General features: G+C 64.4%; 48 protein-coding genes (1 of these 48 running past the window's edge). 27 read left to right on the top strand and 21 right to left on the bottom strand.

Translation table 11 applies throughout. The features are described 5' to 3' along the window. Positions 1-76 precede the first annotated feature (76 nt). The 3 genes from JQ580_RS10830 (at position 77) to JQ580_RS10840 (ending at position 3,402) form a co-directional block, all read left to right on the top strand. Entirely contained in the window at positions 77-895 is an 819-nt protein-coding gene (locus tag JQ580_RS10830; protein ID WP_212280032.1) for an ABC transporter permease, read from the top strand. Between the two features lie 122 nt (positions 896-1,017). Continuing rightward, on the top strand, positions 1,018-2,346 hold the full coding sequence (locus tag JQ580_RS10835) for a polyhydroxyalkanoate depolymerase (RefSeq protein WP_212280033.1): 1,329 nt from the start codon (positions 1,018-1,020) through the stop codon (positions 2,344-2,346). Positions 2,347-2,562: 216 nt separating this feature from the next. Beyond that, complete coding sequence (locus tag JQ580_RS10840) at positions 2,563-3,402, top strand: M48 family metallopeptidase (RefSeq protein ID WP_212280034.1); 840 nt, start codon at positions 2,563-2,565, stop codon at positions 3,400-3,402. Between the two features lie 264 nt (positions 3,403-3,666). On the opposite strand, the gene JQ580_RS10845 is transcribed toward JQ580_RS10840, so the two are convergent. Beyond that, on the bottom strand, positions 3,667-5,880 hold the full coding sequence (locus tag JQ580_RS10845; RefSeq protein WP_212280035.1) for a transglycosylase domain-containing protein: 2,214 nt from the start codon (positions 5,878-5,880) through the stop codon (positions 3,667-3,669). 177 nt (positions 5,881-6,057) lie between these two features. Here JQ580_RS10845 and JQ580_RS10850 point away from each other — a divergent pair, with 177 nt between their 5' ends. Continuing rightward, positions 6,058-6,483, top strand: coding sequence for a DUF1330 domain-containing protein (locus tag JQ580_RS10850; RefSeq protein WP_212280036.1), 426 nt, complete (start codon positions 6,058-6,060; stop codon positions 6,481-6,483). A 177-nt stretch (positions 6,484-6,660) separates the two neighbouring features. Here JQ580_RS10850 and JQ580_RS10855 read toward each other — a convergent pair whose 3' ends face one another. From JQ580_RS10855 to JQ580_RS10865, 3 genes are all read right to left on the bottom strand, one after another. Then, on the bottom strand, positions 6,661-7,881 hold the full coding sequence (locus tag JQ580_RS10855) for an ABC transporter substrate-binding protein (RefSeq protein WP_212280037.1): 1,221 nt from the start codon (positions 7,879-7,881) through the stop codon (positions 6,661-6,663). A gap of 191 nt (positions 7,882-8,072) precedes the next feature. Further along, a complete protein-coding gene (locus JQ580_RS10860; protein WP_212280038.1) occupies positions 8,073-9,299 on the bottom strand; it encodes an ABC transporter substrate-binding protein in 1,227 nt (408 codons plus the stop codon). Between the two features lie 132 nt (positions 9,300-9,431). Then, positions 9,432-9,788, bottom strand: a complete 357-nt coding sequence (locus JQ580_RS10865; RefSeq protein ID WP_212280236.1) for a DUF1304 domain-containing protein — start codon at positions 9,786-9,788, stop codon at positions 9,432-9,434. Between the two features lie 99 nt (positions 9,789-9,887). Here JQ580_RS10865 and JQ580_RS10870 point away from each other — a divergent pair, with 99 nt between their 5' ends. Beyond that, positions 9,888-10,418: a methylated-DNA--[protein]-cysteine S-methyltransferase gene (locus JQ580_RS10870; RefSeq protein WP_212280039.1), complete on the top strand. Its 531-nt coding sequence runs from the start codon at positions 9,888-9,890 to the stop codon at positions 10,416-10,418. Positions 10,419-10,556: 138 nt separating this feature from the next. Here JQ580_RS10870 and JQ580_RS10875 read toward each other — a convergent pair whose 3' ends face one another. Continuing rightward, entirely contained in the window at positions 10,557-13,349 is a 2,793-nt protein-coding gene (locus JQ580_RS10875) for a [protein-PII] uridylyltransferase (protein ID WP_212280040.1), read from the bottom strand. Between the two features lie 188 nt (positions 13,350-13,537). Between JQ580_RS10875 and JQ580_RS10880 the strand changes: the two genes are divergently transcribed. The 6 genes from JQ580_RS10880 (at position 13,538) to JQ580_RS10905 (ending at position 19,792) form a co-directional block, all read left to right on the top strand. Beyond that, complete coding sequence (locus tag JQ580_RS10880) at positions 13,538-14,509, top strand: aliphatic sulfonate ABC transporter substrate-binding protein (RefSeq protein WP_212280041.1); 972 nt, start codon at positions 13,538-13,540, stop codon at positions 14,507-14,509. Positions 14,510-14,746: 237 nt separating this feature from the next. Continuing rightward, positions 14,747-15,592: an ABC transporter permease gene (locus JQ580_RS10885; RefSeq protein WP_212280237.1), complete on the top strand. Its 846-nt coding sequence runs from the start codon at positions 14,747-14,749 to the stop codon at positions 15,590-15,592. Positions 15,593-15,596: 4 nt separating this feature from the next. Beyond that, positions 15,597-16,382: an ABC transporter ATP-binding protein gene (locus JQ580_RS10890; RefSeq protein WP_212280042.1), complete on the top strand. Its 786-nt coding sequence runs from the start codon at positions 15,597-15,599 to the stop codon at positions 16,380-16,382. Between the two features lie 53 nt (positions 16,383-16,435). Further along, positions 16,436-16,945, top strand: coding sequence for an OsmC family protein (locus JQ580_RS10895; protein WP_166476544.1), 510 nt, complete (start codon positions 16,436-16,438; stop codon positions 16,943-16,945). A gap of 174 nt (positions 16,946-17,119) precedes the next feature. After that, positions 17,120-17,938, top strand: a complete 819-nt coding sequence (locus JQ580_RS10900; RefSeq protein ID WP_212280043.1) for a hypothetical protein — start codon at positions 17,120-17,122, stop codon at positions 17,936-17,938. A gap of 177 nt (positions 17,939-18,115) precedes the next feature. Next, positions 18,116-19,792, top strand: a complete 1,677-nt coding sequence (locus JQ580_RS10905; protein ID WP_212280238.1) for a methyl-accepting chemotaxis protein — start codon at positions 18,116-18,118, stop codon at positions 19,790-19,792. 118 nt (positions 19,793-19,910) lie between these two features. On the opposite strand, the gene mutS is transcribed toward JQ580_RS10905, so the two are convergent. After that, the gene (gene mutS / locus JQ580_RS10910) at positions 19,911-22,649 is read right to left on the bottom strand and encodes a DNA mismatch repair protein MutS (protein WP_212280044.1); all 2,739 of its coding nucleotides are present in this window, start codon (positions 22,647-22,649) and stop codon (positions 19,911-19,913) included. A 267-nt stretch (positions 22,650-22,916) separates the two neighbouring features. Between mutS and pcaF the strand changes: the two genes are divergently transcribed. The 5 genes from pcaF to JQ580_RS10935 all read left to right on the top strand — a co-directional run bounded on the left by pcaF (position 22,917) and on the right by JQ580_RS10935 (position 28,776). Continuing rightward, on the top strand, positions 22,917-24,125 hold the full coding sequence (gene pcaF / locus JQ580_RS10915; RefSeq protein WP_212280045.1) for a 3-oxoadipyl-CoA thiolase: 1,209 nt from the start codon (positions 22,917-22,919) through the stop codon (positions 24,123-24,125). 260 nt (positions 24,126-24,385) lie between these two features. Next, a complete protein-coding gene (pcaH, locus tag JQ580_RS10920; protein WP_212280046.1) occupies positions 24,386-25,087 on the top strand; it encodes a protocatechuate 3,4-dioxygenase subunit beta in 702 nt (233 codons plus the stop codon). Then, positions 25,088-25,690 (top strand): protocatechuate 3,4-dioxygenase subunit alpha, encoded by a 603-nt coding sequence (pcaG, locus tag JQ580_RS10925; protein ID WP_212280047.1) that lies wholly within the window; start codon positions 25,088-25,090, stop codon positions 25,688-25,690. A gap of 254 nt (positions 25,691-25,944) precedes the next feature. Continuing rightward, positions 25,945-27,633: a methyl-accepting chemotaxis protein gene (locus JQ580_RS10930; RefSeq protein WP_212280048.1), complete on the top strand. Its 1,689-nt coding sequence runs from the start codon at positions 25,945-25,947 to the stop codon at positions 27,631-27,633. Between the two features lie 78 nt (positions 27,634-27,711). Continuing rightward, positions 27,712-28,776 carry a phosphotransferase gene (locus tag JQ580_RS10935; protein WP_212280049.1) on the top strand — a complete coding sequence of 355 codons (1,065 nt, stop codon included), beginning with the start codon at positions 27,712-27,714 and terminating at the stop codon, positions 28,774-28,776. A gap of 77 nt (positions 28,777-28,853) precedes the next feature. On the opposite strand, the gene JQ580_RS10940 is transcribed toward JQ580_RS10935, so the two are convergent. Genes JQ580_RS10940 through JQ580_RS10950 form a run of 3 tightly spaced genes read right to left on the bottom strand, consistent with a single transcriptional unit; the run spans position 28,854 to position 32,065 of the window. Beyond that, entirely contained in the window at positions 28,854-30,410 is a 1,557-nt protein-coding gene (locus tag JQ580_RS10940) for an MDR family MFS transporter (protein ID WP_106947511.1), read from the bottom strand. A 4-nt stretch (positions 30,411-30,414) separates the two neighbouring features. After that, on the bottom strand, positions 30,415-31,590 hold the full coding sequence (locus JQ580_RS10945; protein ID WP_212280050.1) for an HlyD family secretion protein: 1,176 nt from the start codon (positions 31,588-31,590) through the stop codon (positions 30,415-30,417). Continuing rightward, the gene (locus JQ580_RS10950; RefSeq protein ID WP_212280051.1) at positions 31,583-32,065 is read right to left on the bottom strand and encodes a MarR family winged helix-turn-helix transcriptional regulator; all 483 of its coding nucleotides are present in this window, start codon (positions 32,063-32,065) and stop codon (positions 31,583-31,585) included. Before JQ580_RS10950 ends, JQ580_RS10945 begins: the two co-directional genes overlap by 8 nt. Before the next feature lie 154 nt (positions 32,066-32,219). Between JQ580_RS10950 and JQ580_RS10955 the strand changes: the two genes are divergently transcribed. The 5 genes from JQ580_RS10955 (at position 32,220) to JQ580_RS10975 (ending at position 36,839) form a co-directional block, all read left to right on the top strand. Beyond that, a complete protein-coding gene (locus tag JQ580_RS10955; RefSeq protein WP_212280052.1) occupies positions 32,220-32,714 on the top strand; it encodes a Fur family transcriptional regulator in 495 nt (164 codons plus the stop codon). A gap of 36 nt (positions 32,715-32,750) precedes the next feature. Beyond that, positions 32,751-33,704: a DMT family transporter gene (locus JQ580_RS10960; RefSeq protein ID WP_212280053.1), complete on the top strand. Its 954-nt coding sequence runs from the start codon at positions 32,751-32,753 to the stop codon at positions 33,702-33,704. A gap of 12 nt (positions 33,705-33,716) precedes the next feature. Next, positions 33,717-35,000: a flavodoxin-dependent (E)-4-hydroxy-3-methylbut-2-enyl-diphosphate synthase gene (ispG, locus tag JQ580_RS10965; protein WP_212280054.1), complete on the top strand. Its 1,284-nt coding sequence runs from the start codon at positions 33,717-33,719 to the stop codon at positions 34,998-35,000. A 148-nt stretch (positions 35,001-35,148) separates the two neighbouring features. Further along, complete coding sequence (locus JQ580_RS10970; protein WP_212280055.1) at positions 35,149-36,045, top strand: TauD/TfdA dioxygenase family protein; 897 nt, start codon at positions 35,149-35,151, stop codon at positions 36,043-36,045. Between the two features lie 53 nt (positions 36,046-36,098). Further along, positions 36,099-36,839 (top strand): N-acetylmuramoyl-L-alanine amidase, encoded by a 741-nt coding sequence (locus tag JQ580_RS10975; RefSeq protein ID WP_409363200.1) that lies wholly within the window; start codon positions 36,099-36,101, stop codon positions 36,837-36,839. Between the two features lie 33 nt (positions 36,840-36,872). Here the strand turns inward: JQ580_RS10975 and JQ580_RS10980 are convergent, their stop codons facing one another. The 3 genes from JQ580_RS10980 to JQ580_RS10990 all read right to left on the bottom strand — a co-directional run bounded on the left by JQ580_RS10980 (position 36,873) and on the right by JQ580_RS10990 (position 39,966). Then, positions 36,873-38,480 (bottom strand): Na+/H+ antiporter, encoded by a 1,608-nt coding sequence (locus JQ580_RS10980; RefSeq protein WP_212280056.1) that lies wholly within the window; start codon positions 38,478-38,480, stop codon positions 36,873-36,875. Between the two features lie 48 nt (positions 38,481-38,528). Next, on the bottom strand, positions 38,529-39,386 hold the full coding sequence (bla, locus tag JQ580_RS10985; protein WP_212280057.1) for a class A beta-lactamase: 858 nt from the start codon (positions 39,384-39,386) through the stop codon (positions 38,529-38,531). A gap of 205 nt (positions 39,387-39,591) precedes the next feature. Further along, complete coding sequence (locus JQ580_RS10990) at positions 39,592-39,966, bottom strand: nuclear transport factor 2 family protein (RefSeq protein WP_212280058.1); 375 nt, start codon at positions 39,964-39,966, stop codon at positions 39,592-39,594. Between the two features lie 95 nt (positions 39,967-40,061). On the opposite strand from JQ580_RS10990, the gene JQ580_RS10995 reads away from it, so the two are divergent. Together JQ580_RS10995 and JQ580_RS11000 are read left to right on the top strand one after the other, a co-directional pair. Further along, positions 40,062-40,490 (top strand): GFA family protein, encoded by a 429-nt coding sequence (locus JQ580_RS10995; protein WP_212280059.1) that lies wholly within the window; start codon positions 40,062-40,064, stop codon positions 40,488-40,490. A 170-nt stretch (positions 40,491-40,660) separates the two neighbouring features. Continuing rightward, positions 40,661-42,469 (top strand): caspase family protein, encoded by a 1,809-nt coding sequence (locus JQ580_RS11000; protein WP_212280060.1) that lies wholly within the window; start codon positions 40,661-40,663, stop codon positions 42,467-42,469. 34 nt (positions 42,470-42,503) lie between these two features. On the opposite strand, the gene JQ580_RS11005 is transcribed toward JQ580_RS11000, so the two are convergent. Further along, complete coding sequence (locus tag JQ580_RS11005; protein ID WP_212280061.1) at positions 42,504-43,190, bottom strand: DUF1345 domain-containing protein; 687 nt, start codon at positions 43,188-43,190, stop codon at positions 42,504-42,506. Between the two features lie 201 nt (positions 43,191-43,391). Further along, positions 43,392-44,315, bottom strand: coding sequence for a polyprenyl synthetase family protein (locus JQ580_RS11010; RefSeq protein WP_212280062.1), 924 nt, complete (start codon positions 44,313-44,315; stop codon positions 43,392-43,394). Between the two features lie 161 nt (positions 44,316-44,476). On the opposite strand from JQ580_RS11010, the gene mtgA reads away from it, so the two are divergent. From mtgA to JQ580_RS11025, 3 genes are all read left to right on the top strand, one after another. Further along, positions 44,477-45,151 carry a monofunctional biosynthetic peptidoglycan transglycosylase gene (gene mtgA, locus JQ580_RS11015; RefSeq protein ID WP_212280063.1) on the top strand — a complete coding sequence of 225 codons (675 nt, stop codon included), beginning with the start codon at positions 44,477-44,479 and terminating at the stop codon, positions 45,149-45,151. Positions 45,152-45,319: 168 nt separating this feature from the next. Next, on the top strand, positions 45,320-45,502 hold the full coding sequence (gene rpmF / locus JQ580_RS11020) for a 50S ribosomal protein L32 (RefSeq protein WP_007598106.1): 183 nt from the start codon (positions 45,320-45,322) through the stop codon (positions 45,500-45,502). Between the two features lie 144 nt (positions 45,503-45,646). Further along, complete coding sequence (locus JQ580_RS11025) at positions 45,647-46,300, top strand: hypothetical protein (protein WP_212280064.1); 654 nt, start codon at positions 45,647-45,649, stop codon at positions 46,298-46,300. A 6-nt stretch (positions 46,301-46,306) separates the two neighbouring features. On the opposite strand, the gene JQ580_RS11030 is transcribed toward JQ580_RS11025, so the two are convergent. After that, positions 46,307-46,567 (bottom strand): hypothetical protein, encoded by a 261-nt coding sequence (locus tag JQ580_RS11030; protein ID WP_212280240.1) that lies wholly within the window; start codon positions 46,565-46,567, stop codon positions 46,307-46,309. Between the two features lie 221 nt (positions 46,568-46,788). Here JQ580_RS11030 and JQ580_RS11035 point away from each other — a divergent pair, with 221 nt between their 5' ends. Then, on the top strand, positions 46,789-48,483 hold the full coding sequence (locus JQ580_RS11035) for a bifunctional diguanylate cyclase/phosphodiesterase (protein ID WP_212280065.1): 1,695 nt from the start codon (positions 46,789-46,791) through the stop codon (positions 48,481-48,483). Positions 48,484-48,586: 103 nt separating this feature from the next. Here the strand turns inward: JQ580_RS11035 and JQ580_RS11040 are convergent, their stop codons facing one another. The 6 genes from JQ580_RS11040 to JQ580_RS11065 form a co-directional block, all read right to left on the bottom strand. Then, positions 48,587-50,095: a tripartite tricarboxylate transporter permease gene (locus JQ580_RS11040; protein WP_212280066.1), complete on the bottom strand. Its 1,509-nt coding sequence runs from the start codon at positions 50,093-50,095 to the stop codon at positions 48,587-48,589. Between the two features lie 4 nt (positions 50,096-50,099). Then, the gene (locus JQ580_RS11045; protein WP_212280067.1) at positions 50,100-50,585 is read right to left on the bottom strand and encodes a tripartite tricarboxylate transporter TctB family protein; all 486 of its coding nucleotides are present in this window, start codon (positions 50,583-50,585) and stop codon (positions 50,100-50,102) included. Positions 50,586-50,667: 82 nt separating this feature from the next. Continuing rightward, positions 50,668-51,645, bottom strand: a complete 978-nt coding sequence (locus JQ580_RS11050; RefSeq protein ID WP_212280068.1) for a tripartite tricarboxylate transporter substrate binding protein — start codon at positions 51,643-51,645, stop codon at positions 50,668-50,670. Between the two features lie 209 nt (positions 51,646-51,854). Beyond that, positions 51,855-54,722: a PAS-domain containing protein gene (locus JQ580_RS11055; RefSeq protein WP_212280069.1), complete on the bottom strand. Its 2,868-nt coding sequence runs from the start codon at positions 54,720-54,722 to the stop codon at positions 51,855-51,857. 255 nt (positions 54,723-54,977) lie between these two features. Further along, the gene (locus JQ580_RS11060; protein WP_212280070.1) at positions 54,978-55,853 is read right to left on the bottom strand and encodes an acyl-CoA acyltransferase; all 876 of its coding nucleotides are present in this window, start codon (positions 55,851-55,853) and stop codon (positions 54,978-54,980) included. A gap of 116 nt (positions 55,854-55,969) precedes the next feature. Next, positions 55,970-56,764: the 3' portion of an amino acid--[acyl-carrier-protein] ligase gene (locus tag JQ580_RS11065; protein ID WP_212280071.1), read on the bottom strand. It continues 183 nt past the right edge of the window; 795 of the gene's 978 nt are visible here — the last part of the coding sequence; its start codon lies off the right edge, out of view; its stop codon occupies positions 55,970-55,972.

Consider the following 56,764-nt stretch of genomic DNA (forward strand, 5'->3'; position numbering starts at 1 on the left):
CGCAATTGCGCATCATAGCTCGCGACGGTGTCGCGCCCCGGGATGACAGATCCCGTCCGGGCCAGGTTATCGCGCCATGACCGACCTTTCCCTCCCCCGCGGGATCTCCGTCCAGCGCATCGGCGCGATGATCCTGCGCTATTGGTATCTGTTGATGTCGTCCTGGCCGCGGCTGCTCGAATTGCTGTACTGGCCGGCGCTGCAGGTCATCACCTGGGGCTTCATTCAATATTACATCGCCGAGAATTCCAATTTCTTCGCGCGCGCGGGCGGCACGCTGATCGGCGCCGTCATCCTCTGGGACATCCTGTTTCGCGGGCAGCTCGGCTTCTCCATCTCGTTCCTGGAGGAGATGTGGTCGCGCAACATCGGCAATCTCATGATGAGCCCCTTGAGGCCGATCGAGTTTCTGCTGTCACTGATGGTCATGAGCCTGATCCGGCTCGCGATCGGGATCATTCCGATGACCGTGCTTGCGCTGGTCATGTTTCACTTCAATGTCTATGCCCTCGGCCTGCCGCTGATCGCATTCTTCTGCAATCTGATCTTCACGAGCTGGTCGGTCGGCATCTTCGTGTCGGGGCTGGTGCTGAGAAACGGTCTCGGCGCCGAGAGCATCGTCTGGACCTTGATGTTCGCGATCCTGCCGCTCGCCTGCGTCTACTATCCCGTCAGCGTGTTGCCGGCCTGGCTGCAAGCCATCGCCTGGGTGCTGCCGCCGACCTACGTGTTCGAAGGGATGCGCGCGCTGCTGATCGAGCGAACCTTTCGGATCGATTTGATGCTGGACGCGTTGGCCATCAATGCGGTGCTGCTGGGAGCTTCTTTTTGGGCATTCCTTGCCCTTTTGCGCAGCGCTAAGAAAAATGGCTCGCTGTTGTCGGGCGGCGAATAACGCCCGATTTATCGGGGATTCAGGCCGGTTTAACCGTTTTCGCTACGTAGATGTACGGAACCATGGATTGACGCAATATTACGCATTCGGCAGTATGCTGCGATGCGAAGAAGGATATAGCGATGCCTATTGGTGAGTTTGGCGGCGCGCCGCCCCTGGCGGCTGAAGGCAGTCCGGTCCTGACGACACCGATGTACTGGATGTACGAGATGGCGCACGCCTCTCTCAATCCGGCACGCGCGGTCACCGACGCGACCAAGCTGCTGTTTCAAAATCCTCTCAATCCCTGGGCACGCACCGAGGTCGGCAAGTCGGTTGCCGCGGCCTGCGAGTTGTTCGAGCGTACCACGCGTCGTTACGGCAAGCCGGAATGGGGCCTCGACGACACCGAGGTCAACGGCATCCGCGTCCCCGTCGAGGTTCGCTCGGTCTGGGAAAAGCCGTTCTGCCGGCTGCTCTATTTCGATCGCAAGTTCACCCGTCCGCTGCGCAGCCCGCAGCCGCGCGTGCTGATCGTGGCGCCGATGTCCGGCCATTATGCGACGCTGCTCCGCGGCACGGTCGAGGCATTCCTGCCCGCGCATGAGGTCTACATCACCGACTGGGCAGACGCCCGCATGGTGCCGCTCAGCGATGGCCGCTTCGATCTCGACGATTACATCGACTACGTCATCGAGATGCTGCACGTCCTCGGCGGCAACACGCATGTGCTGGCGGTGTGCCAGCCCTCCGTGCCGGTTGTCGCAGCCGTCTCGATCATGGAAGCACGGCGCGATCCCTTCGTGCCGACTTCGATGACGCTGATGGGCGGCCCGATCGACACCCGCCGCAATCCGACTGCGGTGAACAATCTCGCCCAAGAGCGCGGCATCGACTGGTTCCGCAACCATGTCATCACCAAGGTGCCGTTCCCTCATCCGGGCATGATGCGCGACGTCTATCCGGGATTCCTGCAGCTCAACGGCTTCATCAGCATGAATCTCGACCGCCACATGGACGCCCACAAGCAGCTTTTTGCCAATCTGGTGAAGGGCGACGGCGACCTCGTCGACAAGCATCGCGAGTTCTATGATGAGTATCTCGCGGTGATGGACCTCTCCGCCGAATATTACCTGCAGACGGTCGACACCGTGTTCGTGAAGCACGCGCTGCCGAAGGGCGAGATGGCCCATCGCGGAACACTTGTCGATCCCTCCAAGGTCACGCGCGTGGCGTTGATGACGGTCGAAGGCGAGAACGACGACATCTCCGGTATCGGCCAGACCGAAGCGACGCACACATTGTGCAGCTCGATCCCCGATCATCGTCGCGTTCATTACGTGCAGAAGGGCGTCGGACATTACGGCGTGTTCAACGGCTCGCGCTTCAGATCGGAAATCGTGCCGCGCATTCACGACTTCATGGTTTCAGCGGCAAATCCGAGCTCGTTGCAGGCTCGCGCGGCTGAATAGCTTCTTTTTCGGCTTTCCCGTCGAAAATATCGGCCCTGCCGGGGCATCCGGCGGGGCTTGGTTCCCTGCAGATTCGCGGTATTTAGGTAGCTTCATAGGAGTGAGTCAGTCCTCACCCCTTGGGGGTGCCACATGCGTCCAGAGAGGGCGAAAAAAGCCGGTTCCAACCCCAGTCTGTAGGGTCTCCCGGACGCCAGACCCCTGTATATTGGGCAAATGATTTGTTTTTGCGCCGAGCGCTTTCCCTGGCGGCGGTTATGGCAGAATCCGGGCGAACTCTTGCTCCCCGGACTGACAGACATGGCTACTCGCGCTCTTCTCTATCGGCGTCCCCACGAACCGAAGACCGTCTTGATCACCCACGGATCGCAATATTTTGCCATCCGATTGCGGCGGCACCGCCGCGCGCGCCGTTACACGCTCAGAATTCATCCGAGCGACCGCGAAGCCATCCTCACCATGCCGCCGCGCGGCACGCTGGCCGAAGCCAAGGACTTCGCGCAGCGTCACGGTGCGTGGATTGCGGCGCGCCTCGGTCGCTTGCCGAAGGCCGCGCCGTTCCAGCCGGGCACGGTGATACCGCTTCGTGGCACGCCGCATCGCATCGTTCACCGCGCCGGCGCGCGCGGCACGGTGTGGACCGAGGTGCGCGACAGCGGTGAGCGTATTCTTTGCGTTGCCGGCGGGCTCGAACATGTCGATCGCCGCGTCAGTGACTTCCTCAAGCGTGAGGCACGCCACGACCTGCAGCGTTCGTCGGAGGCTTATGCCGCCGAGCTCGGCGTCAGGGTCAAGCGGCTCTCGATCCGCGATCAGTCCAGCCGCTGGGGTTCCTGCACCTCGGCCGGCTCGCTGTCGTTCTCCTGGCGGCTGATCCTCGCGCCGCCGTTCGTGCTCGATTACCTCGCCGCGCACGAGGTCGCCCATCTCGTCGAGATGAACCATTCGGCGAAGTTTTGGCGTGTGTGCGGCAAGGTCTGCCCGTCGATGGAGCGCGCCAAGAAGTGGCTCGACACCTACGGCAATGATTTGCACCGCTACGGGGTCGAGGATTAGGGCCTTGCTGCCAAGGTCTTGAACGGTGTCATCGCCCGGCTTGACCGGGCGATCCCGTACGCCGAGACGGCACTGATTGAATGGAGAAGAAGCCACGCCGTACTGGATTCCCCGCCGTCGCGGGGAATCCAGCTGTCTTCCGGCGGGTGCTTTCAGGCTTCTGGACTGCCAGCGCAAGTCGTTGATTTTGCTATCGCCGGCTACTGTGCATGGGGTTGTTTTCGCATTTTTTGGTTTGAGGGGCTGAATGCCCCCAACCCGCGCCTAGCGGTTTCCGCCAAACAACCGGTCCATCAGCCAGCCATCGAGCCCTGCCGCAGCCTCCGGCCGCGCATTGGCGCGCGTCGGCGGCGGGCGATAGCCGCCAGTGTTGGTCGCTGCCGGGACGGGCGCGGCCGCTGTCGGCGATGACACCTGCGAGGCCGCCTGCGCGAGGTTGGACAGGCCCCAGCCACCTTGTGCGCTCGGCAAGGCCGCCACCGGCACGCCTTCGTGCGCCGTCTTCATGAAGCGCGACCAGACTTCCACCGGCAAGCCGCCGCCGGTCGCCTTCTTGGTCGGCGAATTGTCGTCATTGCCCAGCCAGACTCCGGTGACGAGGTTGGCGGTGTAACCGATGAACCAGGCGTCGCGATAATCCTGGCTGGTGCCGGTCTTGCCGGCGGCAGGCCAGCCAGGGATCTCGGCCTTCTTCGCCGTGCCTGAAACAAGCGTCTCCCGCATCATCGCGTTCATCATGCCGACATAGCGGGGATCGACGACCTGGTTACGCTCCTCGGGCTGGCGCATGTAGAGCAGCTTGCCGCTCAGCGTCTTGATCCGCATCACGACATGCGGCGTCACCGCGAGGCCGCCATTCGCGAAGGGCGCATAGGCGCCCGCCAGTTCGACGACCGAGACTTCCGAGGTGCCGAGCGCGATCGACGCGTTGGGCTCGAGCTTGGAGGAGATGCCGAGCCGGTGCGCGGTGCGCACCACGTTCTTCGGCCCGACCTCGAGGCCGAGACGGATCGCGACGGTGTTGAGCGACATCGCCAGCGCCTGCGTCAGCGTCACCGCGCCGAAATATTCATGGGTGTAGTTCTCGGGCCGCCAGCCCTTGACCTCGATCGGCGCATCCTGGCGCATCGTGTCAGGCGTCAGCCCCTGCTCGAGTGCGGTCAGATAGACGAACGGCTTGAACGAGGAGCCCGGCTGGCGCTTCGCCGTCACCGCGCGGTTGTACTGGCTCTCGGCATAGTTCCGCCCGCCGACCATGGCACGCACCGCGCCATCGGGCGTCATCGCCACCAGCGCACCCTGGCCGACATTGAACTTCACGCTCTTGGCCGCAAGCTCGTCGATAATGGCTGCTTCCGCCACGCTCTGCAGCTTCGGATCGATCGTGGTTTCGACCTTGATGCTCTCGTCGATCTGGCCGACCAGATCGTCCAGCACCTCGCCGATCCAGTCGGCAACGTAGTTGATTGTGCCTGCGCCGACCGGCTTCACATTGTAGGAGGGATGGCCGATTGAGGCCTGCGCCTGCGCATCGGTGATGAATTTCGCATCCGCCATCGCCGCCAGCACGATTTGTGCGCGGGCTTCGGCGCCTTCAGGGTTGCGGTTCGGCGCGAGGCGCGAGGGCGATTTGACGAGGCCGGCCAGCATCGCGGCCTCGGCGACCGTGACGTTCTTCGCCGACTTGCCGAAATACCTTTGCGCTGCAGCTTCGACGCCGTAGGCGCCGGAGCCGAAATAGACGCGGTTGAGATAGAGCTCCAGGATCTCGTCCTTGGAATGCTTGCGCTCGAGCCAGATCGCGAGCTCCACCTCCTGCAGCTTGCGCTGCACGGTGCGCTCCTGGGTCAGAAACAGGTTCTTGGCGAGCTGCTGCGTCAGCGTCGAGCCGCCCTGCGAGACGCCGCGATGCATGACGTTGGTGACGAGGGCGCGCAGGATGCCGACGGGATCGATGCCGAAATGCGAATAGAAGCGGCGGTCCTCGATGGCGATGAAGGCCTTGGGCAAATACGGCGGCAGATCCTTCAGCGCGACATTGGCACCGGCCATTTCGCCGCGCTGCGCCAGGATGCTGCCGTCGATGCCCACGATCTGGATCGTCGGCGGCCGCTTCGGGATTTCCAGCGACTGGATCGGCGGCAGATGGGCACCGACATAGATCACGACGCCGATCACCGCGATCGCGCCCCACAGGCCGAGCACCGCGCCCCAATAGACCATACGACCGAGGCTGGCGCCGATGCGTGACTTCGACCGGCGCTTGGCGCCGCTGCGGCCGGCTTGCGCCTTGCGCTCGCGCGGCGGCTCGTCGTCAGACTCCTCAGCCTTGCGCTTGGCGGGTGATTTCGTCGATTTCTTCGGCTTGTTCTCGCCGCCGGGAATGCGATCCGCCGGAGTCAGGCGCAGATCGGCGAGCGCCGCGGGCAAGCCGAACAGCGGCTCTTTCCGCCCAGCCTTTTTCTTTCCCCACGCCATACGCAAATACGCCCGGTCAGCCCGCCCCGCCGCACGCTAGCGGTGGCTGTTTAAGGCCCGGTTACCCAGACCTTAACGCGCGATTAGGAGGTGCGGCATTCGCCCGCCGCAGTTCCGCTGATCGCGCGCGGGAGCTAGGATCGCCGGCAGAAAACACGACGAAACGAGGAAACCCACATGGGCCATATCGATCCGACCAAGGAGATCTTCGCGCAATTCCGGGACAATGATCGCCCGGGTCCGATCCACATGCTCAACCTGGTGCGCCTGCGCAAGGACGCGGCCTATCCGGACGGCCGCAAGGCAAGCGGCGCCGAAGCCTATGCCGCCTATGGCCGCGAGAGCGGCCCGGTGTTCGAACGCCTCGGCGGCCGCATCGTCTGGCAGGGCAAATTCGAGCTGATGCTGATCGGCCCGCAGGACGAGCGCTGGGACCATTGCTTCATCGCCGAATATCCAAGCGTTGCCGCTTTCGTCGAGATGATCCGCGATCCCGTCTACCGCGAGGCGGTCAAGCATCGTCAGGCCGCAGTGGAAGATTCTCGGCTGATCCGACATGCCGTGCTGCCGGTGGGGAAGAACTTTGGCGAGATACCAACCTGAACGCGGTCGGACGATCTCTCCGCGCCGTCATGGCCGGGCTTGACCCGGCCATCCACGGCTTCCTCACGCGCCGCCCAAGAACGTGGATGCCCGGGCCTTGGCCTCGCCGAAGCGGCTCCGGCCGCGCAGGCGGGACAAGCCCGGGCATGACGTCATCGAGGCAGCTGTTTGCAACCACTAACCCGCCGGGCCTGCATCCTCCAGGATCGGGCCGAACAGCTCCCAGCGCTCGCCGTTGAACTTCATCATCTGAAGCTGCTTGTTGACGCGGTAGTCGGTCGGCGAGGTGTTGACCTTGATGCCGGGCAGCGCCGTGTCGGTGGCGAAGTCCTTCACCGAGGCCGCCTGCTTCATGACGTTCTCACGGGTGAGATCGTCACCGCATTGCTTCAGCACATGCACCAGCAGCTGCGCCGTGCTGTAGCCGTAGGTGTTGAAGTTCGAGTCCTTGTCGCCATCAGGGTAGTACTTAGCCATGAAGTCGAAATACTTCTTCAGGCCGGCATCGTCCTTCCAGGTCGGATCGAGCGGTTCCTTGCCATAGTTGACGCTGATCAGGCCCTTGGCAGCGTCAAGGCCGGCGGGCTTCAGCACCGCGCCGACCGAGGTGGCGTTGATGTCGACGATCTGGATTGGATGCCAGCCCATTTCGGCGATCTTCTTGATGGCCTGCGCGGCCTGCTTCGGCGTGCTTGCGCTGAAGAACAGGTCGGCGCCGGCATCCTTGATCTTGAGGACCTGCGAATCGACCGTGGGATCGGACACCTCGTAGGAGGCTTCAGTCACGATCATCTTGGCGGCCTTGTCACCGAGGCCGGCCTTGATGCCGTTCAGATAATCCTTGCCGAGGTCGTCGTTCTGATAGAGCACGCCCACCTTGGCGTTCGGATGCTCCTTCAAAATGTACTGGCCGTAGATGCGGCCCTCGACGAAGTAGTTCGGATTGAAGCCCATGGTCCACGGGAAGTTCTTGGGGTCCGTGAACCGCGAGGCGCCGGTCGCTGCGAACAGCTGCGGCACCTTCTTGGCGTTCAGATATTTCTGAACGGCTGCGTTCACGGGCGTGCCGATGATCTGGAAGGTCAGCAACACCTCGTCGCTCTCGACCAGCTTGCGGATCTGCTCCACGGCTTTCGGCGGCGAATAGGCGTCGTCGTACTGGATCAAATTGATCTTGCGGCCGTTGACGCCGCCCTGGTCGTTGATCATCTTGAAATAGGCAGCCTGCGTCTTGCCGATCGACGAATAGGCCGACGCCGGCCCCGAGAACGGCATGGTCTGTCCGACCTTGATCTCGGTGTCGCTGGCGCCCGGATCATATTTTTTCTGGGCATTGGCCGCTGAAATCGACAGCGCCAGAGCGAGCGCCGTGGCCAGATGCAGCTTTCCATTCCTCATTCGCAATTCCCTCACTTTGTTATCGCCGATGATCTCTCGGCGCGCGCTTGCGCATCCGATGCCATCGGTTGAGGGCAAGTGTGGAGGAACGCGTGTTGCAACGCAAGGTGGGCGTTCGTAGGGTGGGTTAGCTCTGCGCACCGCGCCAAGCGCGGTGCGCGGGGCCTAACCCACCCCAAGAGAGATCGAGACTAACCCGCGGGACCGGAATCCTCGATGATCGGTCCGAACAGCTCCCAGCGCTCGCCGTTGAACTTCATCATCTGCATCTGCTTGTTGACGCGGAAGTCGTTGGGCCCGGTGTTGATCTTGATGCCGGGCAGCGCGAAGCTCGGCGTGAAGTCCTTGATGTTGGCGACCTGCCTCATGATGTTCTCGCGCGTCAGGTCGTCACCGCATTGCTTGAGCACCTGCGTCAGCAGCTCGGCCACCGAATAGGCGTAGGTGTTGACCGTGTTGAGCTTGTCGCCTTCCGGGAAATACTTGTCCATGAAGGCGAAGAAGGCCTTCACGCCGGGATCGTCCTTCCACTGGGGATCGCTGGGCTCCTTGCCATATTGGGTCGAGATGATGCCCTTGGAGATGTCGAGGCCGGCCGGCTTCAGCGTCGCCGAGATCGGGCTCGCATTGATGTCGAGAATATGGACCGGGGTCCAACCGAGGTCGGCGAGCTTCTTGATCGCCTGCGCCGCGAATTTCGGCGTTGAGGCATCGAAGAACACGTCGACACCCATCGACTTCAGCTTGACCACCTGGGAGTCGACGGTCGGATCGGTGACCTCGTAGGAGACCTCGCCGACAATCATGCTGGCGGCCTTGTCGCCGAGGCCGCTCTTCAGCCCAGCGAGATAGTCGCGGCCCATGTCGTCGTTCTGGTAGAGCACGCCGATCTTGGCGTTGGGATGCTCCTTGAGAATGTATTTGGCGTAGATGCGCCCCTCGGACACGTAGTTGGGATTGTAAGCGATGGTCCAGGGATAGTTCTGGGGATCGTTGAAGCGGGCCGCGCCGGTCGAGGCCAGCAATTGCGGCACCTTCTTGCCGTTGAGATATTTTTGCACGGCGGCGTTGGCAGCGGTGCCGATGATCTGGAAGGTGAACAGCACCTCGTCGCCCTCGACGAGCTTGCGCACCTGCTCCACCGTCTTCGGCGGCGAATAGGCGTCGTCATACTGGATCAGGTTGATCTTTCGGCCGTTGATGCCGCCCTGATCGTTGATCATCTTGAAGTAGGCGGCCTGAGTCTTTCCGATATTGGCGTAGACGGAGTAGGGGCCGGAGAACGGCACGGTCTGGCCGATCTTGATCTCGGTGTCGGTCGCCCCGGTGTCGTATTTCTTCTGGGCGAAGGCCTGATTGGTGGATGCCGCGAAGGCGAGCGCCGCCGCGGCAGCTATGAAGGCTCTGCGATTGCTCATAGGTTGTTCCTCCTGACGGAATTTTCCGGTCGACGGTCTTTTCCCGCTGGTTGCAACGGTCGCCATCGCTGCCGAAGAGTGTGGAGGAAGGGCAAGCCGCGCGCAAGGATCGCAGCGCTGCGCCGTAGCGTCTCAGGTCAGGAGCAGCGCCGCCAACGCGACCGCCGCCGGCAACGCCTGCACCATCAGGATGCGGCTGCTGACGGTTGCGGCGCCGTAGGCACCGGCCACGATCACGCAAAGCAGGAAGAACGCCTTGATCTGGAATGCGAAGGCCGGATTGCCGTGGACCAAGCCCCAGATCAGGCCCGCGGCGAGGAAGCCGTTATAGAGTCCCTGATTGGCGGCGAGCACCTTTGTGATCTCGGCCTTCTCCGGCGTGTTGCGAAACACCTTCAAGCCCTGCGGCTTGTCCCAGAGGAACATCTCCAGGATCAGGAAGAAGACGTGCAGTGCGGCGACCAGCGCCACCAGGATATTGGCGATCAGGATCAAGTTGAGCTCCCCCAAAGCGTCAGCTTTCGGGTGGACGGTAGCACGGCCGGCATGGCAAGTGCGATGGGTGTGTTCCGTTGCAATGGTGCCGCGATGGCCAGCCGATCGACCAAATTCTCCCTAAGCTTCGGCCTCGATCGCCTGACGACGCCGATCGGCATCGCGCTGCTCGTCACCGATACCGAGGGTGCGCTGCGTGCGCTCGACTGGGAGGACTACGAGCACCGCATGCGCGGGCTTCTGCGTCTGCACTACGGTGCGGTCGAATTGAGCGACCGGCCTGCGCCGACGGACATGCGAACGGCGCTGTCGGGCTATTTCGATGGTGATTTCAATCAACTCTCGGCCATCGCATGGCGGATTGCCGGGACACCGTTCCAGCAGAAGGTCTGGAACGCGTTGGCTCACATCCCCGCCGGCACCACGATGAGCTACGGCGCGCTTGCCGCAAGGATTGATCTGCCAAAAGCCATTCGTGCCGTCGGTCATGCCAACGGCTCCAATCCGATCAGCGTGGTGCTGCCGTGTCACCGCCTGATCGGTGCCGATGGTTCGCTGGTGAAGTATGGCGGCGGGCTGGAGCGGAAGCGCTGGCTGCTGCGGCATGAGGGCGTGCAGGTTTGAAAGGCATGACGTGCGCCATTTCTCCACTCGTCATTCCGGGGCGCCGCGTAGCGGCGAGCCCGGATTCCATATCCATCCGCCGGGGGTTATGGATTCCGGGCTTGGCCCTTCGGGCCATCCCGGAATGACGAAGGAGGATCACGCCGCCGGTGCAGCAACCGCCTTGTCGCTGGCCATCACATGCGTCAGCGCGCTCTTGATTGCGGCCTGCCGGGTCGGTGCGTTGATCTGCGCGCCCAGGAGGTCGGTAACGTAGAACACGTCGCGGGCACGCTCGCCGAAGGTCGCGACGTGGGCCGAGGCGATGTTGAGGTTGAGCTTCGAGATCGCGGTGGTCAGCTCGTAGAGCAGGCCGGGCCGGTCGAGGCCGGACACCTCGATCACGGTGTAGCGGTCGGACCATTGATTGTTGATGGTGACTTCCGGCTCGATCACGAAGGGGCGAGCCTTGCTGCGCACGGTGCGTCGCGCCACCACCTCAGGCAGGCGCAGCTTGCCTTCCAGGACGTCCTCGATCATCTCGCCGATGCGGGTGGCGCGGCGTCCCTCGTCCTCGTCGCGATCGTATTCCCTCGATATCGAGATGGTGTCGAGCGCGCGGCCGTCGGTTGTGGTGTAGATCTGGGCGTCGACGATGTTGGCGCCGGCCGAGGCGCAGGCGCCGGCGATGATCGACAGCAGCCAGGGATGGTCGGCCGCGAAGATCGTCAGCTCGGTGACGCCGCGCACCTCGTCGAACCCGACATTGATCGCGAGCTTGTGGCCGGCCTGTTCGCTGGAGCGGACGAAGCGGGCGTGGCGGATCTTTCGCGGTAGTTCGACCTTGAGCCAGTAGGCCGGATAGTGCCGGCCGATATAGGCGTCGAGCTCCTCCGCCGGCCATTCGGCGAAGGCGTTGCGGAATTCGGCGTAGGCGGCTGTGAGGCGCTTGCCGCGGTCGACTTCCGAGAAGCCGCCGGTCAGCACCGGCTCGGTCTCGTAGTACAGCGAGCGCAGGAGCTGCGCCTTCCAGCCGTTCCACACGCCTGGGCCGACGCCGCGGATGTCGGCGGTGGTCAGGATCGTCAGCAGCTTCATCTGCTCGACCGACTGCACCACGGCGGCGAAATTCTCGATGGTCTTGCGGTCGGACAGGTCGCGCGACTGTGCGACCGTGGACATCGTCAGATGCTCCTCGATCAGCCAGGCGATGAGTTCGGTGTCGGCGGCGCTGAAGCCGAGCCGCGGGCAGAGCCGCCGCGCCACCTTGGCGCCGGCGATCGAATGATCCTCGGGCCGGCCCTTGGCGATGTCGTGCAGCAGCGTCGTGATGTAGATCACCGCGCGATGCTCGGGGCGAATCTTGCGCATCAGGTCGCTGGCGAGCGCGAATTCGTCGTGGCCGCCGCGCTCGATGTCCTGCAGGAAGCCGACGCAGCGGATCAGATGCTCGTCGACCGTATAGTGATGATACATGTTGAACTGCATCATCGAGACGATCTTGCCGAAGGCGCGGATGAAGTGGCCGAGCACGCCGGTCTCGTTCATCCGCCGCAGCACGATCTCGGCGTTGTCGGAGGTCAGGATCTCCATGAACAGCCGATTGGCTTCGGGATTCTCGCGCATCTGCGCATTGATCAGGCCGAGCGAGCGCGTCACGTCGCGCATCGCGTCCGGATGGAAGGCGAGGTTGTTCTTCTGCGCGAGGCGGAAGATGCGGATCAGGTTGACCGGATCGTGCTTGAAAATATCGGGCGCGGCGACGTTGATCCGGTTGTTGTCGACGATGAAGTCGTCGCTGTCGGGGACGCGTCGCTTCACCTGGGTCGGACGCAGCCGCGCCATCATCCGGCTCAGCACCGGGGCGGGCTTGGCCTGTTGGTCCTCGAGCTTGGCGCAGAGGATGGCGGTGAGGTTGCCGACTTCCTTGGCGACCAGGAAGTAGTGCTTCATGAAGCGCTCGACGTCCTGCATGCCGGGATGCGAGGTGTATCCGAGCCGCACCGCGATCTCGCGCTGGAGATCGAAGGAGAGGCGCTCCTCAGGCCGCCCGGAGTAGAAATGCAGGTTGCAGCGCACCGACCAGAGGAAATCGGCACAGCGGCGGAAGGTGCGGTATTCCTGTGCGTCGAACACGCCGCGCGCGACCAGTTCGTCGGTGTCGCGCACGCGGTAGACGTATTTGGCGATCCAGAACAGCGTGTGCAGGTCGCGGAGCGCCCCCTTGCCGTCCTTGACGTTGGGCTCGACCAGGTAGCGCGACTGGCCGCCGCGGCGATGCCGCTCCTCGCGCTCGGCAAGCTTTGCGGTGACGAATTCGGACGCGGTGCCCTGCACCACTTCCTTGTCGAAGCGCTCGACCAGCTCGTCATAGAGCGGCTTGTCGCCGGTGAGGAAGCGCGTCTCCAGGATCGCGGTGCGGATGGTCATGTCGCCGCGCGCCTGGCGGATCGACTCGTCGACCGAGCGCGTGGCGTGGCCGACCTTCAACCCCATGTCCCAGAGGCAATAGAGGATCGCCTCGGCGACCTGCTCGCCCCAGGCGGTCTGCTTGTAGGGCAGGATGAACAACAGGTCGATGTCCGATTCGGGCGCCATCAGACCGCGGCCGTAGCCGCCGGTCGCGACCACCGCCATGCGCTCGGCGCCGCTTGGGATCGGCGAGCGATAGAGATGGCGGGTCGCCGCCGAATACAGGATGCGGATGATCTCGTCCTGGACGTGACACAACCGCTCGGCACAGTGACGGCCGTGGCGGTCCTTCAGCAGGATTTCCTGCGCCACGCCGCGTGCCGCGATCAGCTCGGCCTTAAGCAATTGCGCCATGGCCGTGCGGAACGCGTCTTCGCGTCCCTGGTGCTTTTCGGCGAGCGCATCGACCGCAGCGGTGATCCGCGCAGTGTCGAAACGATCGTCCCCCTCGGCCTTGTGCTCAGTCGCGATGCTGTCCATGTCTCATCGGATATAAGAGGTGACAGGCGCTGTCACCCGCCATTCTCTGGCAACAGTCGTTCCATGCTGGAAAGCTGCGGCTTTGGGCAAATCTGTTCTCGGCCGATGCGCCTTCGGGGGACGGATTTTCTCGTTGACCTCTAGCCATAACTCATTGAAAAACAATGAAGTTTTGGAGAGGGCTGGGCATGACCGGAATCACACGACGCTTTCTGTTGGCGGGAGCGGTTGCGCTTGCCGTCACCCCCACGGCCAAGGCGGCCAATCCGCTCAAGGAAATCCGCATCGACTGGGCGACCTACAATCCGGTGTCGATGGTCCTCAAGCAGAAGGGCCTGCTGGAGAAGGAGTTCGCCAAGGACGGCATCACCGTCACTTGGGTGCAGTCGGCCGGCTCCAACAAGGCGCTTGAATTCCTCAATGCCGGCTCGATCGATTTCGGCTCGACCGCGGGTTCGGCGGCACTTGTCGCCCGCATCAACGGCAATCCGATCAAGTCGATCTACGTTTACTCGCGCCCTGAGTGGACCGCGCTGGTGGCATCAAAGGATTCCAGGATCGCCGGCGTGGCCGACCTCAAGGGCAAGCGCGTCGCGGTGACACGCGGCACTGATCCGCACATCTTCCTGGTGCGTGCGCTGCTGGGGGCGGGCCTTACCGAAAAGGACATCACCCCGGTGCTGCTCCAGCACGCCGACGGCAAGACCGCCCTGATCCGCGGCGACGTCGATGCCTGGGCGGGCCTCGATCCGATGATGGCGCAAGCCGAGGTCGAGGAGGGCGCAAAGCTGTTCTACCGCAAGGCCGACGCCAACACCTGGGGCATCCTCAATGTGCGCGAGCAGTTCCTGAAGGACCATCCGGACGCAGTCCGCCGTGTGCTCGCGGTGTATGAGGAAGCGCGAAAGTATTCGCTGGCGAATTACGACGAGCTGAAGAAGACACTCATCGCGGTCACAAAACTTCCAGAGGCCGTCGTCGACAAGCAGCTCAAGGAGCGCACCGAGCTCACCCACAGCCGCATCGGCGCGCCCCAGCGCGAGTCGATTCTGGCCGCGGGGCTCGCTCTCCAGCAAGCCGGTGTCGTCGATGCCAAAGTCGATGTGAAGGCGACGCTGGATGCCCTGATCGACGATCAGGTTCTGCTGCCGACGAACTAGTTCAGCGCGGAGGAGGCACGCGCGCGCATCAAACTCCACCGGCGTCCCGGGGCACTAAGCGAGCCCGGAACCCATGACCCCAGGACGTGATTTGGCGCGAAAGAGGTCACCCCGAGTCCCCGTAACCAAATCCTTCTGTGGGTAGGGGCCACGGATCTGCGTTTCGCTTGTCCGGGGCGACAACCGAGATTGCCGCGCACCCTTGCATTCCCCGAAGAGACGCGCTTGCTAATGGCCATGATCTCCGACGCGCCAGTGCTGCAACAGACCTCGGAACCGGCCGAAGGCGCCGCTATGCGCTCGCGGTTGTCGCGCTATGCGCGGCCCGTGCTCGGCGTATTGCTGCCGCTGACGCTCGCGCTCGGCTGGGAGATTGCGGTCTGGTCGGGCTGGTCCAACGGCCGGCTGGTGCCGCCGCCGTCGCGCGTCCTGGCCACCATCGCCGAGCTCGTCCGCTCCGGCGAGCTGGTCCGCCACATCACCGCCACGCTGTGGCGTGTCGGGCTCGGCTTCGCGTTCGGCGTGATCGCGGGCACGTTGCTGGGGGCCGTCTCGGGCTATTGGTCGCTGGCGCGCCGGCTGCTCGATCCGACCGTGCAGGCGCTGCGCGCGATCCCTTCGCTCGCCTGGGTGCCGCTGTTCATCCTCTGGCTCGGCATCTTCGAGACCTCGAAGATCGCGTTGATCGCGGTCGGCGTGTTCTTCCCGGTCTATCTCGGCGTGATGGGCGCGATTCTCTCCGTCGATCGCAAGATCGTCGAGGTCGGGCGCACCTTCCGCCTGTCCGGCCCGGCGATGATCCGCCGCATCCTGTTGCCCGCAGTGCTGCCGGCCTATGTTGTCTCGCTGCGCGTCGGGCTCGGTCTCGGCTGGATGTTCGTGGTCGCAGCCGAATTGATCGGCGCCTCCGAAGGGCTCGGCTATCTCCTGCTCGACGGTCAGCAGCTCGGCAAGCCCGCGCAGATCCTGGCTGCCATCGTGATCTTCGCCGTGCTCGGCAAGCTCACCGACTGGCTGATCGAGGTGGCCGCCGCGCCGTTCCTGCGCTGGCAGGACGCCTTCGGACGGGCAAGGGGCGCTTGAAACCATGCTGGCGCTCGATCGGGTCAGCAAGACCTATCCCAACGGCGTCGAGGCGCTGGCGCGCTTCTCGGCCGAGATCAGGCAGGGCGAGATCATCGCCATCATCGGCGGCTCCGGCTGCGGCAAGTCCACATTGTTGCGCGCCGTCGCCGGCCTCGATCGCGCCAGCTCGGGCTGCGTAACACTCGACGATGAGACGATCAGTTCGCCGCACGCCAAGATCGGCATCATCTTCCAGGAGCCGCGGCTGCTCCCCTGGCTCAGCGTCGCCGACAATATCGGTTTTGGACTCGCCGATCTGCCCGCGACCGAGCGGCGCGAGAAAGTGGCGCGTGCACTCGAACGTGTCGGCCTCGCCGACAAGGCACAGGCTTGGCCGCGCGAGCTCTCCGGCGGGCAGGCGCAGCGGGTGGCAATCGCACGCGCGCTGGTGCCGCGGCCGGAGGTGCTTTTGCTTGACGAGCCGTTCTCCGCGCTCGACGCCTTCACCCGCAGGGATCTGCAGGATCATCTGCTCGACCTCTGGGCCGACACCCGGCCGACGCTCATCCTCGTCACCCATGACGTCGACGAGGCCGTGGTGCTGGCCGACCGCGTGCTGGTGATGCGGCCGCGACCTGGGCGGTTGTTCGACCAGATCGAGATCAATCTCGGCCGGCCACGCGACCGCAATTCGCCGCTGTTCGAGAATTTCAAGCGAAGTGTGCTGACGTCACTCGACCGTTCGCTCGATCGCAGCGTGCCCGACCGTGACGCAACCCAGGGTCCCGGTCAGGCCATGTGGTGGTGACAATTTCGCTCTGACCCGGTACATCGAGGAGCAATTATCCGGGAGAGAACGAAATGGACGCTGCAGAGCTGCGCCAGATGCAGGCTCCGATCAAGGAGCGCTACAAGACCGATCCCAAGACCGCGCTGATCACGCTGAAGGCCAAGGGCTCCACCGATGGCGAAGGCATCGCATGCAAGGTCGAGACCGGCCGGGCCATCGCGATGGCGGGCCTGCATCCGGCCACCGGCGGCTCCGGCCTCGAGCTCTGCTCCGGCGACATGCTGCTGGAGGCGCTGGTCGCCTGCGCCGGCGTCACGCTGAAATCGGTCGCGACCGCGATCGAGGTGCCGCTCAAGACCGGCAATGTCTACGCCGAGGGCGATCTCGATTTCCGCGGCACGCTCGGCATCGACAAGGAAACCCCGGTTGGCTTCGCCGAGATCCGCCTGCGCTTCGAGGTTGATACCGACGCGCCTCAGGACAAGCTCGATCTCCTGCTCAAGCTCACCGAGCGCTATTGCGTGGTCTATCAGACCATCAAGAACGGCCCGAAGGTGTCGGTTTCGATGCAGCGGATGTGATTTCTTACCCTCCCCTGGAGGGGGAGGGTCGATCGCGCGCAGCGCAAGCGGGGTGGGGCGATCTCTCCACTCGGGCACCGTATTGGTCGAGAGACTGTCACTCACCCCGTCTCATATTTCGCTGTGCTCCATATGAGCCGACCTTCCCCCTCCAGGGGCGGGTAAGAAGCCAAGATGTCCCTCGATCTTCACTTTCTCCTCGTCCTCCTCCTGCGCATGGCGATCTCGGCCGCGTTCGTCGTGTCGGCTTCGATCATCACCGAACGCGCGGGTCCGGTGATCGGCGCGCTCGTCGCGACCTTGCCGATCTCGGCGGGGCCATCCTACGTCTTCCTCGCGCTCGATCACGATGCCGCCTTCATTGCGCAGGGCTCGCTGGCGAGCCTGCCGATCAATGCGGCGACGATCTTTATGTGTCTTACCTATGTCGTGCTGGCGCAGCGGCACAATCTCGCGGTGAGCTGCGGGAGCGCGGTCGCCGTCTGGATCGTGCTTGCCTCGATCATCCGCCAGTTCGATTGGTCGCTCACCGCGGGGCTCGCCGCCAATCTGATCGCCTTCGGCATTTGCATTCCGCTCCTGGCGGGCTATCGCCATGTGAAGATGCCGCTGGTGACGCGCCGCTGGTACGATGTGCCGATGCGCGCTTCGCTGGTCGCGACGCTCGTTGCCATCGTGGTCTCGACCTCGAGCTGGGTTGGTCCACGCATCAGCGGCATCATCGCGCTGTATCCCGTGGTGTTCTCCAGCATCATGTTGATCCTGCACCCGCGCATCGGTGGTCCGCCGACCGCCGCCGTGCTCGCCAACTCCGCCTGGGGTCTGCTCGGATTCGGCACGGCAATCGCCGTCCTGCACGTGGCAGTGGTGTCGTTCGGCTCGGCCGTTGGTTTGTGTCTCGCGCTCGGCACCTGCATTGCCTGGAACTTGACGCTGTGGGGGATCGGCGCTGCGTCGCGTCGCCGCAGAGCTTCGCGCATGGACGGGCCGTAGGCGGATTGCGACGGCTCACGTCGGTCCCTGCTGATTATCGATAGGCATATTAGAAATTTATTTGAACTTGTGCCTTACGATGAGGCGATTAGTTCCCGTCAAGCGTTCAGCACGTCGCCGCGACCCGTAAAGCTACGGAAGCGCTCAATGAACAAGCGGATTGATACGGAGACATTCATGTTCAAGCGCAAGTCGAATTCGGATGCATTGACGTTGATGGCCGCCAAGGTCGTGAGTGCCAATCTGATGGTTGCGGATAACGACCTCAACATCGTCTACATGAACAGCGCCGTCACGGATCTGCTTCGCACTGCCGAGGCCGATCTCAAGAAGGAACTTCCGCACTTCAACGTGAATACGCTGATCGGGACCAACATCGACGTGTTCCACAAGAACCCTCAGCATCAGCGCCAGATGCTGGCGAGCCTCAGCGCGGTGCATCGTGCGATGATTCAGATCGGCGAACGGAAGTTCGATCTGGTTGCAACGCCCGTGAAGAACGAAGACGGCAGCCGGGCGGGAGTCGTGGTGGAATGGTCCGATGCCTCGGTCCGCCTGCAGAACCTCGACTTCGGAGCGCAAGTCGCCGCAGCGAACCGCTCGCAGGCGGTCATCGAGTTCAAGCTGGACGGTACGATCCTCAGCGCCAACGAGAACTTTCTGCATGCGCTCGACTACACGCTGAACGAGATCAAGGGCAAACACCACAGCATGTTCGTTGCGCCTGCCGAGCGAGACAGCGCTGCCTATCGCGAGTTCTGGGCCGCGCTCAACCGCGGTGAATACCAGGCGGCCGAGTACAAGCGCATCGGCAAGGGCGGCAAGGAAGTCTGGATCCAGGCGTCGTACAATCCCGTCTTCGACGAGAAGGGCAAGCCCTCCAAGGTCGTCAAGTTCGCAACCGACGTCACCGCGCAGAAGCTGAAGAACGCCGATCTCGCCGGTCAGATCGCGGCGATCGACAAGGCCCAGGCCGTGATCGAGTTCAACATGGACGGCACGATCATCACCGCCAATGCCAATTTCCTCGGTGCGCTCGGCTATTCGCTGGCTGAGATCAAGGGCAAGCACCACAGCATGTTCGTCGAGCCGAGCGAGCGCGACGGCGCCGCCTATCGCGAGTTCTGGGCCGCGCTGAACCGCGGTGAATACCAGGCAGCCGAATACAAGCGCATCGGCAAGGGCGGCAAGGAGGTCTACATCCAGGCCTCCTACAATCCGATCCTCGATCTCAACGGCAAGCCGTTCAAGGTCGTCAAATATGCCACGGACGTCACGAAACAGGTCTTGGTCCGCATGGGCAACGAGCGCGTGCGCGGCATGATGGAATCGGTCGCTGCCGGCTCGGAAGAGCTGAATGCTTCGGTGCGGGAGATCTCCGAGGCGATGACCAAGTCGCGCGAGACCGCCATGAGCGCGGTGGATCAGGTCGCGTCCGCGGACGCGCAGGCCCAGCGCCTCACCGAGGCCGCGCAGGCCATGAGCGGTATCGTCGAGCTCATCAACAACATCACCGGGCAGATCAACCTGCTCGCGCTGAACGCGACGATCGAATCCGCCCGTGCGGGTGAAGCCGGACGCGGCTTTGCGGTGGTTGCCTCCGAAGTGAAGAGCCTTGCCAACCAGGCCAAGCAGGCGACCGACAAGATCGGACAGGAGATCGGCAGCCTCAACGGCATCTCCGGCGACGTCGTCAGCGCGCTCGGCTCGATCAAGCAGGCGATCAACAACGTCAGCGAGTACGTGACATCGACCGCCGCCGCGATCGAGGAGCAGAGCACGGTGACGAACGAGATGTCGACCAGCATGCAGCGCGCCGCCGCGGAAGCCGCCTCGATCGCGGCAAGGGCGTAGCGAGCGTTTAGGTTTTGTAGGGCCGGCAAAGGCGCGCTTCGCGCGCCGTGCCGGCCATTTCTGCAAGCTCTTGTCTGGTATGCGCGGGAACGCTGCGCTGCCCGCTCTACGGAACCTCTTACGGCTTCGGCAGCTTGGCCTTCAGCGCATACAGCGCATCGAGGGCCTCGCGTGGCGACATCTCGTCCGGATGCAGCGCCTTCACGGCGTCCATCAGCAGTTCGGCCTCGCTCGGCGGCGCCGCTTCGGCTGCCGCGCGGGACGGCACCGCGAACAGCGGCAGATCGTCCACCAAAGCTCTTGCGGTCTGGCCTCGGTCCTGCGCCTCCAGCTTGGAGAGCACCGATTTCGCGCGCGTGATCACTGCCGGCGGCAGGCCGGCGAGCTTCGCCACCTGAATGCCGTAGGACCGGTCGGCCGAACCCGGCAGCACCTCGTGAAGGAACACGACGTTGCCCTGCCACTCCTTCACCCGCACGGTGGCGTTGAACATGCGCGGCAGCTTGGCCGAGAGCGCGGTCAGCTCATGATAGTGCGTCGCGAACAGCGTGCGGCAGCGATTGCTTTCGTGGAGATGCTCGATCGCGGCCCAGGCGATCGAGAGACCGTCGAAGGTCGCAGTCCCACGCCCGATCTCGTCGAGGATGACGAGCGAGCGCTCGCCGGCCTGGTTCAGGATCGCAGCCGTCTCGACCATCTCCACCATGAAGGTGGAGCGGCCGCGGGCGAGATCGTCGGCGGCGCCGACGCGCGAGAACAGGCGGTCGATGATGCCGATCCGCGCGCGCGTGGCCGGCACGAAGCTGCCGATCTGGGCAAGAAGGGCAATCAGCGCGTTCTGGCGCAGGAATGTCGATTTACCGGCCATGTTGGGACCGGTCAGCAGCCAGAGCTGGCCGGACTTCTGGCCGGGCGACGGCGACAGGTCGCAGGCATTGGCAATGAACGGCTCGCCGTTGCGCTTCAGCGCCTGCTCCACCACGGGATGGCGGCCGGCCTCGATCGCAAAGCCGAGCGACTCGTCCACATCCGGCCGCACATAATTATCGTCGACCGCGAGCTTGGCCAGCGAGGTCGCAACGTCGAGCAGGGCGAAGGCGTGCGCGGCCGCGCGCAGATCGTCACTGATGGCCATGGCCTTCGCTGACAGCCGCTCGAAAATCTCGAGCTCGAGCCCGAGCGCACGGTCGCCGGCATTGGCGATCTTGGCTTCGATCTCGCCGAGTTCGGAGGTGGTGAAGCGCACCTGACCCGCCAGCGTCTGGCGATGGATGAAGGTGGCGTTCAGCGGCGGCGACATCAGCTTGTCGCCGTGCTGCGCGGTGACCTCGACGAAATAGCCGAGCACGTTGTTGTGCCGGATCTTGAGCCCCTTCACGCCCGTCGCGTCGGCGTAGCGCGCCTGCATCGAGGCCACCACGAGACGCGAGGCGTCGCGCAGGTTGCGCGCCTCGTCGAGGGCGGGTTCATAGCCCTGCCGGACGAAGCCGCCGTCGCGCTTGATCAGCGGCAGCTGCTCGTCGAGCGCGCTGGCGAATTCCGCCGCGAGCTCGCGCGAGGGCCTTTGCAAGGCCGCCATCACCGCGGCGATTTCCTGCGGCGGCTGATCGAGCTCGCCAAGCCGCGCCAGCACCTGGTCTGCGGCAATGATGCCGTCGCGCAGTCCCGCGAGATCGCGCGGGCCGCCGCGGCCGACCGACAGACGCGCCAGCGCACGCGACATGTCGGGAGCGCCACGCAATATGCTGCGGATGTCCTCGCGCGCGGCTGAATCGGCGACGAAGACGCTGACTGCATCGAGCCGGCGTGCGATCGCCGGCGCATCCGTCAGCGGTGCGGCCAGGCGTTGGGCGAGCAGGCGCGAGCCCGCCGAGGTCACCGTGCAGTCGATCGCATCGAGCAGCGAGCCGCGGCGTTCGCCCGCGAGCGTCCGGGTCAGCTCGAGATTGGCGCGCGTCGCCGGATCAATCGCCATGGTCGCGCCGGAGGCTTCGCGCGCGGGCGGCGACAGCGGGGGGTGCTTGCCGACCTGGGTGCGGTCGACATAGGTGACAGCAGCCGCTGCGGCGGTGGCTTCGAGACGCGTGAGCTGCGCCAGGCCGTCCATGGTTGCGACGGCAAAATAATCGCACAGCCGCTTCTCGGCGGTGGCGCCGTCGAAGACATCCCGGGTCAGCGGCGTCACCGCCGGCAGTTCGCGCAGTGTCTGTCCGAGCTCGCTGTCGTTGTAGAGCGCGTCGGTGACGATGGCCTCGTTCGGGTTGATGCGCGCCAGCGTTGCGGCGAGCTCGCCGCCCGAGCATTCCATCACGGTGAATTCGGCGGTCGAGATGTCGATCCAGGCGAGCCCGAAGCGATCGCCGCCGCCGGAGGCGCGGGCCCGCGCGATCGCCAGCAGATAATTGTTGGCGCGGGCGTCGAGCAGCGTGTCCTCGGTCAGCGTGCCCGGCGTTACCAGCCGCACCACGCCGCGCCGCACCACGCTTTTGTTGCCGCGTGCCTTGGCTGCAGCGGGATCCTCGGTCTGCTCGCACACCGCGACGCGGTGGCCGGCGGTGATCAGACGGTGCAGATAATCCTCGGAGCGCTCGACAGGCACGCCGCACATCGGGATGTCGTTGCCCTGGTGCTTGCCGCGCTTGGTCAGCACGATGCCGAGTGTCTTCGAGGCGATCTCGGCGTCCTCGAAGAACAGCTCGTAGAAATCGCCCATCCGGTAGAACAGCAGCAGGCCCTGATGCGCCGCCTTGATCTCAAGGTACTGTTCCATCATCGGCGTGACGCGCGCGATGGCTTCCGCTGGCGAGGCAGGCACTTCGTCGGGGGGCGGCACGGGTATCGGCTGTTGCATGGTCATGGGCGGCGCAACCTACAAAATTTCGCCTCCTGCTCCTATCGCTTTGGCCGGGAAGGGAGGGTTTTCCACGTTGTCCGTGTATGGCACGCGGTCGCCACATTCTCTGTCGTCATTCCGGGATGCGCCGTCAGGCGCAGCCCCGGAATGACGGAGAGCTAGGAATATGCCACCCGCGAAACCGTCAATTGACCTGCCGCGAGCGCCCTCCTAAAACTCCGCCGACATTGAAGAATTTTGGCCGGACCGCGGCATTCAGGGAGAACAGCGATGCGTGACGTCTTTATCTGCGATGCCGTGCGGACCCCGATCGGCCGTTTCGGCGGCTCACTCGCCAAGGTGCGTGCCGACGATCTGGCTGCCGCGCCCATCAAGGCGCTGATGGCCAAGCACCCCAATCTCGACTGGGCGCAGGTGGACGAAGTCTTTTTCGGCTGCGCCAATCAGGCCGGAGAGGACAACCGCAACGTTGCGCGCATGGCGCTGTTGCTCGCCGGGCTGCCGGACTCGGTTCCCGGCCAGACCCTGAACCGGCTCTGTGCCTCCGGGCTCGACGCGGTCGGTGCCGCGGGCCGCGCTATCCGTTCCGGCGAGATCGAGCTTGCGATCGCCGGCGGCGTCGAATCCATGACGCGCGCGCCCTTCGTGATGGGCAAGGCGCAGGAAGCCTTCTCCCGCTCCGCCGAGATCTTCGACACCACGATCGGCTGGCGCTTCATCAATCCGTTGCTCAAGGCGCAGTACGGCGTCGATGCAATGCCGGAGACCGGCGAGAACGTCGCCGAGGAATTCCAGGTTTCGCGCGCCGACCAGGACGCCTTCGCGATCCGCTCGCAGCAGCGTGCTGGTAAGGCGATCGCGGCCGGCTATTTTGCGGAAGAAATCACCCCGATCACCATTCCCGGCGGCAAGGCTGGCCCCATCACCATCGACAAGGATGAGCATCCGCGTCCCGAGACCACGCTCGAAGGCTTGGCGAAACTGAAGCCGATCGTGCGCAACCCTGGCACGGTCACCGCCGGCAACGCATCCGGCGTCAACGACGGCGCGGCCGCGATGATCCTGGCGTCTGAAGCTGCCGTGAAGAAGCATGGTCTCACGCCCCGCGCGCGCATCCTCGGCCTTGCCTCGGCCGGCGTGCCGCCGCGCATCATGGGCATCGGCCCGGTGCCGGCAACCCGCAAGCTGATGGAACGGCTCGGCAAGAAGATCAGCGATTTCGACCTGATCGAGCTGAACGAGGCGTTCGCTTCGCAAGGCATCGCCTGCATGCGCCAGCTCGGCGTCGCCGATGATGCCGACTTCGTCAATCCGCATGGTGGCGCGATCGCGCTCGGCCACCCCCTCGGCATGAGCGGCGCGCGCCTCGCGCTCACCGCCGTCCACGGCATGGAGAAGCGCGGCGGCAAGCTCGCGCTCGCCACCATGTGCGTCGGCGTCGGCCAGGGCGTGGCACTTGCGATCGAAAAGCTGAATTAGAGCATCCTCTCTTCGAGAGCAGTGAGCCGTCCACGAACTCGCCATGCCCGGGCAAAAGCGCGAAGCGTGTCTTCGCGCAGATGTCCCGGGCATCCACGTTCCTGGCGCCGCACGAAGACCGTGGATGGCCGGGACAAGCCCGGCCATCCCGGGAGCGAGGAGCCAGGGTCCCCGAAACCCGCTTCCCTAGATTAGTTATATCCTATAATGATTGGCGGAAGTTGTCCGGCCGGACCAAACGGCCGGGGAGGAATTCGCCAATGACATTCATCTATCGCACTGACAGCAACAAGGCGCATCCGTTGCCGCTGTCGCCCGAGTACAAGAGCTCGATCAAGCGCGCGCCGAACAAGGCCTTGATCCCGATGCGCCACACGTTGTCGGAGCTGACCGGTCCGGTGTACGGCCACGAGACCGTGCGCGAGGGCGACAACGATCTCACCACCCAGCATGCGGGCGAGCCGATCGGCGAACGCATCATCGTGCACGGCCATGTGCGCGACGAGGACGGCCGCGGCGTACCGAATTCGCTAGTCGAGATCTGGCAGGCCAATTCCTGCGGCCGCTACGTTCATGTTCGCGACCAGCACCCGGCCCCGCTCGATCCGAATTTCACCGGCGCAGGCCGCACCGTGAGCGATGCCGCCGGCTACTACCGCTTCGTCAGCATCAAGCCGGGCGCCTATCCCTGGGGCAATCACCACAATGCGTGGCGTCCCGCGCACATCCATCTGTCGGTGTTCGGCCATTCCTTTGTCACGCGCCTCGTGACGCAGATGTATTTTCCGAACGATCCGCTGTTCCCGTTCGATCCGATCTTCAACTCGGTGCCGGACGAGAAGGCGCGAGCGCGGATGGTCTCCTCGTTCGATCTCGAGAACACCCAGCCCGAATGGGCGCTGTGCTACCGCTTTGACATCGTGCTGCGCGGCAAGAACGCCACGCCCATGGAGAACCATTAAGTGCAGGATTCTGTGAAGCCCAGCGGGATCACCCCATCGCAGACCGTCGGACCGTTCTTCAAATACGGCCTGACCCCGAACGGCGAATATGCCTGGAACGACGCGTTCACCAATTCGACGCTGACGCCCGACGTCACCGGCGAGCGCATCCGCATCGAGGGTCGCGTGTTCGACGGTGACGGCGCTGCCGTGCCGGATTGCATGCTGGAGATCTGGCAGGCGGACGCGCAAGGCCGCTTCGCCGACCCGCAGGACAAGCGTGCGCTGCCGAATGCAAGCTTCCGCGGCTTCGCTCGCTGCGGCACCGACAAGGACGGCAATTACGCGTTCGACACCATCAAGCCGGGTGCGGTGCCCGATCCCGACGGCAAGCCGCAGGCGCCGCATGTCCTCGTTGCAGTATTCGGCCGCGGCATGCTGCGGCATCTCTATACCCGGATCTATTTCAGCGACGAGGCCGGCAACGCCGCCGATCCGGTGCTGGCGCTGGTGCCTGCCGATCGCCGCGCTACGCTGATCGCGGCGCGCGTGGCTGGCCAGGCTGTGTACCGGCTCGACCTGCGCCTGCAAGGCGGTGAAGAGACGGTGTTCTTCGACGTGTGAGATACCGCGTGTCGGTGACACTGCAGTGCCCCGCATGCGTTTCTGATCCTGCGCAACCGCAGTATTGGATCAGGCTCTAAGAGGTCTGCATCCGCGCTTGTGCGTCAGTGTCATTGACCGAAAACCGATTGCGCGAGGTTGTGCGCCCGTAGTTTTGCGGAGCTTTTCTTCCGGGACTTTCCCGGGATGCAATCCCGTATTTACCATATTGATCTAGGCTCCACGCGGTTTAGGCGCGCGCCCTGGAATATTTCATGAAGATTCGTTTGTCGTTGTCCTCCGCGATTTTCGCATTCGGGATCGTGCTGGCCATCGGCTTTGCCGCGGTGGTCTCGACCAGCCTCTATACCCTGCGGGAGCTCAAGGTCGGCGGACCGCTCTACTCCGATATCAAGCTCGGCAACGACCTCATCGCGGACATCCTGCCGCCGCCGGAATATGTCATCGAAGCCTATCTCGAGGCGACCCTGGCCATGCGCGAGCCGGACCAACTGGCGGCCCACGCCGAACGCCTGATCCAGCTTCGCAAGGACTACGACGAGCGAAAGGCGTTTTGGGTTACCTCCAGCCTCTCGGCTGACCTGAAAACCGCGCTGGTGTCGAAATCCGATGCCGAGGTACAGAAATTCTGGAAGGCGTCCGACCTGCTCCTGCCGGCCCTCAAGGCCAAGGATGCAGCGGCGTCCGAGCGCATCTATGCGCAGCTCAAGGACGCCTACACCGCGCATCGCGCGGTGATCGACAGCATCGTCGAGAGCGCCAACAAGCAGAATGCCGACATGGAGAAGCTGGCCGCGGACCGTGACAGCTCCATGCTCTTTATTCTCTTCGGTGTCTCCGCCGCCGTCCTGGCTTTCATTGCCGCGGGCCTGCTCGGTGTTGCCGTCGGTGTGGTGCGCCCGATCGTGCGCATGACGGACACGATGCAGAAGCTCGCGACCGGCGATCTGGCCGCCGACATTCCGTTCGCGCACCGCCGGGATGAGGTCGGCTCGATGGCGGGCGCGCTCGTGGTTTTCAGGCAGGCGGCGGTCGAGAATTCCCGCCTGCGCGAGGAGCAGTTGCGGCAGGAGCAGGCGGCGGCGCTTGCCAAGCGCTCCGCCCTGCACCAGATGGCCGAGATCGTCGAGCGCGAGACCGGCCGATCGGTCGACACCGCGGGGGCGGCGACGCAAGGCGTCGAGCGGGCGGCGTCCAGCCTGTCCGAGATCGCCAAGTCGCTCTCCGCGCAGTCGCAGGCGGTCGCGGCGGCCTCCACCCAGGCCCTCGGTAGCACGCAGACCGTCTCGGCCGCGGCCGAAGAGCTGAGCGCCTCGATCCGCGAGATCGCAAGCCAGGTCACACGGACCAGCACCGTCACGAAATCGGCGGTCGCCGGCCGTGAGCAGGCGCGTTCGACCATCCAGGCGCTGGCCGGATCGGTGAAGAAAATCGCTGAAGTCTCCGACCTCATCGGCGGCATCGCCGGCCAGACCAACCTCCTGGCGCTCAATGCCACGATCGAGGCGGCGCGCGCCGGCGAAGCCGGCCGCGGCTTCGCCGTGGTTGCCGCCGAGGTGAAGTCCTTGTCCGACCAGACCGCCAAATCCACCGAGGAAATCGGGCGGCTGATTGCCGAGATCCAGACCTCGACGCAGGCCGCGGTCGATGCCGTCGAGACCATGGGCGGCCACATCGTCGAGATCGACGGCGTCGCGACCTCGGTTGCCGCCGCGATGGAAGAGCAGGACGCGGCGACCCGGGAGATCTCGCGGTCGATTTCCGAATCGGCGTCCGCGGCGAAGGAGGTTTCAGCGAAGATCGGCAATGTCAGCCGCGACGCTGCTGCCGTGAACGAGCGCGCCGCCGAGGTCCGGCAGGCGATCGCCGGCATGGCGGACAATCTCGAGCAGCTTCGGTCCGTCGTAGTGCGGACCGTGCGTGACTCGACTGCGGCGGCTTGATCGGCGTCGGTTCGGCCGCCGGTGCGTGAGTTGCGATCGTGAAGTTATGACGCGGGGACTAGGGGCATCGTGAATTTCATGACACCTCCACAACTGCCTGATGTCGTTGAGCCAGCCCGGCTGACGGCTGCGCTACGGCGAGGCGGCGTGCTGGACGCCGGCGCGGTTCGCGAGGTGAAGGTGCTGCATCAGCGCGACACCGTCGTGTCGCATATCACCCGGCTTGGCCTTCGCTACGTCGGGGATTCCGGCGGCGCGCCGCAATCGTTGATCCTGAAGACGGCGAACGCAGCATTCGCCGAGAAGCTCGCCAATGGCGGCCGGCAGGAGGTGACCTATTACACGGAGCTGACGCCGGGCATGCCGCCGGGGCTCGTGCCCCGTTGCTTCGACGGACATTTCGACGAAGACAGCCCCGCCTGGCATCTCCTGCTCGAGGACCTCACGGACAGTCACGCCGTCGCGGCGGCCTGGCCGCTGCCGCCATCGCGCGATCAGGCGATCGCGATCGTGACCACCCTCGCGCGCTGGCACGCGGCGTGGTGGGACCATCCGAGCCTCGGCGACGCCGTCGGCAGCTGGGCGGGCCCTGACGACGGCACGGAGCGCATGGAGACTTTCGCGAGTCATTACGACCGCTTTGCCGATTCTCTCGGGGACCGTCTCAGCGAGGAACGGCGTACCCTCTATCGCCGCCTCATCGATCAGTCGGACCGACTGTCCCAGCGTTACCACTCACGCCGTCATCTCAGCATCACCCATGGCGATGCCCATGTCTGGAATTTTCTGCTGCCACGCGCCGGCGTCGCCGACACCGTGCGCATCTTTGATTTCGATCTGTGGAGCATCAACGTTCCAACCCACGACCTCGCCTACATGATGGCGATGCACTGGTATCCGGAGCGGCGGCAGGCGCTCGAACGCTTGCTGCTCAATCTTTACCATGACACGCTGATCGAAAGCGGCATCGCCGGCTACACGCGCGGCGCGCTCGATCGCGACTACCGCTGGGCGGTGCTCTGGCAGATCACGCGGCCTGTCTGGCAGTGGAGCATCAACATTCCGCCGGTGATCTGGTGGAATAATCTGGAGCGGATATTTGCGGCCGTGGATGATCTGGGCTGTGAGGAGCTGCTGGGATAGGTCGTGTCCTGGGGCCCTGGCTCTCCGGCGCACCGCTGAAGAAGCGCTGCACTGCGTCCGCGGCGCGATTCCGACCTCTATTCTATCACCGCATGTTCCGGCCCCGCCGCCTGCTTGCGCAGCGTGGCCTTGGTCGAGCCGATCAGCAAGGCGAGCGGGATGGTGCAGAGGACGAAGAGCATCACCAGCTGGTAGTCGTGCGCGAAGGCGATGATCTGCGCCTGCACGCTCACCATCCTGTCGGCCATGGCGCGGCCGGCGTCGGTGGACAGGTTGATCAGGCCCCTGACGTCGGGCATCTGCAGTGCATGGTTGAACGGATTGATGTGCTCGGACAGGATCGCATAGGTCCGCCGCGTTCCCTGCGTCAGCTGCGCGATCACCACGGAGATGCCGACCGAGCTCGCGACGTTGCGCATCAGAGTCAGCATCGCGGTGCCGTCGGTGCGCAACTCGTTCGAGAGCGTTAGGAACGCCACGGTCGAGAGTGGCACGAAGACGAGACCGAAGCCGAAGCCCTGGATGACGCTGACGGTGACGATCTCCGGCACTTGGGTCAAATCGGTCCAGCCGGTCATCTGGAACAGCGAGCCGGCGGTTAGCGTCAGGCCGGAGATGATCAGCGTGCGCGCTTCGACATAGCGCATCATGCGGCCGACCAGCATCATGGCGAAGAAGGTGCCGAAGCCGCGGCTCGCCAACAGCAGGCCGGCGGTGATGATGGGATAGCCGATCACGTTCTGCATGTAGGGCGAGGCCAGCGCCATGGTCGAGAACAGCACGAGCCCCATTACGACCATGAACATGCAGCCGGTGACGAAGTTGCGATCGCGAAACAGCGCGAAACGGATGAACGGCGTCGAGGTCGTGAAGGAGTGCGCGAGGAAGTAATAGAAGGCGACGGCCGAGACGATGAACTCCGCCAGGATCTCGTTGGATTCCAGCCAGCCCAGCTGCTCGCCGCGGTCGAGCGCGAGCTGCAGCGAGCCGATCGCCACCGCCAGCGCGGCGAAGCCGAACCAGTCGAACTTGAGGCTGATATTCCGATCCGTCTCGTCCATGAAGACGATCAGCCCGAGCACGGTGATGAAGCCGAATGGCAGGTTGACGAAGAACACCCAGTGCCAGGAATAAGTCTCGGTCAGCCAGGCGCCGAGCGAGGGGCCCATGATCGGGCCCATCATCACGCCCATGCCCCAGATCGACATCGCCTTGGCGCGTTCCTGCAGCGTGTAATAGTCCAGCATGACCGATTGCGACAGCGGTACCAGGGCTGCGCCGAACACGCCCTGCAGAAGCCGGAACAGCACCATCTGGTTGATGTCCTGCGCCAGTCCGCACAGCACGGAAGCCATGGTGAAGCCGGCTGCGCAGATGATGAAGATGCGCTTGCGGCCGAAGCGGTTGGCAATCCACCCTACCGGGGCCGTCATGATCGCGGCGGCGACGATGTAGGAGGTCAGCACCCAGTTGATCTGGTCCTGCGAGGCCGACAGCGTGCCCTGCATATAGGGCAGGGCGACGTTGGCGATGGTGGTGTCCAGAGCCTGCATGATGGTCGCGGTCATGGCGCAGATCGTCACCATGTTCCGGCGCAGGCCGGGAACCATCAAAGCGGGATTGGACTCCGCCATCGGATCAGTCCTTGTCCTGATCTTTGTCCTGGCCAGCGGTGGCCGACAGCCCGAGCAGGCCGGCGAGCGAGCGCTTGTGGCCGGTGTCGATGGTGGCATAGACGCTCATGCCAGCCTTCAGCTTCCGCACGTACTTGTCGGTCTCGTCGAAATAGATTCGGATCGGCACGCGCTGCACGACCTTGACGAAATTGCCGGTGGCGTTCTGCGGCGGCAGGATGGCGAATTGCGCACCGGTGCCGGGCGAGAGCGAGCCGATCTTGCCCTTGAAGACGTGGTTCGGGAAAGCGTCGACCTCGAGTGTCACGGGCTGCCCTTCGGTGACGTGGGTGAGATCACTCTCCTTCGGGTTGGCGTCGACCCAGGGGTGAGCGACGTCGATGATGGAGAAGACGGGCGTGCCGGCGGTGACGAACCGGCCGAGCTGGATCTGCTCGACCTGCGTCGCGACGCCGTCCATCGGTGCGCGCAGCACGGTATGGTCGAGGTTGCGCTGTGCGTCGTCCAGCTTGGCTTTCGCCTGTGCGTAGGGCGGGAACTGCTCCAGCGGCAACGCTGCATCGCCGAGCAGCTGCGTCTTGGCATTGGAGAGTTGCTGCTTGATGTATTGCGCCTGCGCGCCGGCGGTGACCAGCGCATTCGAAGCGTTGTCGAGATCGAGCTGCGAGCCGAAATTGTTCTTCACCAGCGCCTGCTTGCGCTCGACGTCGCGCTGCTTCAGATCGATGCCTTGCTGGGCAAGGTTGAGCATGTCGCCATAGATCTTGATGTTGGCGACGAGATTGTCATAGGTCGTGCGGGTCTGGGCGAGTTGCGCCTTTGCCTCGTCGACCGCGTGGCGGAACGGAACGGGGTCGATCTCGAACAGCTCGTCGCCGCGCTTGACCGACTGGCCTTCCTTCACGACCACCTTCAGGATCTTGCCGGAGATATCGGGCGTCACCAGGACTTTCTGCGCGCCGACATAGGCGTCGTCGGTGCCGACATAGCGGCCGCCATGCAGATAAAAGGTGAGGCCGCCGACGACCACGACGAGAGGCAGCACGACCAGAAGCAGGAAGCGGCGATAGCGCCGCAGGCCTGCGACCAGACGGCGTCGCGGATTGGTGCCGGCTTTCTTGGTCGGCTTGCCGCTGTCGGTCTTCTGCTCGGGCTGGAACTTGAGTACCTGGTCAGCCATAGCGCTGCTCCTTGCGCGCCTGTTCCGCGCTGCTGGTCTGGATCGCGGTGCGCACGTTTTCCTTGATGGTTTCGAGTTGGGTGAGCAGGCGATGGGCGTCGGCCGGCGTGATGCCGTCCAGCGCGTTGGCCGTCAGCTCGGACTTCAACCCGCTCATCCGGCCCAGCAATTGCCGGCCGGCCTTCTTGAGATAAAGCCGCTTGACGCGGCGGTCCGAAGCGTCGCTGCGACGCTCGATCCAGTCACTGTCGCAGAGCTTGTCGATCAGGCGGGTCAGCGTGATCGGCTGCATCTCCAAGAGCTCGGCGAGTTCCGACTGCTTCATGCCCTCGCTGCGCTCGACCTTGGCCAGCACCGCCCATTGCGCGCGGGTGATGCCGAAACGCGAAGCCTCCTTGTCGGCATAGACGCGCAGGAGGCGGTAGAGCTCGCCCAGCGTGAAGAGGAAGTTCTGGTCGACGGACCCGCGGGTCATAAGCTTTGTCTCCAATGAGCTTGAATATAATAAGCAAGCTCATGATTTTTTCATGGCTGGTGAACGCGATGCTGTCCCGCAGCAAGAGCATGGCTGTCAGCAGCGCCGCCGTCCTGCTTTGGGTTCCGCGCTCGAAATGCTAGAAGGCAGTGGTATGACCCTCGCAAAGCCGGCCTTTCCCGCGCCCGACCATGATCACGGCCGCTGCACCGCAGACGCGCTGGCGCATGCCGAGGCCGTTTGCGAGCAGCGCTCGCAGAAATTCACGCCGATACGCCGGCATGTGCTGGGGGCGCTGCTCTCCAGCCACCGCCCGCTCGGCGCCTACGAGGTGATCGACGAATTGGCAAAGTCGATGGCGCGGCCGGCGCCGATCACGGTCTACCGTGCGCTCGATTTCCTGATGGCCAACGGCCTGGTGCACCGCATCGAAAGCCGCAATGCCTATCTCGCCTGTGCCGCCCACGACCACGACGCGACGTCGGCGGTGGCGTTCCTGATCTGCGAGCGCTGCGGGCTGGTCGGCGAGATCCCGTCGGCGTCCTTTGCCAACGATATCAACGTTGCCGCGCGCAGTTCAGGCTTCGCACCCAAGCTGTCCGTGGTCGAGATCACGGGCATCTGCACCCATTGTCAGAAAGCTGCATAAAGCCAACAACGGCGCAAAGCCGGTTTTCGGGAAGATATGTCCTCACCACAAGCCAACTCCTCCGCCGCACGCCCCCTTAGTGCCGGCGCCATAGCTCTGATGCTGATGCTGTGCCTGACCTGGGGGTTCAACCAGATCGCGGTGAAATTGGTGCTGCCGGACATTCCGCCGATGCTGCAGGCCACGATCCGCTCCGCGGGCGCGCTGCCGGTCCTCTTCCTCATCGGCACGTTTCGCGGCGTCAAATTCTTCGAGAATGACGGCACTTGGAAGCCGGGCCTGATCGCCGGGCTGATGTTCGGTATCGAATTCGTGCTGATCTTCCAGGGGCTGCGCCTCACCTCGGCGTCGCGCGCGGTGGTGTTCCTCTATACCGCGCCGTTCTTCGTTGCGCTCGGCTCCTACCAGGTACTCGGCGAGCGGCTCGGCGCATCGCAATGGCTGGGTCTCGCCATCAGCTTTGCCGGCGTCGCGCTTGCGATCGGCGTGCCGCAGCCCAATGTCGATACGCATGTCCTGCTCGGCGACCTCATGATCGTCGGCGGCGCCGCGTTGTGGGCGGCGACCACACTGGTCGCCAAGGGGACGCGCCTGCGGTTCGCAGCGCCCGAGAAGGCGCTGGGCTATCAGGTCGCGATCTCGATCCCGATCCTGGCACTGGCGGCCTGGCTGTTCGGCGAGACCATCACGCACACCCCGGCGCCGCTGTCGCTCGGCCTGATGGCGTTTCAGGCGATCTGGGTGGTTGGAACCACGTTCACGCTTTGGTTCGCTCTGGTGAAGACCTATTCGGCCAGCAAATTGTCGGCTTTTACCTTCATCACCCCTTTGTTTGGCGTGGTCGGTAGCTATTTCATCATGCATGACACCCTAAGCTTGGCGTTCGGGGCGGCAGCTGTCCTTGTAATTGCTGGGCTTTTTCTGGTTAACCGTCCGAGCCAAGTCGCTGCGGCGCCGCCCGATGCATTGCTGAACGTCACCAAAACCTGATATTTGGACCCCATGAACAAGCTCGAAACCACCATCGATTCCGACATCGCGGGGCCCGCGCCGCGCCATCACACCACCCAGGTCAAGGTCGGCGACGTCGCCGTCGGCGGCGGTGCACCGATCGTCGTGCAGTCGATGACCAACACCGATACCGCCGACATCGACGGTACCATTGCCCAGGTCGCAGCGCTCGCGCGCGCCGGCTCCGAAATGGTCCGCATCACCGTGGATCGCGAGGAAGCCGCGGCCGCCGTTCCGCACATTCGCGACGGCCTCGCCAAGCGCGGTATCAACACGCCGCTGATCGGCGACTTCCACTATATCGGCCACAAGCTGCTTGCGGCCTATCCGGCCTGCGCCGAGGCGCTCGCCAAGTATCGCATCAATCCCGGCAATGTCGGTTTCAAGGACAAGCGCGATACCCAGTTCGCCGACATCATCGAGATCGCGAACAAGAACGACAAGCCGGTGCGCATCGGCGCCAATTGGGGTTCGCTCGACCAGGAGCTGTTGACCAAGCTGATGGACGAGAACGCCGCCTCTGCCAATCCGCGCGACGTGCGCGCGGTGACGCGCGAGGCCATGGTGCAGTCCGCGCTGCTCTCGGCGGCGCGCGCCGAAGAGCTCGGCATGCCCAAGAACCGCATCATCCTCTCCGCGAAAGTCTCGGCGGTGCAGGATCTGATCGCAGTCTACCAGGATCTCGCCAGCCGTTCCGACTACGCCATCCACCTTGGTCTCACCGAGGCCGGCATGGGCACCAAGGGCATCGTGGCGTCCTCCGCCGCGCTCGGCATCCTCTTGCAGCAGGGCATCGGCGACACCATCCGCATCTCGCTGACGCCGGAGCCCGGCGGCGACCGCACCCGTGAAGTGCAGGTCGGCCAGGAGCTCCTGCAGACCATGGGCTTCCGCACCTTCGTGCCGCTGGTCGCGGCGTGCCCCGGCTGCGGCCGGACCACCTCGACCACGTTCCAGGAGCTGGCGCGCTCGATTCAGGATTTCATCCGCGACGAGATGCCGACCTGGAAGACGAAATACCCGGGCGTGGAAGAACTCAACGTCGCGGTGATGGGTTGCATCGTCAACGGCCCCGGCGAATCCAAGCACGCCAATATCGGCATTTCCTTGCCCGGCACCGGCGAAGCCCCGGCCGCGCCCGTGTTCGTCGACGGCAAGAAGTTCCGCACCCTGCGCGGGCCCACCATCTCCGCCGACTTCAAGGCGCTGGTGATCGACTACATCGAGCAGCGCTATGGCCAGGGCGCCAAGGTGCCGGTGACGGCGGCGGAGTAGGCGTTTCTTCAACATCGGATTCATAAGGCGGGTTAGCGCAGCGTAACCCGCCTTATTTTTTGCGCGCGCGAAGTGGCTGGTTACGCTTCGCGAACGCGCCTGACATTGCTACGATGCTCCCAATCAAAACTGATCGGGAGACACGCCAATGAGCTCACTCGCCGGCAAGCAGGGTCCGCGCTATCGCCACACGACCGAAGACGGCGCACCCTTCGAAACGATTGCGGTCGAAAAGCTAACCCCCATCATCGGCGCGGAAATCTCGGGCGTCGACATCGGCAAGGTCGTCGACGGCGATAGCCGCTCCAACCAGCAGATGGACGAGATCCACCGCGCGCTCGCCGAAAACCTCGTCATCTTCTTCCGCGACCAGCACATCACGCCGCAGCAGCATCTGGCTTTCGGCCGCAAGTTCGGCGAGCTGCATTTTCATCCTGCAGCGCCCCACGAGGACGAAGACCCCGCGCTGATGAAGATCTATGCCGACAAGAATTCGCCGCGGGCCAATGGCGAGGGCTGGCATTCCGACGTGTCCTGCGATCTCGAACCGCCGATGGGCTCGATCCTCTACATCAAGCAATGCCCGCCGCGCGGCGGCGACACGCTGTTCGCCAACATGTACGCGGCCTACGAGGCGCTGTCCGATCGCATGAAGGCCTATCTCGATGGGCTCACCGCGCTGCATGACGGTGAGCCGATCTATCGCGGGCTCTACGCGAATTACGGCGTCGCCGACCGACCGTCCTATCCGAGCGCCGAGCATCCGGTGGTGCGCACGCATCCGGTCACGGGCAGGAAGGCGCTCTACGTCAACCGCGGCTTCACCCGCCACATCAACGGCATCCCGCGCGACGAGAGCGACGCGATACTCGCCTATCTCTACCAGCACGCCGAGAACCCGCTGTTCCAGTGCCGCTTCCGCTGGACCGAGAACGCCATTGCGTTCTGGGACAACCGATGCACCCAGCACCGCGCGATGTGGGACTACTGGCCGCATACGCGCTCGGGGACGCGGGTGACCGTGAAGGGGGAGCGGCCGGTGTGAGAACGTCGAGGCGTGCTATCGCGGTCTCGCTGATCCCGCTGTTGCTTTCGCCAATCGACGTTGCGTGGGCAGCCGGCGCACCCAAGCCGGCGAGGTCGAGAGCGACCGCGCCGGCGGCATGCGAGCCGCACAAATTCCGGATCGTCGTGGACGTCGGCCACACCCCGGAATCCTACGGCGCGCTGAGCGCTCGCAACGATCCCGAATTCGGCTTCAACTTCAGGCTCGCGAGACTGGTCACCACCAAACTCAGGCACGAAGGCTTCGCGGCGACACGGCTTCTCGTCACGGATGGCAAGGCGCGGCCGAGCCTGTTCAAGCGTGTCAGTGCCGCGAATGACGGCCGGGCCGATCTCTTCCTGTCGATCCACCACGATTCGGTGCCGGACAAACTCCTCGAGACCTGGGAGTTCGATGGCGCGAAGAGCTATTTCAGCGACCGCTTTTCGGGCCACTCGCTGTTCGTGTCGCAGCAGAATTTACGCTTCGCCACCAGCCTGTTGCTGGCCCGGATGATCGGCAGGCAGTTGAAGGAGCAGGGCCTGCAATATGCCAGCCAATACACCTTGCCGCTGATGGGCCGTTACCGGCGCCAGTTGCTCGACAAGGATGTCGGCGTCTATCGCTACGACAATCTCGTCGTGCTGTCGCGGACGAGCAGTGCCGCAGTGCTGCTCGAGGCCGGCTCCATCATCAACCGCGACGAGGAAATGGCAATGAACTCGCCGGAGCGGCATGAGACGATTGCGGCGGCGGTGGCGTCGGCCATAGGGGAGTTTTGCGCGCGGCGGTAGATTGCACCGCTGCGCTCGCAATGACGAAGAAAGTTACAGCGGCGTCCGCCGATACTCCCGGTTCGCCAGGCTCGCCTCCTCCAGGTCCAGATCGCGCTCGATCCGGCGGCGCGTCTCGTCGGTGATCTGGCCGTCGCGCAGGAGATCGTGGATGAACTTGCGCTCGGCGGCGATCAGCTCGCGGGTCAGCGCGGTGCCGGCGGCGGAGACGTCGTGGTGGGTGGGGTCAAGTGAATCGGGGAGCTGACTGATACGGATGTCATGGCGGGCGCGCAGCAGCCGCATCACTTCGTCGGAGACGTCCTTCTCTTCAGTCAGCGCGTCGAGCGATTTCAGCGCGGCCTCGAGGGCCTGGCGTCTCGCCGCGATCTCGGCTTCGTGCTCGGCGACATGCTCGTTGCGGCCTGCTTCGGCGACGCCGAGCCAGCGCACCACGGGCGGCAGCGTGAGGCCGACGCCGATCAGCGTGACGAAGATGACGCCGAAGGCCACGAAGAGGATCAGGTCGCGATACGGAAATGCATCGCCACCGGGCAGCGTGAACGGCAGCGCCAGCGCGGCCGCGAGCGACACCGCGCCGCGCACGCCAGTGAAGGCGAGCACGAACGGCCACTGCCACGGCGGCGACGGGTCGCGCTTGCGCAGCGATTTGCTGAGCATCCGCGGCAGATAGGTTGCGGGATAGAGCCAGGCAAAGCGCGCGGTCACGATGATGACCAGGACCAATGCGGTCGCGATCAGGATGTCGTCGAGCGGGAACGCCTTCGACTTCTCGTAGAGCGCCCGCATCTGGAAGCCGGTGAGCAGGAACAGCACGCCCTCGATCAGGTAGATCACGAGGTCCCAGAAGAAGATGCCTTGCAGGCGGGTTGCCGACGAAATCAGCAACGGGCCGTTCCAGCTCACATAGAGGCCGCAGGCCACCGTCGCGATCACCCCGGAGCCCCCGATATGCTCGGGCAGCCAATAGGAGACGTAGGGGGTGATCAGCGAGAGCGTCAGCTCGACCTGCGGATCCCCGGACCATTTGCGGAAGCGAAGGGAGAGCCAGCCGACGCCGATGCCGAAGGCGATTTCGCTCGCAACGATGAGCAGAAATTCGCCGGCTGCGAGCGGCAGCGAAAAATGCCCGACCATGATGGCGGCCAGCGCGAAGCGGTAGAGGATCAGCGCGGTGGCATCATTGGCCAGCCCCTCGCCCTCGAGGATGACCAGGAGCCGTCGCGGCATGTTGAGCCGGCGTGCGATCGCGAGCGGCGCCACCACGTCGGGCGGCGCGACGATGGCGCCGAGCAGGAAGCCGATGGTCCAGGGCAGGCCGATCATGTAGTGGGTGGCGGCCGCCACCAGCGCCGCAGTGAAGATCACGGCCCCGACCGCGAGCAGCACGATGGGGCGCAGATTTTTCCGGAACTCGCGCCAGCTCATGGCGACGCTGGCCGAGTAGATTAGCGGCGGCAGCACCATCAGCAGCACCAGTTCCGGCGGCAATTCCACCGCCGGCATGCCCGGCACGAAGGCAAGGCCGACGCCAGCCAGCATCAGCAGGATGGCGGGGGCGACGTTGAAGCGGCGTGCGGCCAGCGCCACGCCTGCCAGCACGGCGAGCAGGATGAGAAAGGTCTGAAACTTCGCTTCCATGATGGTCTGTCTTGACCCGGAAGCGACGGCTGCGTCAATGCGTCCGGCTTACGCCAGCCGCTCGGCCACCATCCGCCCGATGCGTGCAAAGGCGGCTTCGATCTGCGCCGCGTTCGGCGTGCCGCCCTGGGTATAGGCCGCGATCAGGATCGGCGTATCGGGCTTCGGCCAGGCGACCGCGATATCGCCCGATGCATCCTTGCCGTTGTTGCCGGTCTTGTCGCCGATGGTCCAGCCTGCGGGCAGGCCGCCGCGCAGCCGGTTCGCGCCGGTCTTGCAGTTCACCATCCATTCGGTGAGCAGGGCACGCGACGCCGGCGTCAGTGCCTCGCCCACCACCAGGCGCCGCAAATTTCCCGCCATCGCTGCCGGCGTCGTGGTGTCATGGGGATCCCCGGGCGGCGAGCGGTTGAGTTCGGGCTCGTTGTGATCCAACCGCGAGGTGGTGTCCCCGAGCGACCGCCAGAACGCGGTGAGCGCGGCGGGGCCGCCGATCCGTGCCAGCAGCAGATTGGCGCAGGTATTGTCGCTGAGCTCGACGATCGCCTTGCACATGTCGCTGACCGACATCGCGCCCGCCGCAAGATTTTGCTTGGCCACCGGCGCATACTCCAGCAGATCGGCCTTGCCGTAAGCGATCATGGCCGCAAGCTTCTCTTCGCCGCGATCGACTCGAGCCAACACGCAGGCCGCGAGGGAGGCCTTGAAGGTCGAGCACATCACGAAGCGCTCGTCGGCGCGCCAGGCGAGCTTCTCGCCGGTTGCAAGGTTCTCCGCATAGACCCCGATCCGCCCACCGCTGTCGCGCTCAAAGGTTTCGAGCTCCGGCGGCGGCTCGGCGGCAAGCGCGGGGGAAGCCGCAATCCAGCATAGCGAGGCGAGCAGGGAACGGCGATCGAGCGGCATGGGAAGCTTTCAGGGGCGCCGAAGGTTGGGTTAAAATGAACTCGCTATTGCGCCGTCATTGCGAGCGCAGCGAAGCAATCCAGCGTCTCCGCCAAGGGAGTCTGGATGGCTTCGTCGCAAAAGCTCGTCGCAATGACGTGTGGCGAGAGTTGGGCTCGTTCCGAAGAGAATGCCTTCCAAGTCGGACTGTTGAAGGCTTGTCTCGTCACTCCCTCAAATCATAACGATACGACTTCGACACGATCTGCCAGCCGTCCGCGAGTTTCATCGCGACCAGATAATCGGTGAAGAAACGCGGCGGCAGCTGACACCGCACTTTGATAAAGGCGGTCTTGTCGTCCGAACGGTCGATGGTGACGACGAAATCCTCGCGCGGCTTGCCCTCGGCCTTGGCGGAGGCGCGTTTGCGGACGCGGTCGAGCCAGTCGGGCACGGTCAGGACCTGGAGTTCGCCCTTCTCGACCCAGCGCAAGTCAGCGGAGGGATGGAAGATGGCGCCGAGCTTCTCGGCGTCGCCCTCGTAAAGTCCGTCGAAATAGGATTGCACGACGGCTTCGACGCTCGAACGGTTCTGGCTCATGGGTCATCCTTTTGAATGATGGCTTGGGCGGAACTTAGTCGTACACGTCGAAATGCGCTATGGGTGTCTCTCGCCAATCGCGCGAGGGTGTTGGAATGGCCGGATCAGAATCTTCGAACGCTCGTATCCTGATCGGCGAATGCTACTGCCGCACCATCAGGTTCGAAGTGGTCGACGCGTTCGCCTATGCGATGAACTGCCACTGTTCGAACTGCCGTCGCACCACCGGCTCCGCGTTCAAGCCGTTCGCCGGCATCGCGCAGGACAAGCTCCGCATTGTCGGAGGTGGCGACCAGAGGATGATTTTCGGCGACGACACGACCCATGATGCCCATTGCGGGCGTTGCGGCTCGCTGCTTTATTCCCGTGTGCGGGACGGACAATGGGTTCACGTCGCCCTTGGAACCCTGGTCGATGCCCCCTCGATCCGGCCGAGCGCCCACATCTTCGTGGCCTCCAAGGCGCCCTGGCACGACATTACGGACAATCTGCCGCAATATCGGGGGCATATCGGTGTTGTCTGAGGGAAACCGGCTCGGCCGGCGAACCGCGGCTGCGCTGGTGCGACAAACTAACGGGGCTCTCTGGTCGTCGCCGGTGCAGCCTTCGTGACCTCCATCACAAGTGCCGGCACCAGTTCCTGCTAAAGCGATCCCAAAGGGGCCCAGACGGCCTGAATTTCGGAAGTCGTGTCATGCGCAATCTGCTCAGACTTTGCCCGCTTCTCCTTGCCGCCGCGTTGCTGTTCGGTGCCGGGCCCGCTTTCGCCGGAAAGCGGGTCGCCCTGGTGCTCGCCAACTCGGCGTATCAGCACGCGCCGCAGCTCGCCAACCCCGTCAATGACGGTGCGGTGATGGCGAAGACATTGAAGGAAGCCGGTTTCGATGTCGTCGATTCCCGGCACGATTTGTCTGCGCAGGAAACGCGACGCGTGCTGCGCGAGTTCGCCGACGCGACCCGAAGCGCCGACATTGCGGTGGTCTACTATGCCGGCCACGGCATCGAGGTCGAGGGCTCGAACTATCTGATCCCTGTCGACGCCAAGCTCGAGCGCGACACCGACGTCTATGACGAAGCACTGTCCCTCGATCGCGTTCTGGTCGCGGTCGAGCCTGCCAAGCAGCTCCGTCTGGTGATCCTGGATGCCTGCCGCGACAATCCGTTCGGCAAGACCATGAAACGCACGGTGGCATCGCGCGGCATCGGCCGGGGCCTCGCGCAGGTCGAGCCGACCAGCCCCAACACGCTGATCGCCTATTCGGCCAAGGCTGGATTCACCGCCCAGGACGGTGACGGCGCCAACAGCCCCTTTACAGTCGCGCTGTCGAAGCATCTGGCGACGCCGGGTCTCGATGTCCGCCGCGCCTTCGGCTTCGTGCGCGATGACGTGCTTAAGTCGACCGGTAACAAGCAGGAGCCGTTCGTCTACGGTTCGCTCGGTGGTGAGGACGTGCCGCTGGTTCCGGTCAAGGTGACGGCCGCAGCACCGGCTGCGCCCGCGCCGAACCCGCAGGCCGACATCCGCCGCGATTACGAGCTCGCGCTCCAGGTCGGCAACAAGGCGGCGTGGGCTGCCTTCCTCGCCCAGCATCCCGATGGCTTCTATGCGAGCCTGGCCAAGCTTCAGGTCGAGAAAATTGGTGCCGAGCAGGCCCACGCGGCGGCGACCGAGAAGGCGAAACAGGCTGAGGCAGAACGCGATCGTCTCGCCGCGCTTGGCGCGCAGAAGGATGCACAGGTCAGGGCGGCCGCCGATGCAAAGGCCGCCGAGCAGGCGCAGCTCGCCGCCCAGAAAGCCAAGGAGCAGGCGCAGCAGCAGGCAGCTGCCGCCGAGCAGCAGCGCGTCAATCTCGCCGCCGCAGCACCGAGCGCTGCGCCGACCAGCACGGCGAGCCCTGCCGGCACCAACGTCGCCTCCCTGACGCCGGCGACCGCGCCGGCCGATCTCAGCCGATCGGTGCAGACCGAACTCGGCCGCGTCGGCTGCTATTCCGGGCAGGCCGACGGCAACTGGAATACGTCCTCGCAGCGCTCGCTGTCGCAGTTCAACCGCTATGCCGGCACCAAGCTCGACGTGAAGACGGCGAGCACGGACGCGCTGGATGCGGTCAAGGCCAAGCCGTCGCGGGTCTGTCCGCTGGTTTGCGAGCACGGCTTCAAGGCAGACGGCGACAAATGCACCAAGATCGTTTGCCGTGAGGGCTATGCGGTCAATGACGACAATGAGTGCGAGAAGCAGCGCGCCGCAAAGCCGGCCAAGCCTGCAACGGCGAAGCGCGACGACGGCGATGAGCGTCCCGCGCGGCAGCGCCGGCAGGACGGAGCCGCCGGCGGCTATGGCGCTGCGGCCGGCATTGCCTCTGCACGTCCCAGCCGTCCCTCGAGTGGCGGCCAGATGTTCTGCAACAGCACCGGCTGCCGCCCGGTCAGCCGTGGTTGTCATCTCGAATATCGCGGCGGTGGCGGTCCCGCCAATGACGCCAATGCCGAGGTCTGCAACTGAGGATGCGATCCGTCCCGGCAATGCCGGGACAAGCTCAGTTCGAGATGGCGCTCGCGGCGATGTTGACCGTCAGTGCCAGCAAGGCCGTGTTGTAGATGAACGAGACGATCCCATGTGCCGTGGCCGTGCGGCGAATGGTCTTGCTGGTGATGCCGACATCGGAGACCTGCGCGGTCATGCCGATCACGAACGAGAAATAGACGAAGTCCCAATAGTCGGCATGGTCTTCCTTGTCCCCGCTCGGGAACTGAAGGCCGCCCGGCTTGGCGCTGCGATAATAATCATGGGCGTAATGCAGTGCGAAGGTCGTGTGCACGGCGGCCCATGACAGCGCGATCGTGCTGATCGCGATGGAGAGCTCCGCGGCGCCGCGATGGACGCCGAGTTCTGCGACGATCGCTGCGATGCTCGCAAAAGCGCCGATCGCCGTGACCAGCAGGATCACGAAGCGGCCGTCGTCCTGCATCGCGGCGCTGCGGCGGATGTGCTGGTGGTCATTGCAGAGCATCATCACATAGACCAGCACGAGATAGGCTGCGATCAGAGCGTCCCAGCTGAGCACGAGTCGCGTCGTCAGCCGGGGTGAGCCCGGCATGAGCAGGCCGACGAGGATTCCGATACCAAGCGCGATGAACGTCCGTGGCCGCGCATAGATCAGCCGCATCGGCCGCGACATCTTGCGGAAGCGGGCGAGGGCGGGATCTTCCTTTTCAGTGGCCATGATGGCGAAGGCTCTCTCACTGTTTCCGCGGTGGCGGTCTACTCCCTCGCCCCGCTTGCGGGGAAAGCGTTGGGGTGAGGGGGAGCCTCCGCGGGGGCGGTGAGAGTTAGGCTCACGGAGACCCCCTCACCCGACATTCAAACTGCGCCTGAATGTCGACCTCTCCCCGCAGGCGGGGAGAGGTGAAGATCATGGGCTACGTCAGTTCTTCCGCTCGGCGACGAAGCGCGCGGCGGCCTGCAGCACCGCGGCGCGGTCGCCGAAGATCGAGACCGCGCTGTCGGCGCGCGCGAGCAGGTCGCGCACGCGCTGCTTGGCGCCTTCGATGCCGAGCTGGGTGACGAAAGTGGTCTTGCCGAGCGCCGCATCGGCGCCGGCCGGCTTGCCGAGGGCGGCTGCATCGCCTTCGACGTCGAGCAAATCGTCGGCGATCTGGAAGGCTTCGCCGAGCGCGCGGCCGTAATCGTCGAGCGCCTGATATTCTTTCTGCGAGGCCTGGCCGAGGATCGCGCCGGCGATGCAGCCATAACGCAGCAGCGCACCGGTCTTCATCTGCTGAATGCGGGCGACATCGATCGGTTCGTTGCCGCCGAAGCGGCCTTCGCCGGCGAGGTCCAGGATCTGGCCGCCGACCATGCCGCCGATGCCGGCGCAGCGCGCCAGCGCGCGCGTCAGCAGCAGCCGCACATTGGCGTCGCGATGGATCTCGTCGCGGGTGACGATGTCGAAGGCGAGCGTCAACAGGCCGTCGCCGGCGAGGATCGCGGTGGCGTCGTCAGTGTGCTTGTGCAGGGTGGGGCGGCCGCGCCGCAGGTCCGAATTGTCCATGGCCGGCAGATCGTCATGAATCAGCGAATAGCAGTGGATGCATTCCAGTGCAGCGCCGACCAGCAGCGCCGCTTCGCGCGGCACGCCGAACACGGCCGCGCTTTCGACCACCAGAAACGGCCGCAGACGCTTGCCGCCGTTCAGGCTGGAATAGCGCATTGCGTCCATCAGTCGCTTGGGCCGCGCGATCTCATCGTGCAGGATGTCGTCCGACAGCAGACGGCCGAGCAGGGCCTCGGTATCATCAGCGGTCTTGTCCAGACGTTTGGCGAAATCGGACGGGGACGTGCCGGTCATCAAGAAGGGCTCCAGAACTAAAATTCGGCGGGACAATCCTTTATGAGCCCGCCCCAGTCAATCGTTTGGAAGGCCTAAAAAGTGCTGGAAAAGGCCCGAATTATCACAGACTTAATGGCAGGATCCGTGGCCCCTTCTGGTTCGGGGCCGGAAAGGTCGATTTGCGCATCGTCAAAATCCTGCTGGTAGCGCTCGCGGTCGTCATTCTCGCGCCCTATGTGATCGCGCCGTTCTACCGCATCGGCCATCCCGTTTCGACGCTGATGGCGTGGCGCTCGCTTCGCGGCGCGCCGATGGAGCGGGAATGGATCGACCTGGCGGCGATGTCGCCCGCACTGCCGCGCTCGGTGATCGCAGCCGAGGACGCCCATTTCTGCAAGCATCACGGCATCGATTGGGGCGCGCTGCGCGAGGCGATCGACGACGCCCAGGAGGATGGTACGCCGTTCCGGGGCGCCTCCACGATCACCCAGCAAGTCGCGAAAAACCTGTTCCTCTGGCAGGGTCGGGACTTCGTCCGCAAGGCGCTCGAATTCCCGCTGGCGCTCTGGATCGATTTGGTCCTGCCCAAGCCGAGGATCCTGGAGATCTATCTGAACATCGCCGAGTTCGGTCCACGGGGCCAATTCGGTGTCGAGGCCGGCAGCGCCTATGCCTTTGGCAAATCGGCCGCTAGCCTGTCCCCGCGCGAGGCGGCTCTTCTGGCCTCGATCCTGCCGAATCCGGTCACACGTAGCGCCAAAACCCCCGGCCCGGGTGTCAGGCGGCTGGCCGCGACCTATGTGGCGAGGGGGCAGGCCAACTCGCTCGCGACCTGCTGGCGGGAAAATCGCTGATTTTGGGGCCTTTTCGGGCGCATTTTCCGGCCCAAGAGCCTAGCTTTGCGGCCAGCCTTCCTCTATAAGCGCGGCCTTGATCGGCATTCAGCTCGCCTCGGATTGCGGGTGCTGAGCCGTCCCTCGCGGACGATGCCCCGATAACACCAATCCCTAGAGGATGTAGAAATGGCTGTTCCGAGAAGAAAAACCTCGCCGTCGCGCCGTGGCATGCGCCGCTCGGCAGACGCCATCAAGAAGCCGACCTATGTGGAAGACAAGGACTCCGGCGAGCTCCGTCGTCCGCATCACCTCGACCTCAAGACCGGCATGTACAAGGGCCGTCAGGTCCTGAAGAAGAAAGAGTCCTGATTTTAAGGACCTTTCTCCGGGCAGGATGATTTTGCCTGCCTGATTTCGGCCAGCCCATGAGTTATGACAGTGGCGGCGGCGGAGCTAATGCTTCGCCGCCGCATTGTCCTGTCTGGATATCTTGATCGAGAAGGCCTTTCGCCGATGGTCGGTTTCCCGCTGCTTCTGATACCGCTCGCGGTCTACAACATCATCGCCTTCCTGATGCCGAGCGTGTCCTTCACGGATGTGCTGTTCAAGGTGCCGATGGTGTCAGGCGAGGCCTGGCCGGTCACGCTCGCCGACCTGATGCTGGCGCTCGGTATCGTGCTGCTGTTGCTCGAAGTGGTGAAGGGCGCGCGGCCCGGCTCGAAATTCCTGATGGATCATCTGCTGTCGCTGATCCTGTTCGGCGCAGCCGCCGCCGAATTCGTGATGTGGCCCAAGTTCGGCAACTCGACCTATTTCCTGCTGGTGCTGCTCGCAATGGCGGATTTCCTCGGCGGCATTGCCCAGCGCACGCGCCGCCGCGTCACCTATGTCGCCGAGACAACGGTGCCGGCGCCGCGCAAAGCCAAGCGCCAGGTGGAAGCTCCGGCGAGCGATGCCGTCGCCGAGCCCAAGTTCGAGCCGGTGTCCGCGCCGCTCGCAGCACCGGTGACGCCGCCCGCGTCCTCGGCACAGTCCGTCGCCGAATCCGTCCTGATGGATCCGCCCGCGCCGAAGCCGGTGCAGAGCGCGCCGTCGCCAGAAGTCCCCTCGCCGCATTTGCAGCCGGGCGACGGCACGTCTCCGTCCCCCGACACACCGCCGCGCTGATCGATCTCAGGCCACCTGCCGCGTGCGCGCGCTGACGCTTGGCAGCGGGCGCTTGCCGCCATAGGCCGTCTGCGCATCCTCGGAAGAGGCGCGGCGCAGCCGGTTTGCCTGGGGCAGATGTTCGGCACTGGCGATCAGCTGGGCAACGAAGCTCGGATCGGGCCGCGGCAACGGAGTTTTGTAAACCCGTTGCAAAATCGGCAGTACCGGCACCATGGCCGTGCTTGTGCCGTTCTCCGTCGTATCCGATTGGTCCGTACTCAACATCGCGATCACCGTTGATCCGGCCGAGCCTGTCGCGTTTCGGGACGCTGGTGCCGGGTGCGTGTCAGTACTCGCAAAGCCTATGCCGGACGGGCCGGTCTGGTTCCCCGGCCCGCAGAAACGTGGTTTCCAAATTGTTTATCAACTTTGCCTAGGGTCGGCGACGAATCTGGCTTTATCCTGTGTCAGCTCAGGACCTCCCGCTGTCCCGAAACGAGGCGATTTTGACCCCCGCATTACCGCAAGCCTCTGACATCCTGGCCGCCCTCGGCCAGGCCGTGTTCGCCTGGGACATCGGCAGTGATGCGATCGTCTGGGGCGACCAGGTCGCCAGCGTCTTTCCCGGCATTCCCGCCGAACGGCTGGCGACGGGCGCCGAATTCGCCAAGCTGATCGAGCCCGCGCCATCGCTGCGGACTGCGGCGCTGACGCAGACCCACGCCGTGCACGGTGCCGACGGCACGCCCTACCGGGTCGAATACGGCGTTCGCACGAGCGCCGCCGATCCCGTGATCTGGATCGAGGAAACCGGGCGCTGGTTCGCCGGCCCCGACGGTCGCCCGGTGCGTGCGATCGGCTCGGTTCGAATCAACAATGAGCGCCACGCCCGCGACGAGGAGCTGACCAAGCTGGCCCGGCTCGATCCGCTGACCGGCGAGCTCAACCGCTCTCATCTGATTGCCGCGCTGGCCGAGGCGATCGAGGAGACCATCCGCTACCGCTCGACCGCGGCCTTCATGCTGGTCGGCATCGACCATCTCGCCCGCGTCAACGACGCCTTCGGCTTCGACGTCGCCGATGCGGTGATCCTCGACATCGCCAAGCGCATCCGCTCGCGCCTGCGTGGCGGCGACGTGCTCGGCCGCTTTTCCGGCAACAAGTTCGGCCTGATCCTCAAGAACTGCACCGTCGACGACATGAACGTCGCCGCCGAGCGTTTCCTTGCCGGCATCCGCGATGAGGTGGTGCCGACCAAATCCGGCCCGGTCTCGGTCACCGCGTCGATCGGCGCGGTCAGCGTGCCGCGCTATGCCCGCAACACCGATGAAGCCGTCAACCGCGCCCATGAGACGCTGGATGCCGCCAAGCGCCGCCGCGTCGGCTCGTTCGCGGCCTGGCGTCCGGATGCCACGCGCGATGCCCAGCGCCGCGTCAACATCCGCGTCACCGACGAGATCGTCACCGCGCTGAACGAGCGCCGCATCAAGCTTGCCTATGAGCCGGTGGTATCGGCCGTCTCGCGCGAGCGCGCCTTCCACGAATGCCTGGTGCGGATGGACCAGGGCGACGGCCAGGTGCTGCTCGCTCCGGACATCGTGCCGGTCGCCGAACGGCTCGGCCTGATCCGCCTGGTCGATCACCGCGTGCTCGAGCTCGTGGTCGCCGAGCTCGCCGCTGCGCCCGACATCAGCCTCAGTCTCAATATCTCGCCTGATACCACCATGGATCCGGACTGGTGGGCGGGAATCGAGTCGCTGATGCTGGCCCATCCCGGCGTCGCCGAGCGGCTGATCGTCGAAATCACCGAGACGGTCGCGATCCAGGATATCGACGATGTTCGCGGCTTCGTCACGCGGCTGAAGAATTTCGGCAGCCGTATCGCCATCGACGATTTCGGCGCGGGCTACACCTCGTTCCGAAACCTGCGCAAGCTCGGCGTCGATATCGTGAAGATCGACGGCGCGTTCGTGCAGAACATCACCCATTCCGCCGACGACCGCGCCTTCGTGCAGACCCTGATCGATCTCGCCCGCCGCCTCGACATCAAGACGGTGGCGGAATGGGTGCAGGACGAAGAGGCCGCAAACATGCTGCGCGATTGGGGCTGCGACTACATCCAGGGCCGCCTGATCGGGCTGGCCTCAGGCGAGCGTCCGTGGGGCACTCCGCCGGAGAATGTGTTGCCAGCGGCAAGCTGAGGTCTGGTAGGTGATTAGCCGAAGGCGTAACCCACCACCCTACCATGCGCGTCGAAGCGAGAAGCGGTGGATTACGCCTTCGGCCAATCCAACCTACGAACCTTCACGCCCCCTCGTCCAGCGCCACCAGCTCGCGTTTCTTGCGCAGTGACGGCAGCAGCGGCGCGATCAGCAGCACCAGTGCGAAGGTGAGGCATACTGCCGAGATTGGCCGCTGCACGAAGGTCCAAAGGTCGCCCTGCGACAGGATCAGCGATTTGCGCAGATTGTTCTCCATCATCGGCCCCAGCACGAAGGCCAGCACCAGCGGCGCCGGCTCGTATCCGAGCTTGCGCATGAAATATCCGATGATGCCGAACGCGATCATCACATAGACGTCGAACACGTTGTTGCTGGAGCAGTAGACGCCCAGGATCGTAAACAGGATGATCAGGGGGAACAGGATGTTGTAGGGCAGTTTGAGCAGCTGCACCCACATGCCGATCATCGGCAGGTTCAGGACCAGCAGCATGACGTTGCCGATATACATGCTGGCGACGATGCCCCAGAATAGGCCGGGGTTCTGCGTGATCAGCAGCGGTCCCGGCTGCAGACCGTGAATGACGAAGGCGCCGAGCAGCAGCGCCATCACTACGTTCGGCGGGATGCCCAGCGTCATGAGCGGAATGAAGGCGCCGCCCGCCGCGGCGTTGTTCGCCGATTCCGGCCCGGCGACGCCTTCGATCGCACCATGGCCGAAACGTTCGGGCGTCTTCGACAGCCGTTTCTCCAGCGCGTAGGAGGCAAACGACGCCACCACCGCGCCGCCGCCCGGCAGGATGCCGAGGAAGAAGCCGAGGATGGTGCCGCGGCCGACCGGACCTGCGCTCGCCTTCCAGTCCTCCTTGGTGGGCAGCAGATGGGTGATCCTGGTGTTGATGATGTCGCGCTTGATCGCCTGCTCGGTGTTGAGCAGCACCTCGGCAACACCGAACAGGCCCATCACCACGGGCACGAGCCCGATGCCGTCGATCAGCTCCATGCGGCCGAAGGTCAGACGCGGCTGCGCCGTAATGCTGTCGAGCCCGATCAGCCCGAGCACGACACCGATGCACGCCATCAGCAGCGCCTTTGGCATCGAGCCCTGCGTCAGGAAGGTGAGGACCACGAGGCCGAGCACCATCAGGCTGAAATACTCTGCCGGGCCGAACGCGATGGCGACGCTGGCAAGCCTCGGCGCCACCAGCATCAGGGCGATCAGCGCGAACGTGCCGGCAATGAAGGAGCCGAAGGCGGAGATACCGAGGGCGGGACCCGCGCGGCCCTGCTTCGCCATCTGGTGACCATCGATGCAGGTGACGACGGAAGCTGCCTCGCCGGGAATGTTGACCAGAATCGAGGTGGTCGAACCCCCATACATCGAGCCGTAATAGATGCCGGCCATCATGATGATGCCGGATTCCGGCGTGCCCGACAGCGTGACCGGCAGCAGCAGCGACATCGCCGAGATCGGCCCGATGCCCGGCAGCACGCCGACCAGCGTGCCGATGAAGACGCCGATGAAGCAATAAAGCAAATTGATCGGCAGCAGCGCGACGCCGAACCCATGGGCGACATTGACAAGCGTATCCATAAGGTCAGCCGATCCCGAACAGGCCCGAGGGCAGCTGGATCAACAGCAGCCGCTTGAGCACCCACCACATGCCCGTCGGCGCCAGCACTGCGATCGGAATCGCCATTGTCCAGCGCACGGGATCGATCAGCCGCAACAACAGCAGCATCAACGGGATCGAGGACAGCAGGAAACCAAGCGGCTCCAGTGCGACGGAGAATGCCACCAGACAGGCGATCAGCAGGAGCGGCTTGCTCCAGCGCACGTTCTCCCAGCGCGAGGCCAGCGTCGGCGCGCCGTCGGTGAGTGCCGAGACGATGATGGCGCCTGCGAACACGCACATCAGGATGCCCGTGTAGAACAGCACGTAGCCGGAGCCGGGATCGTTGATGGTCCCGAGCTTGAGCTTCATGCCGGACCAGATCACGAAGCCGCCGAGCGCGAGCCCGATCAGCCCGCCCCAGAGTTCGGAGTTGCTGAGGCGGAGTTTGACGTTGGTTTGATTGTTCATCGCGATCTCTCTCGTGCCCCCGCTCTGCGGTGCAACGCTGAAGAGGCGCTGCACCGCGTCCGGGACACGCAGGCGGCCTGATCTACTTCTTCGCCAACCCGAGCGTTTCGATCACCTTGCGCTCCGACTCCGTGACCTCGACGACGAACTTCTTGTAGTCTTCGGTGTTCTTGTAGTTCGGCACCATGTCGTATTTGGCGAGCGTTGCCACGACCGCGGGATCCTCGACCGCCTTCTTGAAGGCGTCGTGCAGCTTGGCGACGATCTTCGGATCCAGGCCCTTCGGGCCGGCGATGCCGAACGGGGAATCATAGACCATGGGGTAGCCGAGCTCCTTTAGCGTCGGCACATCAGGGTAGTTCGGCGAGCGTGCGCCGGTCCACACCATCAGCAGCCGCAGCTTGCCGGCATCGACCAGCGGCCGCCATCCCGTGGAATCCGCCTGAAGCATCGTGTGCTGACCCAGCACCGCGGCGTTGGTTTCCGCGCCGCCCTTGAAAGGAACTTGTGTCAGTTTGATGCCGGACATCCCGGCGATCTGCTCCATGCCGATATGGAGCGAGGTGCCGGCGCCCGGTGTGGCATAGGTCACCTTGCCCGGGTTCGCCTTCGCGAACTCCACCACGTCCTTCCAGGTCTTGAACTGGGATTCCGCGCTGGTGGTCACACCGAAGGTGTAGCCGGTGAGATGGATGATGTAGGTGAAATCCTTGGCCGGATCCCACGACACCTCCTGCATCAGGGGCAGGCGAAACACGGTGATAGGTATCTGCGAGATGGTATAGCCGTCCGGCTTCGCGGCAGCCGCCATGGTGGCAGGTCCCACCGTGCCGCCGCCGCCGGCCTTGTTGTCGATCACGATCGGCTGCCCCAGCACCTTTGAAGCGCTATCGGCGATGGCGCGCATCGAGATATCGGTCGATCCGCCGGCCGGCCACGGCACGATCAGCGTGATCGGCTTGCTGGGATAGTCCTGCGCGCTGGCGGCCGTGGAGAACAATGCGCCCATGACGGCGTGCATCGTGGCAAATGCGATCGTCTTCAGCCCGAATCGCGGCATCGAAACTCCTCCCTCGCGGCGGACCTCTTTGCGGGCCGCCTTTTCTCGTTCTTGCGACGCGATTGTTCCTGAAATCGAGCGAGAAGAAAAGCGCATTGCGCGGGCCGCAGGCGCCGGGCGGTGCGGCAATCCCGGGAGAGGCGGCACGTGCGACAATTCGTCGTTTGGCCGTGTGCCGAGAGGCGGAATTTGAGGGGAGCAGAAGGCCGCTACGCCACGCGCCGGACCGTGCTCAGCGTCTCGATGGTGCGTCCAACTTCCGATGCGAGGCATGGCCTGCCGAAATAATAGCCCTGGACGGCGGTGCAGCCGCACTCGCGGACGAAGTCCAATTGCTCCTCGGTCTCGACACCCTCGGCCGTCGTCTCGACGCCAAGCACGGCGCCGAGGCTTGCGATGGTGCGGACGATGGCAACGCTCTCCGGGCTTTCGCCGAGCGTGCCGACGAAGGAGCGATCGATCTTGATGCGGTCGAACGGAAACTTGCGCAGGTAGCTCAGCGAAGAATAGCCGACGCCGAAATCGTCGAGGCTGATGCGCACCCCGAGGACGCGTAGCTGGTGCAGGATCTCGATCGTCGCCTCGCTGTCGTCGAGCAGCGCCGTCTCGGTGACCTCGAGCTCGAGCCGTTGCGGCGGCAGGCCGGCCTCGGCCAACGCGTTCGTCACCATCGCCACCAGACCGCGTGAGCGGAATTGCACCGGCGACAGGTTCACCGCGACGGTGACGTCGGGCCATGACACGGCGGTGGCGCAGGCGGTGCGCAGCACCCATTCGCCGATCGGAACGATCAGCCCGTCCTCTTCCGCGATCGGAATGAACTCGGCCGGCGAAACGAAGCCGCGCGAGGGATGCTTCCAGCGCAGCAGCGCCTCGAACCCGGTCAGCTCGGACGAATCGAGCCGCACCTGCGGCTGGAACACCAGGTGGAATTGGCCTGCTTCCAGTGCGCCGCGCAGATCGTGCTCCAGCGCGTGCCGGCTGCGCGCCTCTTCCTCCATTACGGGCTCGAACAGCTGATAGGCGCCGCGCCCCTTGGCCTTGGCCTGGTACAGCGCGAGGTCGGCGCATTTCATCAGTTCGTCGGCATCGAGCCCGTGGTCGGGCGCGATCGCGATGCCGACGGAGACGCCGACATGGATCGACTGGTTTTCCAGCGGTGGCGGATGACCGATGACCTCGATCACCCTTCTGGCCAATTGCTCTGCGGATTGCGGCTGCGGTCCACGCTGCAGCACGGCGAATTCGTCGCCGCCGAGGCGCGCGACGGTGTCGTGCTCGCCGACATTCTCCTTCAGGCGCGCTGCAACCCAGCGGAGCAGCCGGTCGCCGGCGGCGTGGCCGAGGCGGTCGTTGACGGTTTTGAAATTGTCGAGGTCGAAGCAGAGCACGGCCATCGCACCGCCGGCGATCGCGACCTGGTTCAGTCCCTCGCTCATCTTCTCGCGGAACAGCGTGCGGTTGGGCAGGTCGGTCAGCGAATCGTGCTGCGCCATGTGTGCGACCCGCGCCTGGGCCTTGTGGCGCTCGGTGACGTCCTCGTAGGTGACGACCCAGCCGCCATGCTCCATCCGCTTGTGATTGAGCTTGATGATGCGGCCGTCGCTCAGATGCCGGTGCAGTGTATGCTCGCCCTCGCGCAGCCGCTCGACGTAATCGGCATAGAGCCGCGCGGCCGTGGTGTTCTGATGGATGCCGAGCTCGCAGCTGTGCTCCATGATCTCGCGCATCGAGACGCCGGGCTTCACGATATCGGGCGACAGGCCGTACATCTCGATGTAACGGCGATTGCACACGATGACGTGCAGGCTCGCATCGAGCATGCACAGACCCTGGCTCATGTTGTTCAGTGCCGCATCGAAACGGCGATACTGCTCGCTCAGTTCCCCGATCGCATGTTCGCGCTCGGTGATATCCTCGTAGGTCGCGACGAACCCGCCCTCGGCCAGTGCGCAATAGCGCACCGAGATCACGGTGCCGTGCGCCATGTTCCTGCGCATCGGCGAGCAATCGCGGCTCGCGATCCGTGCGCGGGCGGCTTCGAGGATCTGCTGCGGGCTGTACTCCGAAGCAAACGCGCCGTTCGCCATCGAACGCTCGATCAGCTCGGCGAGGTGGGTGCCGGGCCTGGTCTCCGCCGGTGACAGTCGATAGATCCTGCGGTAGGTGGTGTTGCAGATGCGGAGGCGCATGTCGCTGTCGTAGAAGGCGAGCCCGTGCGCCATGTTCTCCAGTGCGGCGTCGAAAATGGAATTCTGCTGCCTCAGCGTTTCCTCGTATTGCAGCCGCTCCGTGACGTCCTCGTGCACGGTGACCCAGCCGCCGTCGGGCAGGAAGCGGGAGACCGTCTGCACCATGCGTCCGTCATAACGCATCACCAGCAGGGTTTTCGCCCTTCTGGTGCGCACGTCCTCCAACCTTGCGATGTGGAATTCCTCGGCAGGCATGCCCGACGAATTGCCGCGTTCCACCCAATGATCGAGCACGGCACGATGCGGGGCGCCTGGCTTCACGACGTCGGGATCGAGATCGTAGAGGTTCAGGAAACGATCGTTGCAAACGACGACGCGGCTGTCGGCGTCGTACATGATGAGGCCGTGCGACATGTTGGCGAGCGCGTGCTGGCTGCGCTCGGTCTGCACGCGCAATTCGGCTTCGAGCCGGGCGAGGCGGGTGACATCGTCGCAGATCGTCATCCAGCCGCCGCCGGGTAACGGCTTCATTTCTAGCGACATCACGAGGCCGCTCGCAAGCTGCTGCTCGGTGCGGAACGGCTTTCCGTCTGCGATCTGCGCGATCCGCGACGAATACAGCGTGTCGAGTTGATCCTGGGGAAAATTACCGCGCACCGCGCTATGCGCGAGCACCTCGCGGTAGCTCGTGCCCACCCGCACGATGTCGGCCGACATGTCGAACAGCGACAGATAGCGTTGGTTGACCAGTACGATCCTGTTGTCGGCATCGTAGACGCAGACACCCTGTTCCATGCGGTCGAGCGCAAGCTGGCTCAGCGCGACCAGGGCCTCCGGGCCTTGCTCGCGGCGTACACCAATCTCGTTGTCGCGGGGCGAAATCATGGGGTCGGCGGGTCTCGGCGGGCAATAGACGTAACGCAGCCTAATTCAACCACCGAGTGTAGCGAAGAGCCCGGAAAATTCCCTTAAGCGCAGTAGTTTACGGAGGGTGACCGGCGATGGAGAGATGTGTGTCGCGACCGATGGCGAGGTCGCCACCACAGACACTAACCTTTCGCCTTCATCCTTCGAGGCGAACCGTGCTGCGCGCGGCGAGCATCTCAGGATGACGGCGCTGGAATGCTGGCTGCGGTCTGCCTACGGCCCGTACAACACCAGTTCCGTATCGGTGAGATCGCCGAGCTGCGGCCGGTGCGGGCCTTTGAAATATTTGCGCCCGCGCCGCTCGGTGTAAATACCGACCAGGCCGGGAATCGGCCCGTTGGAATCGATCGTCACCGCGATCTTGCCGAGCCGCAGCAGCAGCCGGCCGATGCGGCCTGCACAGAGTGCGTACTCAGCAGCACTGCGGCAATAGATTAGCTTCATCGCAGGGGGCGCGAGGAAGCCGCGGCGGATGCGCACCGGTTGCAGGATGAAGGGGAATGCTCCCTTCGGCGTTCGGCAGACGAGGCTGAGGCAATTGTAGCGCGCGTGCCGCGTCAGCAACTCGGTTTCGGCTTCGGACAGCCCCTCGATCGTCTTGGCGTGAGGCGAGATGACCTCAACCTCGCTCCAGCGCGGGGGGCGCGCCAGGGCAGGCACCGAGAAGAATATACCGCCGCAATAGGTGCGAAAGCCCTGCGCTTCAATGATCGGCCAGGTCCACGTTGCCGGGCTGATATTGAAATAAGTCACTTCCTTGTGCCGCTGCGCGATCTTGGTCAGCAGCGGGGCATAGTTGCGGTAGGCCGGATCGACATACCAACTCGACAGATTGCACTGGATAGTGGTCTCTTCGCCGTTCTTCCGCGCCGTGTAGATCAGCAGCAGAACGCCGACTGGCGTGCCGTCACTGTCGAGCATGTAGCCGAAGCGGGGATAGCCCTCCGGTACGGGCCGGAAGGCCTGCCGGCGCAGACCTTGAATCCAGTAGTTCCGTGAGCGACCGACGAAGCCGCGCGTCAGCAGGTCCGCGACCGCTTCGGCGTCGGCTTCGGTGATCTCGCGGCATCGCACCTTGGTGTGAATCACGCTCGTCTTACCCGTGGAAATGGCAGGCCTCGTTCGATCTATTGTTTCAGCATGGTCTTTTCGAAAGGCCGCGTCGCACGTTTTGCCGCCGCGGCCTTCGGATCCGGATCAAGCTGTCAGCGCCAACCTTCGACATGGGCGTCTGTGACCTGCGGCTGCAGGCCCAGGATGTCGCGCACCGTGGCGGGCCAGGCGGAAAGGTCGGTGCCGTGCGTTTGGAACATGGCGACCGCCAGCCGGTCCATGCCGAAGGCGACGCAGCCGGTGTGGGCCGGCTCGCCATTGGCGTCCTGGATTCCCCACGTCGTACCGAAATGCTCGCGGTGATAATTGAAGCTCATGCAGGCGGTCGGCTGCTCTTCCGAGCGCAGCGGAATGAGCAATTCGAACTTGAGCTGCTGCTGCTTCTGGCTCACCGCCTTCATCTGGCCGACGCGACCGAAGAAGGGATCGCTGGCATAGTCGACACGGAAGGTGAGGCCGAGATCGGTCGCGATGTTCTGCGCGCGCACCATCCAGCGGTCGCGGAAATCAGCAACGTCGTCGCCGGTGCCGATGCAGACATATTCGCGCATCCGGAACGATTGCAGACGGTCGAGATGCTTGGAAGGCTCGCGGCGGAAACAGTCAGCGGCGACATCGAAGCGCAGGCCGCCTTTCGGCAGAGGTCCGCGGCTCGCCGCGATCGGATAGACCGGATAGCAAGCAGCGGGCGACAGCACGAGGTCGGCGGGCGACAGCGAGGTGGTCCAGTCGCCGCCGGCATCGAAGCGGCTCACCGCGGCGTTGATCTCGCGTTCGGTGCCGTGCAGGCCGCAGACGCAGCCGAGCAGGTTCGGGAAGCTCTTGAGATAGCCGGATTTTTCCAGCTGGGCCCGGCTCATTACCGGCGGGAAGCGCATCACTTCGGT

This window comes from Bradyrhizobium sp. SZCCT0148 (genome assembly GCF_018129985.1).
GTDB classification, from domain to species: Bacteria; Pseudomonadota; Alphaproteobacteria; order Rhizobiales; family Xanthobacteraceae; genus Bradyrhizobium; species Bradyrhizobium japonicum_H.

What these genes read in the sequence shown, in the direction of transcription:
- JQ580_RS10970 (WP_212280055.1), top strand. Translation starts at nt 35,149, where the DNA reads ATGAGCTCACTCGCCGGCAAGCAGGGTCCGCGCTATCGCCACACGACC.
- pcaF (WP_212280045.1), top strand. Translation starts at nt 22,917, where the DNA reads ATGCGTGACGTCTTTATCTGCGATGCCGTGCGGACCCCGATCGGCCGT.
- JQ580_RS11050 (WP_212280068.1), bottom strand. Translation starts at nt 51,645, where the DNA reads ATGCCGCGATTCGGGCTGAAGACGATCGCATTTGCCACGATGCACGCC.
- JQ580_RS10890 (WP_212280042.1), top strand. Translation starts at nt 15,597, where the DNA reads ATGCTGGCGCTCGATCGGGTCAGCAAGACCTATCCCAACGGCGTCGAG.
- JQ580_RS10845 (WP_212280035.1), bottom strand. Translation starts at nt 5,880, where the DNA reads ATGGCGTGGGGAAAGAAAAAGGCTGGGCGGAAAGAGCCGCTGTTCGGC.
- mutS (WP_212280044.1), bottom strand. Translation starts at nt 22,649, where the DNA reads ATGACCATGCAACAGCCGATACCCGTGCCGCCCCCCGACGAAGTGCCT.
- JQ580_RS11030 (WP_212280240.1), bottom strand. Translation starts at nt 46,567, where the DNA reads ATGTTGAGTACGGACCAATCGGATACGACGGAGAACGGCACAAGCACG.
- JQ580_RS10835 (WP_212280033.1), top strand. Translation starts at nt 1,018, where the DNA reads ATGCCTATTGGTGAGTTTGGCGGCGCGCCGCCCCTGGCGGCTGAAGGC.
- ispG (WP_212280054.1), top strand. Translation starts at nt 33,717, where the DNA reads ATGAACAAGCTCGAAACCACCATCGATTCCGACATCGCGGGGCCCGCG.
- JQ580_RS10930 (WP_212280048.1), top strand. Translation starts at nt 25,945, where the DNA reads ATGAAGATTCGTTTGTCGTTGTCCTCCGCGATTTTCGCATTCGGGATC.
- JQ580_RS11055 (WP_212280069.1), bottom strand. Translation starts at nt 54,722, where the DNA reads ATGATTTCGCCCCGCGACAACGAGATTGGTGTACGCCGCGAGCAAGGC.
- JQ580_RS11000 (WP_212280060.1), top strand. Translation starts at nt 40,661, where the DNA reads ATGCGCAATCTGCTCAGACTTTGCCCGCTTCTCCTTGCCGCCGCGTTG.
- JQ580_RS10900 (WP_212280043.1), top strand. Translation starts at nt 17,120, where the DNA reads ATGTCCCTCGATCTTCACTTTCTCCTCGTCCTCCTCCTGCGCATGGCG.
- JQ580_RS11010 (WP_212280062.1), bottom strand. Translation starts at nt 44,315, where the DNA reads ATGACCGGCACGTCCCCGTCCGATTTCGCCAAACGTCTGGACAAGACC.
- JQ580_RS10875 (WP_212280040.1), bottom strand. Translation starts at nt 13,349, where the DNA reads ATGGACAGCATCGCGACTGAGCACAAGGCCGAGGGGGACGATCGTTTC.
- JQ580_RS10935 (WP_212280049.1), top strand. Translation starts at nt 27,712, where the DNA reads ATGACACCTCCACAACTGCCTGATGTCGTTGAGCCAGCCCGGCTGACG.
- JQ580_RS10870 (WP_212280039.1), top strand. Translation starts at nt 9,888, where the DNA reads ATGGCCAGCCGATCGACCAAATTCTCCCTAAGCTTCGGCCTCGATCGC.
- JQ580_RS11045 (WP_212280067.1), bottom strand. Translation starts at nt 50,585, where the DNA reads ATGAACAATCAAACCAACGTCAAACTCCGCCTCAGCAACTCCGAACTC.
- JQ580_RS10945 (WP_212280050.1), bottom strand. Translation starts at nt 31,590, where the DNA reads ATGGCTGACCAGGTACTCAAGTTCCAGCCCGAGCAGAAGACCGACAGC.
- JQ580_RS10950 (WP_212280051.1), bottom strand. Translation starts at nt 32,065, where the DNA reads ATGACCCGCGGGTCCGTCGACCAGAACTTCCTCTTCACGCTGGGCGAG.
- JQ580_RS10855 (WP_212280037.1), bottom strand. Translation starts at nt 7,881, where the DNA reads ATGAGGAATGGAAAGCTGCATCTGGCCACGGCGCTCGCTCTGGCGCTG.
- JQ580_RS10960 (WP_212280053.1), top strand. Translation starts at nt 32,751, where the DNA reads ATGTCCTCACCACAAGCCAACTCCTCCGCCGCACGCCCCCTTAGTGCC.
- JQ580_RS10980 (WP_212280056.1), bottom strand. Translation starts at nt 38,480, where the DNA reads ATGGAAGCGAAGTTTCAGACCTTTCTCATCCTGCTCGCCGTGCTGGCA.
- JQ580_RS10840 (WP_212280034.1), top strand. Translation starts at nt 2,563, where the DNA reads ATGATTTGTTTTTGCGCCGAGCGCTTTCCCTGGCGGCGGTTATGGCAG.
- JQ580_RS10885 (WP_212280237.1), top strand. Translation starts at nt 14,747, where the DNA reads ATGATCTCCGACGCGCCAGTGCTGCAACAGACCTCGGAACCGGCCGAA.
- JQ580_RS10905 (WP_212280238.1), top strand. Translation starts at nt 18,116, where the DNA reads ATGTTCAAGCGCAAGTCGAATTCGGATGCATTGACGTTGATGGCCGCC.
- JQ580_RS11005 (WP_212280061.1), bottom strand. Translation starts at nt 43,190, where the DNA reads ATGGCCACTGAAAAGGAAGATCCCGCCCTCGCCCGCTTCCGCAAGATG.
- JQ580_RS10940 (WP_106947511.1), bottom strand. Translation starts at nt 30,410, where the DNA reads ATGGCGGAGTCCAATCCCGCTTTGATGGTTCCCGGCCTGCGCCGGAAC.
- JQ580_RS10850 (WP_212280036.1), top strand. Translation starts at nt 6,058, where the DNA reads ATGGGCCATATCGATCCGACCAAGGAGATCTTCGCGCAATTCCGGGAC.
- JQ580_RS10995 (WP_212280059.1), top strand. Translation starts at nt 40,062, where the DNA reads ATGGCCGGATCAGAATCTTCGAACGCTCGTATCCTGATCGGCGAATGC.
- JQ580_RS10880 (WP_212280041.1), top strand. Translation starts at nt 13,538, where the DNA reads ATGACCGGAATCACACGACGCTTTCTGTTGGCGGGAGCGGTTGCGCTT.
- JQ580_RS10830 (WP_212280032.1), top strand. Translation starts at nt 77, where the DNA reads ATGACCGACCTTTCCCTCCCCCGCGGGATCTCCGTCCAGCGCATCGGC.
- JQ580_RS11025 (WP_212280064.1), top strand. Translation starts at nt 45,647, where the DNA reads ATGGTCGGTTTCCCGCTGCTTCTGATACCGCTCGCGGTCTACAACATC.
- pcaH (WP_212280046.1), top strand. Translation starts at nt 24,386, where the DNA reads ATGACATTCATCTATCGCACTGACAGCAACAAGGCGCATCCGTTGCCG.
- JQ580_RS11040 (WP_212280066.1), bottom strand. Translation starts at nt 50,095, where the DNA reads ATGGATACGCTTGTCAATGTCGCCCATGGGTTCGGCGTCGCGCTGCTG.
- JQ580_RS10860 (WP_212280038.1), bottom strand. Translation starts at nt 9,299, where the DNA reads ATGAGCAATCGCAGAGCCTTCATAGCTGCCGCGGCGGCGCTCGCCTTC.
- rpmF (WP_007598106.1), top strand. Translation starts at nt 45,320, where the DNA reads ATGGCTGTTCCGAGAAGAAAAACCTCGCCGTCGCGCCGTGGCATGCGC.
- bla (WP_212280057.1), bottom strand. Translation starts at nt 39,386, where the DNA reads ATGCCGCTCGATCGCCGTTCCCTGCTCGCCTCGCTATGCTGGATTGCG.
- JQ580_RS10990 (WP_212280058.1), bottom strand. Translation starts at nt 39,966, where the DNA reads ATGAGCCAGAACCGTTCGAGCGTCGAAGCCGTCGTGCAATCCTATTTC.
- JQ580_RS10895 (WP_166476544.1), top strand. Translation starts at nt 16,436, where the DNA reads ATGGACGCTGCAGAGCTGCGCCAGATGCAGGCTCCGATCAAGGAGCGC.
- JQ580_RS10955 (WP_212280052.1), top strand. Translation starts at nt 32,220, where the DNA reads ATGACCCTCGCAAAGCCGGCCTTTCCCGCGCCCGACCATGATCACGGC.